Origin of the sequence: Arthrobacter sp. KNU-44 (genome assembly GCF_051843155.1) — a bacterium.
In the GTDB taxonomy this organism is placed as follows: Bacteria; Actinomycetota; Actinomycetes; order Actinomycetales; family Micrococcaceae; genus Arthrobacter.
On record NZ_JBPXNG010000002.1, the window covers coordinates 2,157,833 to 2,215,503 of the forward strand.

At 62.5% G+C, this 57,671-nt stretch carries 51 protein-coding genes and 1 pseudogene (2 of these 52 running past the window's edge); 34 read left to right on the plus strand and 18 right to left on the minus strand.

The window, feature by feature from the left end:
• From recF to dnaA, 4 genes are all read right to left on the minus strand, one after another.
• Positions 1–448, minus strand: partial view of a DNA replication/repair protein RecF gene (gene recF / locus ACSVHC_RS11035; RefSeq protein ID WP_439180934.1) — the 5' end (the start) only. It extends 746 nt beyond the left edge of the window; 448 of the gene's 1,194 nt are visible here — the first part of the coding sequence; its start codon is at positions 446–448; the stop codon falls past the left edge of the window.
• A gap of 23 nt (positions 449–471) precedes the next feature.
• A complete protein-coding gene (gene gnd / locus ACSVHC_RS11040) occupies positions 472–1,431 on the minus strand; it encodes a phosphogluconate dehydrogenase (NAD(+)-dependent, decarboxylating) (protein ID WP_439181385.1) in 960 nt (319 codons plus the stop codon).
• An 18-nt stretch (positions 1,432–1,449) separates the two neighbouring features.
• Positions 1,450–2,574, minus strand: coding sequence for a DNA polymerase III subunit beta (dnaN, locus tag ACSVHC_RS11045; RefSeq protein ID WP_059388865.1), 1,125 nt, complete (start codon positions 2,572–2,574; stop codon positions 1,450–1,452).
• 525 nt (positions 2,575–3,099) lie between these two features.
• Positions 3,100–4,521, minus strand: a complete 1,422-nt coding sequence (dnaA, locus tag ACSVHC_RS11050) for a chromosomal replication initiator protein DnaA (RefSeq protein ID WP_345448260.1) — start codon at positions 4,519–4,521, stop codon at positions 3,100–3,102.
• Positions 4,522–4,978: 457 nt separating this feature from the next.
• Here dnaA and rpmH point away from each other — a divergent pair, with 457 nt between their 5' ends.
• The 8 genes from rpmH to ACSVHC_RS11090 all read left to right on the plus strand — a co-directional run bounded on the left by rpmH (position 4,979) and on the right by ACSVHC_RS11090 (position 10,564).
• On the plus strand, positions 4,979–5,116 hold the full coding sequence (gene rpmH / locus ACSVHC_RS11055; protein ID WP_011776797.1) for a 50S ribosomal protein L34: 138 nt from the start codon (positions 4,979–4,981) through the stop codon (positions 5,114–5,116).
• 40 nt (positions 5,117–5,156) lie between these two features.
• Positions 5,157–5,564, plus strand: coding sequence for a ribonuclease P protein component (rnpA, locus tag ACSVHC_RS11060; RefSeq protein WP_236813924.1), 408 nt, complete (start codon positions 5,157–5,159; stop codon positions 5,562–5,564).
• A complete protein-coding gene (yidD, locus tag ACSVHC_RS11065) occupies positions 5,557–5,955 on the plus strand; it encodes a membrane protein insertion efficiency factor YidD (RefSeq protein WP_390281490.1) in 399 nt (132 codons plus the stop codon). Before rnpA ends, yidD begins: the two co-directional genes overlap by 8 nt.
• Before the next feature lie 17 nt (positions 5,956–5,972).
• Positions 5,973–6,950, plus strand: coding sequence for a membrane protein insertase YidC (gene yidC, locus ACSVHC_RS11070; protein ID WP_345448258.1), 978 nt, complete (start codon positions 5,973–5,975; stop codon positions 6,948–6,950).
• Positions 6,950–7,525, plus strand: coding sequence for a Jag family protein (locus tag ACSVHC_RS11075; RefSeq protein WP_437771959.1), 576 nt, complete (start codon positions 6,950–6,952; stop codon positions 7,523–7,525). Before yidC ends, ACSVHC_RS11075 begins: the two co-directional genes overlap by 1 nt.
• A 6-nt stretch (positions 7,526–7,531) precedes the next feature.
• Positions 7,532–8,182: a 16S rRNA (guanine(527)-N(7))-methyltransferase RsmG gene (rsmG, locus tag ACSVHC_RS11080; protein ID WP_345448256.1), complete on the plus strand. Its 651-nt coding sequence runs from the start codon at positions 7,532–7,534 to the stop codon at positions 8,180–8,182.
• 86 nt (positions 8,183–8,268) lie between these two features.
• Positions 8,269–9,324, plus strand: coding sequence for a ParA family protein (locus tag ACSVHC_RS11085; protein ID WP_437771958.1), 1,056 nt, complete (start codon positions 8,269–8,271; stop codon positions 9,322–9,324).
• 67 nt (positions 9,325–9,391) lie between these two features.
• Positions 9,392–10,564 carry a ParB/RepB/Spo0J family partition protein gene (locus ACSVHC_RS11090; protein WP_437771957.1) on the plus strand — a complete coding sequence of 391 codons (1,173 nt, stop codon included), beginning with the start codon at positions 9,392–9,394 and terminating at the stop codon, positions 10,562–10,564.
• 5,595 nt (positions 10,565–16,159) lie between these two features.
• Here ACSVHC_RS11090 and trxA read toward each other — a convergent pair.
• The 5 genes from trxA to ACSVHC_RS11115 all read right to left on the minus strand — a co-directional run bounded on the left by trxA (position 16,160) and on the right by ACSVHC_RS11115 (position 22,083).
• Entirely contained in the window at positions 16,160–16,486 is a 327-nt protein-coding gene (trxA, locus tag ACSVHC_RS11095; RefSeq protein WP_078107075.1) for a thioredoxin, read from the minus strand.
• Positions 16,487–16,522: 36 nt separating this feature from the next.
• Positions 16,523–17,479: a thioredoxin-disulfide reductase gene (trxB, locus tag ACSVHC_RS11100; protein WP_437771956.1), complete on the minus strand. Its 957-nt coding sequence runs from the start codon at positions 17,477–17,479 to the stop codon at positions 16,523–16,525.
• Positions 17,480–17,637: 158 nt separating this feature from the next.
• Positions 17,638–19,287 carry an ABC transporter substrate-binding protein gene (locus ACSVHC_RS11105; RefSeq protein ID WP_439180935.1) on the minus strand — a complete coding sequence of 550 codons (1,650 nt, stop codon included), beginning with the start codon at positions 19,285–19,287 and terminating at the stop codon, positions 17,638–17,640.
• Between the two features lie 143 nt (positions 19,288–19,430).
• Complete coding sequence (murJ, locus tag ACSVHC_RS11110; RefSeq protein WP_437771954.1) at positions 19,431–21,512, minus strand: murein biosynthesis integral membrane protein MurJ; 2,082 nt, start codon at positions 21,510–21,512, stop codon at positions 19,431–19,433.
• Between the two features lie 70 nt (positions 21,513–21,582).
• Complete coding sequence (locus ACSVHC_RS11115; protein WP_059388857.1) at positions 21,583–22,083, minus strand: NUDIX hydrolase; 501 nt, start codon at positions 22,081–22,083, stop codon at positions 21,583–21,585.
• Positions 22,084–22,299: 216 nt separating this feature from the next.
• On the opposite strand from ACSVHC_RS11115, the gene ACSVHC_RS11120 reads away from it, so the two are divergent.
• The 5 genes from ACSVHC_RS11120 to ACSVHC_RS11140 all read left to right on the plus strand — a co-directional run bounded on the left by ACSVHC_RS11120 (position 22,300) and on the right by ACSVHC_RS11140 (position 28,288).
• Positions 22,300–23,796 carry a CCA tRNA nucleotidyltransferase gene (locus tag ACSVHC_RS11120; protein ID WP_437771953.1) on the plus strand — a complete coding sequence of 499 codons (1,497 nt, stop codon included), beginning with the start codon at positions 22,300–22,302 and terminating at the stop codon, positions 23,794–23,796.
• Between the two features lies 1 nt (position 23,797).
• Complete coding sequence (locus ACSVHC_RS11125; protein ID WP_059388855.1) at positions 23,798–24,382, plus strand: histidine phosphatase family protein; 585 nt, start codon at positions 23,798–23,800, stop codon at positions 24,380–24,382.
• A gap of 581 nt (positions 24,383–24,963) precedes the next feature.
• On the plus strand, positions 24,964–25,104 hold the full coding sequence (locus tag ACSVHC_RS11130; RefSeq protein WP_172465581.1) for a hypothetical protein: 141 nt from the start codon (positions 24,964–24,966) through the stop codon (positions 25,102–25,104).
• Between the two features lie 174 nt (positions 25,105–25,278).
• Positions 25,279–26,850 carry a glycosyltransferase family 87 protein gene (locus ACSVHC_RS11135; RefSeq protein WP_437771952.1) on the plus strand — a complete coding sequence of 524 codons (1,572 nt, stop codon included), beginning with the start codon at positions 25,279–25,281 and terminating at the stop codon, positions 26,848–26,850.
• Positions 26,843–28,288 (plus strand): phytoene desaturase family protein, encoded by a 1,446-nt coding sequence (locus ACSVHC_RS11140; protein ID WP_437771951.1) that lies wholly within the window; start codon positions 26,843–26,845, stop codon positions 28,286–28,288. Before ACSVHC_RS11135 ends, ACSVHC_RS11140 begins: the two co-directional genes overlap by 8 nt.
• A 167-nt stretch (positions 28,289–28,455) precedes the next feature.
• On the opposite strand, the gene ACSVHC_RS11145 is transcribed toward ACSVHC_RS11140, so the two are convergent.
• Positions 28,456–29,061 carry an NAD(P)-dependent oxidoreductase gene (locus tag ACSVHC_RS11145; protein WP_437771950.1) on the minus strand — a complete coding sequence of 202 codons (606 nt, stop codon included), beginning with the start codon at positions 29,059–29,061 and terminating at the stop codon, positions 28,456–28,458.
• A gap of 82 nt (positions 29,062–29,143) precedes the next feature.
• Here ACSVHC_RS11145 and ACSVHC_RS11150 point away from each other — a divergent pair.
• Positions 29,144–29,530: pseudogene (locus tag ACSVHC_RS11150) on the plus strand (winged helix-turn-helix transcriptional regulator); the annotation flags it as partial.
• Positions 29,531–29,609: 79 nt separating this feature from the next.
• Here ACSVHC_RS11150 and ACSVHC_RS11155 read toward each other — a convergent pair.
• Together ACSVHC_RS11155 and ACSVHC_RS11160 are read right to left on the minus strand one after the other, a co-directional pair.
• Positions 29,610–30,308, minus strand: coding sequence for an ABC transporter ATP-binding protein (locus ACSVHC_RS11155; RefSeq protein ID WP_437771948.1), 699 nt, complete (start codon positions 30,306–30,308; stop codon positions 29,610–29,612).
• 38 nt (positions 30,309–30,346) lie between these two features.
• Complete coding sequence (locus ACSVHC_RS11160) at positions 30,347–31,438, minus strand: ABC transporter permease (protein WP_437771947.1); 1,092 nt, start codon at positions 31,436–31,438, stop codon at positions 30,347–30,349.
• 281 nt (positions 31,439–31,719) lie between these two features.
• Here ACSVHC_RS11160 and ACSVHC_RS11165 point away from each other — a divergent pair, with 281 nt between their 5' ends.
• From ACSVHC_RS11165 to ACSVHC_RS11200, 8 genes are all read left to right on the plus strand, one after another.
• Positions 31,720–32,976 carry a sensor histidine kinase gene (locus tag ACSVHC_RS11165; RefSeq protein ID WP_437774106.1) on the plus strand — a complete coding sequence of 419 codons (1,257 nt, stop codon included), beginning with the start codon at positions 31,720–31,722 and terminating at the stop codon, positions 32,974–32,976.
• Positions 32,973–33,632 (plus strand): response regulator, encoded by a 660-nt coding sequence (locus tag ACSVHC_RS11170; protein ID WP_437771946.1) that lies wholly within the window; start codon positions 32,973–32,975, stop codon positions 33,630–33,632. Before ACSVHC_RS11165 ends, ACSVHC_RS11170 begins: the two co-directional genes overlap by 4 nt.
• Positions 33,633–33,728: 96 nt before the next feature.
• On the plus strand, positions 33,729–35,723 hold the full coding sequence (locus tag ACSVHC_RS11175; RefSeq protein ID WP_437771945.1) for a penicillin-binding transpeptidase domain-containing protein: 1,995 nt from the start codon (positions 33,729–33,731) through the stop codon (positions 35,721–35,723).
• A gap of 305 nt (positions 35,724–36,028) precedes the next feature.
• Positions 36,029–37,309 (plus strand): FAD-dependent oxidoreductase, encoded by a 1,281-nt coding sequence (locus tag ACSVHC_RS11180; protein WP_437771944.1) that lies wholly within the window; start codon positions 36,029–36,031, stop codon positions 37,307–37,309.
• A 23-nt stretch (positions 37,310–37,332) separates the two neighbouring features.
• A complete protein-coding gene (locus ACSVHC_RS11185; protein ID WP_437771943.1) occupies positions 37,333–37,908 on the plus strand; it encodes a TetR/AcrR family transcriptional regulator in 576 nt (191 codons plus the stop codon).
• Positions 37,909–37,952: 44 nt separating this feature from the next.
• Positions 37,953–39,635, plus strand: coding sequence for an ABC-F family ATP-binding cassette domain-containing protein (locus ACSVHC_RS11190; protein WP_437771942.1), 1,683 nt, complete (start codon positions 37,953–37,955; stop codon positions 39,633–39,635).
• Between the two features lie 384 nt (positions 39,636–40,019).
• Positions 40,020–40,790 carry a DeoR/GlpR family DNA-binding transcription regulator gene (locus ACSVHC_RS11195; protein ID WP_437771941.1) on the plus strand — a complete coding sequence of 257 codons (771 nt, stop codon included), beginning with the start codon at positions 40,020–40,022 and terminating at the stop codon, positions 40,788–40,790.
• Entirely contained in the window at positions 40,787–41,980 is a 1,194-nt protein-coding gene (locus tag ACSVHC_RS11200) for an MFS transporter (protein WP_437771940.1), read from the plus strand. Before ACSVHC_RS11195 ends, ACSVHC_RS11200 begins: the two co-directional genes overlap by 4 nt.
• 76 nt (positions 41,981–42,056) lie before the next feature.
• Here the strand turns inward: ACSVHC_RS11200 and ACSVHC_RS11205 are convergent, their stop codons facing one another.
• The 4 genes from ACSVHC_RS11205 to ACSVHC_RS11220 all read right to left on the minus strand — a co-directional run bounded on the left by ACSVHC_RS11205 (position 42,057) and on the right by ACSVHC_RS11220 (position 46,060).
• Entirely contained in the window at positions 42,057–42,470 is a 414-nt protein-coding gene (locus tag ACSVHC_RS11205) for a hypothetical protein (protein WP_437771939.1), read from the minus strand.
• 69 nt (positions 42,471–42,539) lie between these two features.
• The gene (locus ACSVHC_RS11210) at positions 42,540–43,787 is read right to left on the minus strand and encodes an ABC transporter permease (protein ID WP_437771938.1); all 1,248 of its coding nucleotides are present in this window, start codon (positions 43,785–43,787) and stop codon (positions 42,540–42,542) included.
• Positions 43,784–44,512 (minus strand): ABC transporter ATP-binding protein, encoded by a 729-nt coding sequence (locus tag ACSVHC_RS11215; RefSeq protein ID WP_437771937.1) that lies wholly within the window; start codon positions 44,510–44,512, stop codon positions 43,784–43,786. The genes ACSVHC_RS11210 and ACSVHC_RS11215 overlap by 4 nt, the downstream gene beginning before the upstream one ends.
• A gap of 6 nt (positions 44,513–44,518) precedes the next feature.
• Positions 44,519–46,060, minus strand: coding sequence for an efflux RND transporter periplasmic adaptor subunit (locus tag ACSVHC_RS11220; protein WP_439180936.1), 1,542 nt, complete (start codon positions 46,058–46,060; stop codon positions 44,519–44,521).
• Positions 46,061–46,223: 163 nt separating this feature from the next.
• Here ACSVHC_RS11220 and ACSVHC_RS11225 point away from each other — a divergent pair, with 163 nt between their 5' ends.
• The 6 genes from ACSVHC_RS11225 to ACSVHC_RS11250 all read left to right on the plus strand — a co-directional run bounded on the left by ACSVHC_RS11225 (position 46,224) and on the right by ACSVHC_RS11250 (position 53,180).
• Positions 46,224–47,720, plus strand: a complete 1,497-nt coding sequence (locus ACSVHC_RS11225; protein ID WP_437771935.1) for a bifunctional phosphatase PAP2/diacylglycerol kinase family protein — start codon at positions 46,224–46,226, stop codon at positions 47,718–47,720.
• A gap of 176 nt (positions 47,721–47,896) precedes the next feature.
• Positions 47,897–48,895 (plus strand): ABC transporter ATP-binding protein, encoded by a 999-nt coding sequence (locus ACSVHC_RS11230; RefSeq protein ID WP_437771934.1) that lies wholly within the window; start codon positions 47,897–47,899, stop codon positions 48,893–48,895.
• A complete protein-coding gene (locus ACSVHC_RS11235) occupies positions 48,892–49,782 on the plus strand; it encodes an ABC transporter permease (RefSeq protein WP_437771933.1) in 891 nt (296 codons plus the stop codon). Before ACSVHC_RS11230 ends, ACSVHC_RS11235 begins: the two co-directional genes overlap by 4 nt.
• A 64-nt stretch (positions 49,783–49,846) precedes the next feature.
• Positions 49,847–51,133, plus strand: a complete 1,287-nt coding sequence (locus tag ACSVHC_RS11240) for a sensor histidine kinase (protein ID WP_439180937.1) — start codon at positions 49,847–49,849, stop codon at positions 51,131–51,133.
• Positions 51,130–51,825, plus strand: coding sequence for a response regulator (locus tag ACSVHC_RS11245; protein WP_437771931.1), 696 nt, complete (start codon positions 51,130–51,132; stop codon positions 51,823–51,825). The genes ACSVHC_RS11240 and ACSVHC_RS11245 overlap by 4 nt, the downstream gene beginning before the upstream one ends.
• 53 nt (positions 51,826–51,878) lie before the next feature.
• Positions 51,879–53,180, plus strand: a complete 1,302-nt coding sequence (locus ACSVHC_RS11250) for a M18 family aminopeptidase (RefSeq protein WP_437771930.1) — start codon at positions 51,879–51,881, stop codon at positions 53,178–53,180.
• A 1-nt stretch (position 53,181) separates the two neighbouring features.
• On the opposite strand, the gene ACSVHC_RS11255 is transcribed toward ACSVHC_RS11250, so the two are convergent.
• Entirely contained in the window at positions 53,182–53,853 is a 672-nt protein-coding gene (locus ACSVHC_RS11255) for a DUF1345 domain-containing protein (RefSeq protein WP_437771929.1), read from the minus strand.
• Between the two features lie 36 nt (positions 53,854–53,889).
• On the minus strand, positions 53,890–54,228 hold the full coding sequence (locus tag ACSVHC_RS11260) for a YnfA family protein (protein WP_437771928.1): 339 nt from the start codon (positions 54,226–54,228) through the stop codon (positions 53,890–53,892).
• A 260-nt stretch (positions 54,229–54,488) separates the two neighbouring features.
• On the opposite strand from ACSVHC_RS11260, the gene rpsF reads away from it, so the two are divergent.
• The 6 genes from rpsF to ACSVHC_RS11290 all read left to right on the plus strand — a co-directional run.
• A complete protein-coding gene (gene rpsF, locus ACSVHC_RS11265; protein ID WP_265978101.1) occupies positions 54,489–54,794 on the plus strand; it encodes a 30S ribosomal protein S6 in 306 nt (101 codons plus the stop codon).
• A gap of 55 nt (positions 54,795–54,849) precedes the next feature.
• A complete protein-coding gene (locus tag ACSVHC_RS11270; RefSeq protein WP_265978099.1) occupies positions 54,850–55,425 on the plus strand; it encodes a single-stranded DNA-binding protein in 576 nt (191 codons plus the stop codon).
• A 124-nt stretch (positions 55,426–55,549) separates the two neighbouring features.
• A complete protein-coding gene (rpsR, locus tag ACSVHC_RS11275; RefSeq protein ID WP_003800144.1) occupies positions 55,550–55,789 on the plus strand; it encodes a 30S ribosomal protein S18 in 240 nt (79 codons plus the stop codon).
• A gap of 17 nt (positions 55,790–55,806) precedes the next feature.
• Positions 55,807–56,259 carry a 50S ribosomal protein L9 gene (gene rplI, locus ACSVHC_RS11280; RefSeq protein WP_236813849.1) on the plus strand — a complete coding sequence of 151 codons (453 nt, stop codon included), beginning with the start codon at positions 55,807–55,809 and terminating at the stop codon, positions 56,257–56,259.
• A 188-nt stretch (positions 56,260–56,447) separates the two neighbouring features.
• A complete protein-coding gene (locus ACSVHC_RS11285; protein WP_437774105.1) occupies positions 56,448–57,284 on the plus strand; it encodes a PhzF family phenazine biosynthesis protein in 837 nt (278 codons plus the stop codon).
• A gap of 100 nt (positions 57,285–57,384) precedes the next feature.
• Positions 57,385–57,671: the beginning of an FMN reductase gene (locus tag ACSVHC_RS11290; protein WP_437771927.1), read on the plus strand. The gene runs 340 nt beyond the window's last position; the window shows 287 of its 627 coding nt (coding positions 1–287); it begins with the start codon at positions 57,385–57,387; its stop codon lies beyond the right edge, outside the window.

The following is a 57,671-nucleotide window of genomic DNA, read 5'->3' on the forward strand; positions in this document are numbered from 1 at the left end:
TGGCCGCGTGCACCGGCATGAGGCTGACCAGCAGTTCGTCGAGGAACCGCCTGCGGTTGGACGGATCGCCCTTGACCAAGGCAAGGTCCTCAGGGGCGAAAAGCACCGTCTGGCAAATGCCCAGGATGTCGCGGGCGCGGACAGGATTTCCGCGGTTGATCCGGCCACGGTTGGCACGGGCGGTATTGATTTCGAGCTCGACCACCGTCGATTGTTCACCGCGGACAAGCTTCGCCCTGATCAAAGCCCGGTCCGCCCCGAAGCGCAGGAGCGGCGCATCCGTACTGACGCGGTGCGAGCTCAGGGTAGCCAGATACCCGATGGCTTCCATGAGGTTCGTCTTGCCGATGCCGTTGGACCCCACCAGGACCGTGACACCGGGGCCGAGTTTGAGGTCAACCTGCGCGTAGCTGCGGAAATCGGTCAGCGAAAGATGTTCGAGGTACACGCGTACTGCTGGTCGGCCGGGGCCTAGTTGGCCGGACGGGTGGCGTGTCCGCCGAACTGGTTGCGCAGCGCTGACACCATCTTCATGGCTGGTGAGTTGTCCTCACGGGAGGAGAAGCGGGCGAAGAGCGCAGCGGTGATTGCCGGCGCCGGGATCGCATTGGCAATGGCTTCTTCTACGGTCCAGCGGCCTTCGCCGGAGTCCTCGACGTAGTCCCCGATGGAGGCCAGGCCCGGGTCCTCGTCCAAGGCTTTGACCATGAGGTCCAACAGCCAGGAGCGAACAACCGTGCCCTTTTGCCAAGCACGGAAGGTGCCGGGAAGATCCTTGATGATGTCCTTTGCCGCGAGCAATTCGTAGCCTTCGGCGTAGGCCTGCATCAGACCGTATTCGATGCCGTTGTGGACCATCTTCGCGTAGTGGCCCGCTCCGACGCCGCCCACGTGGACGAAGCTGTCGGCACGATCGCCTTCAGGGCGGAGGGCGTCGAATACCGGCATGGCGAGTTCGATGTCCTCGTCCGCGCCGCCTGCCATGAGCCCGTAGCCGTTCTGCAGGCCCCAGACACCTCCCGAAACACCGCAATCGGCGAAGCGGATGTCCTTGGAGTCCAGGAATGCCGCGTGTTTCTGGTCTTCAGTGAAGCGTGAGTTGCCGCCGTCGATCACCATGTCACCTGCAGAAAGCTTTTCGCCGAGTTCACTGATCACCGCATTGGTGATGTCGCCGGAGGGAACCATGACCCAGACCAGGCGCGGCTTCGGAAGGGCGGCAATCAGTTCATCAACGGACGCGACGTCGGCGATGTCCTGATTGCGGTCGAAGCCAGTGACCTCGATTCCGCCTTTGCGCATGCGTTCGCGCATGTTGAAACCCATTTTTCCAAGGCCGATCAGTCCGATGTGCACGGTGTGAACTCTTTTCTGCGTTGGTTGTTGTGTTGTCCCGACTGACTCGCAGTAGTTGTCGTTTTGGGCGCCCAGAACGACAACAAGTGCGAGTTAGTTGGGGAGGCGGACAGGCATCACGAGGTAGCGGTAGTCGCCCTTGTCATCGCCGTCGGCGTCGACCTGGGCGGTGATCATGGCCGGCTTCGGTGCCGTGGTGAACGAGAAACGCACGAACTTGGTCTCGATCACGCTCAGGCCTTCCACCAGGTAGTGCGGGTTGAAGGCTACTGTGATGTCTTCGCCGCTGAGCTGGGCTTCCAGTTCCTCGGATGCCTGCGCGTCTTCGCCGGTACCGGCGTCGAGACTCAGTTGGCCCTGCGTGAACGCCAGGCGAACCGGGGTGTTTCGTTCGGCGACCAGGGACACACGGCGAACGGCCTCTACAAGTTCCTGGGTTTGGACCGTTGCGTGGATCGGGGTGGAGTCGGGGAACAACGACCGGATCTTGGGGTAGTCGCCGTCGACGAGCAAGGAAGTGGTGGTGCGTCCGCCGCTTTCGAAACCAATCAGACGGCTGTCGTCGTCGGCGAGGGCGAGATGGATGTCGCCGCTGCCACCGAGGGTCTTTGCAACCTCGTTGAGGGTCTTTGATTTCACCAAAGCACTTGTGGAAATTCCCGGAGTGACGGGCTTCCAGGGCACTTCGCGCATGGCGAGGCGGTACCGGTCCGTGGCGAGGAGGGTGATCATGTCATCCTCGATCTCCATCCGGACACCCGTGAGGATCGGCAGTGTGTCATCCCTGCTTGCGGCGATGATGACTTGGGAAACAGCCTGGGCGAAGGCGTCGCCGGGCAAGGTTCCGCTGATGGCGGGAAGCGCCGGAAGCGGCGGGTATTCGGATTCCGGCATCGTGGCGAGATGGAAGCTGCTTCGACGGCACGTGAGAGTGACCTTGCTTCCATCGGTTTCGATGTCGACGGGAGCGGAGGGCAGGCTGCGACAGATATCTGCCAAAAGGCGCCCGGAAACCAGGATGGTTCCCTCGGTGGTGATGTCCGCTGGAATTTCAAGACGGGCGGAGGTCTCGTAGTCAAAGCTCGAGAGACTCACTGTTCCGGCTTCTGCCTTGAGCAGGAGCCCTGAGAGTACCGGGACGGGCGGCCGCGGAGACAAGGACCGGGCTGTCCATGTGACGGCTTCTGCCAGGACATCCCGCTCGACTCTGAACTTCACGGAAGGGTGCCGCCTTTCATTGCTGCTGCCAGTGTTCCACCGGAAACTCCCCCAGGAGTCCCGAAAACCAGCGCCCGGAACCCAAAAGCTGCATGGTCCGCAGCGAGCGAACTACAAAGCAGCGCCAAGGATGGACGCGATGCAGACAGCTTAGCCGGAACTTCGGGCATTAACCCATCCCCGGCTTGCTGGCTTGTGGTTCGAAGCAGCCACGGGCTGCGTCGCTGGGTGGGTGGAAGGAGATTGTTATTTGAGGGAATTCATTTTTTTGGGATTAGTAGTGTTAACAACCCCTGTGGAAACTGTGGATAACCGCCTCTGGACCCGCAGTTCCGCGGTTAAGCCCTGTTCACCATATGTGGGTGACAAGGGTTTTAAACAGGGTGTGGACGTGGATAACCCCCAGGCCCGTTTTTAACGATCCACAGACGGCTTAAGGGTTTTAAGCCCATTAACCGTGTTTGTCCCCTTAAGTATCCACAGGCTTATCCACATGTGCCTGTTAATAAGGTATGTAGTGGCCGCTTAGGAATCGCGTTGCTGCTGCTTGATGCGGTTGGTCAGCTCAGTCACTTGGTTGTAGATCACACGGCGCTCGGCCATCAGTTCGCGAATCTTGCGGTCCGCGTGGATCACTGTGGTGTGGTCGCGGCCGCCAAGCTCCTGGCCGATCTTCGGCAGGGACATGTCCGTGAGCTCGCGGCACAAGTACATGGCGATCTGCCGCGCGGTCACCAAAGTTCGCGTACGGGACTTGCTGCAAAGCTCTTCCATGCTGAGCTTGAAGTACTCGGCCGTCTGCTTCAGGATCTGGTCGGCCGTGATCTCCTGGGCACCGTCGTCGGTGATCAGATCCTTCAGCACCATCTCGGCGAGGGCCACATCCACGGGCTGGCGGTTGAGGCTGGCGAACGCAGTGACGCGGATCAGCGCGCCTTCGAGTTCGCGGATGTTGCTGGAGATCTTGGAAGCGATGTATTCCAAGGCGTCGTCGGGGGCAGACAATCCTTCGCTCTGGGCCTTCTTGCGGAGGATCGCAATACGGGTTTCGAGTTCGGGCGGCTGGATATCGGTCAGCAGGCCCCATTCGAAGCGTGACTTCATGCGGTCCTCGAAGCCGGCGAGCTGCTTGGGCGGGAGGTCCGAGGTGATGACCACCTGCTTGTTGTTGTTGTGCAGGGCGTTGAATGTGTGGAAGAACTCCTCGAGCGTGCGGTCCTTGCCTGCCAGGAACTGAATGTCGTCGATCAGGAGCACGTCGACGTTGCGGTACGTGGTCTTGAAGCTGGCGCCCTCGTCGTCGCGGATGGAGTTGATGAAGTCGTTGGTGAACTCTTCGGAATTCACGTAGCGCACCCGGATGCCGCTGTAGAGCCGGCGGGCGTAGTGGCCGATCGCGTGCAGCAAGTGCGTCTTGCCGAGCCCGGAGTCACCGTAGATGAACAGAGGGTTGTAGGCCTTGGCCGGTGCTTCCGCGACCGCGACGGCGGCAGCATGGGCGAACCGGTTGGAAGAACCGATCACAAAGGTGTCAAAGACGTATTTCGGGTTGAGCCGGCCGAATTCGTGCGAAGTACTCGGCGGGGTGGGCTGTGGCTTGGATTCCACGGCAAGGTCGTTCGCGGAAGAGAGTTCGACGGCGGGGGCCGGCTCTTCGTGGATAGGCACCAGATCCGTGTCGACGTCGATCGCGCACCGGATGTCGTCGGAAAAGACGCTGCGGAGGGCATCATCGAGGGCGTCCTTGACTTGCGTCTGGAGGACCTCGCGGGTGAGTTCGTTGGGTACGGCCACCAGGAGGGTGGAGCCGATCAGGCCCTGCGCCTGCGCAAGGATGACGAAACCACGCTGCCGGGGTGTGACGCGATCGTCTTGTTCCAGCAGGCTCAGCACCCGCCGCCAGGAACTTCCGACCGTGTTGGCGTGGTTGGCTTCGTCTACCGTCATCAATTGGTTCCCTCGAGTGCTTGCTTGCCTGGATTGCGGCAGCCGAAGGTCCAAACCATGAGTGGATTCCGAACCGAATCCACAGGGTTATGCACAGTCCGTGGATAATCGGCTACTGAGACACTCTAGGGGATGAAAACTCCAGAAGATAGCTGGGAAGAAGCTTGTGGATAATTACACCGTTGTGGTTCTGAAACGAGGTCTGTGAGCCACTTCATCCACAGGCTGGCGGGGGTAGTTAGCCACAGCTGGGGATAACGGGCGCTGCAGCCCCCGGTTTGACCTGGGGGGTCTTTTTGCCCTAACGTTGTGAAGTCCTATGTGTCCGCTTTTTGACCACCCGCACCTCCGGTAAATCCGGCGTTGGGCGGCGGCGGATACTCAATAAACTTAGCGTCGGCCAGTTCTTCCCCTTTTGATCGGGTGGGCGCACCTTTGATCCACTGGAGTAACTAACGTGAGCAAGCGGACTTTTCAGCCGAATAACCGCCGTCGGGCCAAGAAGCATGGCTTCCGCCTTCGTATGCGCACCCGTGCCGGCCGTGCCATCCTGGCCGCCCGTCGTGGCAAGGGCCGCGTCGAACTGTCGGCCTAAATAACTGACTCGTCGGTCAGCCTTCCAAGCGAGTCAATAGGTGCTAGCCACCCGTAATCGTCTGCGGACTTCTACCGACTTTTCAACAACTGTACGTTCCGGCGTCCGCAATGGACGCCGGAACTTAGTGTTATATACGGCACCTATCGGTGCCGGAGAACCGAGCCGCATCGGCTTCATCGTTTCCAAAGCTGTCGGGAACGCTGTGACCAGGAACCTCGTTAAGAGGAGACTGAGAGAAGCAGGTGCTTTGTCTTTGAAAGGACATGGCACGGGTCTTGCTGTCGTGGTCCGGGCGCTGCCCGCGGCCGCAACAGCGAGCTGGGACCAGCTGCTGACGGATTACAACGCCGCCTTGGCGGCAACTACGAAACGGCTCGGCGGATCCTCTCCGCGGGTTGTTTCGCCCACCCAGGGCACCACAACGGAAGGGACACCGCGTGCATGAGCTGAGCTCCGCCGTCGTCCGCTTCTTTAGAGTCTCGCCGAGGATCCTCGGGACATTTCTGTGGGAGCTGCCGCGCAACGTCCTCATCATCTTGCTGAAGACGTATCGCAGGATCATCTCTCCCTTGTACGGCCAGGTGTGCCGGTTCTTCCCATCCTGCTCGGCGTATGCCCTCGAAGCGGTGACGGTGCATGGTGCCGTCAAGGGAAGTTGGCTCGCAGTGCGGCGCCTTGCGCGTTGCCACCCCTGGAACGCCGGCGGCGTGGACCACGTCCCCGCCGGACATCGTCACTGGCCCGAAGGCCAGACGCCCACAATTGTTGTACTGAACAACCCGGACCAGTTCCTGGCTGTGTGGTCTGATGAAGACGGTCGCCGCACAGCGGCCTGAGGAAATAGGGAAAACGTATGGACATCTTTGGAACAATTCTGGCCCCGTTCAAGTGGCTAGTGTCCGCGATCATGCTGGGGTTCCACGACGGGCTGAGTTTCATCGGCCTGCCGCCGGAGAACGGCTGGACCTGGACGCTGTCCATCATCGGCTTGGTGCTGGTGATCCGTGCCGCACTGATCCCTGTCTTCGTCAAGCAAATCAAGGCCCAGCGGGGCATGCAGCTGCTTCAGCCTGATCTGAAGAAGATGCAGGCGAAGTACAAGGGCAAGACGGACCAGCTCTCCCGCCAGGCGATGGCGCAGGAACAGATGGCGCTGTATAAGAAGCACGGCACCAACCCGTTCTCGGCGTGTTTGCCCATGCTGATCCAGATGCCGTTCTTCTTCGCGCTGTTCCAGGTGCTTTCCGGTATCACCCAGGCCCGCCAGAGCGGTATCGGCATCGGCGCCCTGAGCCACGACCAGGTGGTGCAGTTCGACGAATCCAGCATCTTCGGCGCACCGCTCTCGGCTTCCTTGCTCCACGGCGGTGGTCTCCCCGGATCCGATCAGACGATCGTGTGGGTTCTGTCGATCGTGATGATCCTGGCCATGACGGCGTCGCAGTTCATCACGCAGAAGCAGATCATGGCCAAGAACATGTCCGAAGAGGCGATGGCCAGCCCGTTCATGCGCCAGCAGAAGATGATGCTCTACATCCTGCCGCTCGTCTTCGGTGTGGGTGGCATCAACTTCCCCATTGGTGTGCTCATCTACTGGACCACGACCAACTTGTGGACCATGGGCCAGCAGTTCTTTGTCATCCGCCGCATGCCGACGCCGGGATCCCCCGCAGCGAAGGCGCTTGCCGAGCGTCGCGCCGCCAAGGGCTTGCCGTCCCACCCCCTTCTGGGCGGTAAGAAGGACGCAGACGTCGCTGCCGAAGTGGCCGCCGTCGAGGTCAAGGCCCAGCAGCGCATCCAGCCACAACGTAAGAACAGGAAGAAGAAGTAATGTCTGTTGAAAGCACCGAAGAGGCAACGGCCGCTGCCGCCGAGGAACTGGCAGAAGCTACAGAAGAAACTTCCGAAGAAGGCGCTGCTGAAGGTAAGGGCACTTCCGTGAGCCGCCTCGAGGAAGAGGGCGACGTCGCCGCAGACTACCTTGAGGAACTCCTCGACATTGCCGACATCGACGGCGATATCGACATCGAGATCCGCAATGGACGCACCTACATCTCCATCGCGGCTGAAGACGACTCTGAGGGGCTTGAGAGCCTGGTAGGCCGCGACGGTGAAGTGCTCGAAGCCCTTCAGGAACTCGCTCGCCTGTCCGTGCTGTCGGCGACCGAGAACCGCTCGCGCCTGGTGCTCGACATCAACGGTTACCGCAAGGAACGTGCCGGCGATCTGCAGCAGATTGCGGAAGACGCCGTCGCAAAGGTCAAGGAGACCGGTGCCTCCGTTGCACTGGCACCGATGAGCGCCTACGAACGCAAGATTGTGCACGACGCTGTCGCGGACCTCGGCTTTGTATCCGAGTCTGAGGGCGAAGGCGCCGGCCGCCACATTGTGGTTTCGGCCGACTAACGGATCATGGTTGAAATCACGGCAGCCGAACTGCAGGCGGCAGAAAAGATTTTCGGTGACCGGCTTGGTCTCGCCCAGCGGTATGTAGAGCATTTGGCGACGTCAGGAACCGAGCGCGGGTTGATTGGCCCGCGCGAGGTTCCCCGCCTGTGGAGCCGGCACGTTCTCAACTGCGCGGTCATCGAGTCGGTGATTGCCCACGGAAGCCACGTTGCAGACGTTGGTTCCGGCGCGGGGCTTCCCGGCTTGTGCTTGGCTATTGCACGTCCCGACCTTGAACTCACATTGATTGAACCACTGGAGCGACGCGTCATTTGGCTTCAGGAAGTAGTGGACGACCTCGGGCTGGGCAATGTCACGGTCATGCGCACCCGGGCAGAGCTCGCAGTGGGGATGGTCGACGCGGACGTTGTCACGGCCAGGGCTGTCTCCGCCCTCACCAAGCTGGCTGGCTTGACCATTCCCTTGCTCAGCGGCAAGGGTGAAGTGGTTGCGATCAAGGGCCGCAGTGCTGCCGAAGAGATTGAGCAAGCAGCAAAAGTCATCCGCAGGCTCGGCGGCGTGGAAACGTCCGTCGTGGTTTGCGGGCAGGAGCTCCTGGAAGAACCCACCACAGTGGTGAGGATCGTCGTTAACAAACAGCGGAAGATCGCTTAGCTTCGGCGCTGTGTCCCGCGTGTCCGCAACTGAGCGGTTAAGCTAGAGAACGGCAGCTAGAGCCGAATGAGAGTGAGAGTGTGACAGTGGGCAGTAGCGAAACCTCCACCCAGCGGATCCCGCCATTTATTTCCTTGGGGTCGGCTCGGGCCATGGCTGCACCCTCGGCGTCCTTTGAGTCTGCGCTGATGCGAACCAATTCGGTTGCGAACGCCGCTGTTTCACGTGAAACTTTGATCGTCGGACACGACAACGTCATGGACTCCATCGACGACTCCAGCCCCATTGCGCGCCAGCTCGCCAACGAGACCCGACGCCGCGAGCGGTTGGTGGGACGCGAGCTTCCCAAGCCGGAAAAGACCCGTATTTTTACCGTGTCCAATCAAAAAGGCGGCGTCGGAAAGACCACCACGACTGTCAATATTGCGGCCGCCTTGGCTTCCGCGGGACTCAATGTCCTGGTGATCGACATCGATCCCCAAGGAAACGCGTCCACCGCTCTTGGTATTGAACACCACGCCGACGTCGACAGTATCTACGATGTGCTGATCAACGACCTTCCACTGCGTGACGTTGTGGCACCTTGCCCCGATATTCCCAATCTCATCTGCGCGCCGGCCACCATTCACCTCGCGGGCGCTGAGATTGAACTGGTCTCCCTCGTGGCACGCGAGCAGCGCCTGCGCCGCGCAATCGATGTGTATTCGAAGGAACGCGCGAAGAACGGTGAAGGTCGCTTGGACTTCATCTTCATCGACTGCCCGCCCAGCTTGGGCCTGCTGACCGTCAACGCATTCTGCGCGGCAAGCGAGGTACTCATCCCGATCCAATGTGAGTACTACGCATTGGAAGGCCTGAGCCAGCTCCTCAAGAACATCGAAATGATTCAGAAGCACCTCAATGCTGATCTGGTTGTTTCCACCATTCTCCTCACCATGTACGACGGCCGCACGAATCTCGCCGCACAGGTGGCTTCCGAGGTCCGTCAACATTTCCCGGACCAGGTCCTCGGCGCCGTGGTTCCCCGCTCCGTGCGCATCTCGGAAGCTCCGAGCTACCAACAGACGGTAATGACCTACGATCCCTCATCCAGCGGCGCGTTGTCCTACATGGAAGCCGCCGCGGAAATCGCCGAGCGCTAGACTTCCTTAATCACTGCAATATCCTTGGCGGGCTCTATTCTTGCCATTCCACCGGAGGGACATACTAATGAGCGAAAAGCGACGAGGCCTGGGTAGGGGTCTTGGGGCTCTCATTCCCAGCTCCGCTTCGGCCGGTGCATCGGGCAATGGCGTTCCGACTTCCCGGCCTGTGGACCTTTTCTTCCCTGAGGCGCGCAAAGCCCCGGAGACGGTGGACACGCCCGAGGTTCCTGAAACCGAAGTAGCGAAGAGCTCCCCCTCGCGGGGATCTTCGTCCGAGAGCACGACGGCGGCAAAGACTCCTGCGGCGAAGTCGCCCGCCGCGAATGTCAGCTTTCGTGAAGAACCGACCGCGTCTGAGCCCGCTGACGTTGTTTCTGAGTCGCTTCGCGCGGAAGCGCCCGAGGTTCAGCTAGTCGAAGTTCCCGGGGCGCGTTTTGCCGAAATCCCCGTCGGGGACATTCATCCCAACCGCAAGCAACCGCGTAGCGTCTTCGATGAGGACGACATGGCGGAGCTGGTTCATTCCGTCAAGGAAATAGGTGTCCTCCAGCCAATTGTTGTACGCACTTCAACCGAAAAGGGTGGAGAACCGTACGAACTGGTGATGGGTGAACGGCGCTGGAGGGCTGTACAGGCCGCCGGGCTCGAAACTATCCCGGCGATTGTCCGCGATACCAATGATGACGACCTCCTCCGCGATGCTTTGCTGGAGAACCTCCATCGCAGCCAACTGAACCCCCTGGAAGAAGCGGCTGCCTACCAGCAGCTCCTGGAGGACTTCGGTACCACCCATGAACAGTTGGCCGACCGGATCGGACGTTCGCGGCCGCAGGTGTCCAACACTCTTCGTCTTCTGAAACTTCCTCCGCTGGTGCAGCGACGGGTTGCTGCCAGCGTGCTGTCGGCCGGCCACGCTCGTGCATTGCTGGCTCTCCCGGACGCGGCTGCGATGGAGCGTCTCGCGCAGAAGATTGTTTCCGAAGGAATGTCCGTTCGTGCCACTGAGGAAGCGGTGGCGTTATACCAGGATCCTACGGTGCCGCCGAAGAACAGTATTCCGCGCCCCAATGCTCGCCACGAGCGCCTCGACTACCTTGCGTCGTCTCTTTCCGATCGACTGGACACCAACGTGAAGATCACCTTGGGTGCACGAAAGGGTCGAGTCAGCATTGAGTTTGCCAGTGTTGAAGATTTGAACCGCATCATGGATGTTCTGTCCCCCGGGGATGAAGGCTAGGCGTTTAATTTCTACGAGATTGGAGTTTGCTTCTAGCGAGGCAGGCTCCATTTTCATTTAATGATTGCTCTTGGCTCGTAGGAACCCAGTTGTCCCTATAACCACCTTGATCGCTCAGGGAGTCTGCCGGGTGAGGGCTCCCAGGGTTGGCAGGGGTTTTGGCAATCTGCGATCGCCTGCTTGTACGGTTCGTGTGGTCCGGTTGAGGCCACTCTCCCATGGTTGGAGGGGCGGCAGAACTGGGGCGATCGACGCATTGCTGAGCTATTAGTGTGTTTCACGTGAAACGGCCGGGCGTATTTAGGGGTGGTTGGAATATGCCGGCCTAGAAGACGACTTCGATCCCCTGGACGTCGGACTCTGTCGGCCAGTTTCCTTTGCGAGTACAGGTCTTCGCGTTTCACGTGAAACAACAGGGCTCGCTCTTTTCAATGGATCTTCGCCGGTATCTCCTACGCACTTCGGGATCTCGCTCGATTCTTCCTCGTCGACGCAGTAGTCAGGCGTCCTTGGCTGGTCCGGTTCTAGGCATCCGGAATAGTTCCACACCCCACTTCTGTGCCTTACCGCGGAAGGATAATTTTGAGGGCAAGATCTGGAGAGCGCCCAATTCGCTAATCTCGCCCGCACAGCTCAAGACGTTGCTCACCAAGTTCAGCCAATATTTGCGCGACGGTCCAAGGATGTTGGCATATGAAGTCAGTGCCTCCTATGTGCAATGAGGTACCGGATGTTTCACGTGAAACAATTGCCCGGCTGACCAGGGACCGACGAGCGCAGTTCGGATAGCGCGGGGGCGCGTGAGTCAGGCCGCCAGTCAGTCGGGGCCGGACTCTCCCGGCGGTCTGTTTCACGTGAAACAGACCGCTCCGGCCTGGTCCGGGATCAGTTCAATGGCAAGTACACGCTAATTGGTAGTTCACTCGCAGTACGACCCGAATGACTAACGACGCGGGTCAACGAGAGGGCCCGGAGGTTGACAGCCTCTCGGTTTCCCTGTGTCTACTCACTGTCTAGAAGGGGATTCCAGGTTTTCGGCCGCGACCATAAGGATGCCCAGAGGAACGCGGCGACTTCGGTTGGAGGCTCTGGAGGAAGCTTCCTGTTTCAGTGTCAAGAGTAGATCGATGCGCGCAGCAGGAAGCACGCATCGTGGGCACGTCGGACACTGACAATCGAACTTGCGGCGAGTCTTTTGAGGCGAATCGGCTTTAGCATGAGGCGATGTCCAACCAGTTGTCTGCCCGCGTCGGGCGTTAGGCGCTGCTCGGAATCGTTGCTGCTGTGGGCGCACATGACTGGTTGCAGCGTTGGACGTCGTTCTGGGTGCTTGGGACCGCGGATACCCGCAGGCTGGCGCTGGCTGGTGGGACGTACCAGGGGCGTGAGCTGGCCGCGACCGATCCCCCCTCCGCCGCTGATATCTGCGGCGGAGGAGTGCCTGTAGCCGGAGACAGCTCCCCTGTTGGCTTTGACCTTGAGCCGGACAGAAACTAAGCGTTCCGTGAGCCTCTTACGGTTCTGTTGGGATTACTGAGCCTGATTCAGGCCAGATCCGCCCGCCAGCGTTGTAGTGCCCGCGGGGCAAGACACAATGAGTGCAGCCCGCCTTTAGTCGCTGACGGCTCTGGGTCTGTTTCTGGTGTTGTCCGTGCTGGAGCCGAGACTGGCGCCCCAGGCCAGCAGTCGGACGGGTCAGCTGCGTCTTTGATGCCAGTCGTGGTGATCGTTGGGATGAAACGGCGCCACCGCCGTAGCCCCCAAGTCCGCCATGCCAGGATCTCCCCCGAGCTTTGAGCAGTCCTACCGTCACTCATGTCGCGGCGCCTCCACTACTGGTACACTTTGGCTCGCTTGCCGGTCCGTGGGATGTGACTGACCCTAGACTAGCTGCGTGGCAAAGCACTCGTAGGAAGATGGACATCAATAGCGCAGTCCGTGGCGCGTATGAATTTAGCCCCGAGCTGCGACGCTCGTGCTTGGGCGAATCTGGGGGATGCATTTGCTGAATGCCTTGCGCAAAATTGGCGGGCGAACCCCTGCTTGTTCACATCGGTGTCCGAATTTTGAGGAGCTCGCAAGTAGAAGGATGAGGCTCTAGCCGGGGTCATAGTCGGAGCATTGAGACTACGCTTGACGCGGCGTCGCGGCATGCCGGTTCGAACTATCGATGGTCCCGGACCGTGACGGTGACGGTGACGGGAGCGCGAAATCGAAGCGCGGTGTGAGGGCCTTCTAGGCAGGCGAAGGAGGAAATTTACTTCGCTCGCGCGATGCCCACGCCTCCTTGGCCCGATCGAGGATCTGTTGATAAGTCGGAACGCAGCGGTGGATATCGCTGTGGATAACTTTGTTGATAAGTCGGAGCGGTTGAGGGGCCAAGGATGTGCACTCAGCGTGTCTATGTTCGAACGGTAGAGGTACTCGAGCCGTACTCGTGTTTGTCGATGGCTCTGTTTCACGTGAAACAGAGCCATCCTTCTCGAACCGCCCATTTTCATTCAAAATTGGCCCAATTTCGGCCGATTCCCGGGTTTTCGCATCGATTTCTGGCGCAGGCTAAACCTGGTTCTATGTGGGAGGGGGCGCGTCGTATCGGTTCGCGCTGATCGCGCTTATTACCGGGCGGGGAGAGCTACTCGGACTGACTCGGTCCGGCCGTGGATATCGCTGTGGATAACTATGTGCATAACTTTGGACCCGTCGGTGGATATCCTTCGCAGCCTCGATGCGACTGGTGTGGAAGACCGGCCTGATGTTGTGCACTAGGCCCGCATCTCGGTTAGCAGTCTCCGGACTCTGGCTGCCTCTCGGGCCCAGCGTGAGTAAGTCTGGGCACCATGATCATGGCATGTTTCACGTGAAACAACGGGCGGGGATGACTGGCACATGCTCCAGGCTGATGGCATCGCTGCCTCGCGACTGCCCATCGGCACGGCGTCAATACACGACGAGGCGGAAGGAGCGGTGCCGCCTACGTGGCTGCAGTGCTCGCATCCAGCGGATCGCACTCCGTCTTACGGTGAGAGAAGTTCATTCATGACGTAAGTATGCCTTTGACCAGGTGCCCGATCCGCAGAATCAGTGAAGAGCCGCTTGCGGCTCTCAAACGCTTCTTCAGTCGCGGACGCCGGCATGGGGCGAGTTTAAAGGAAGGACATTGAGCCCAAAACCTGTGAGCGAGCCACAGTCCCACGGGAAGCTAGAAGCCCTCGGCAATGGGAATCACCGACCGATGTTCAGCCGTTCGAATCCTCGGCCTCCCGCCCCGGCAATACGGACTCGTCTGCCTTCATGCAGATAACTTGTGATTCTGACCAAACCGGGAAGCCCGATCACCCTGCCACGGCTAACCCTCCCGCGTTCGAAGCTTCTAGCGCCAGCTCTTTCCACCGCCGGAGAGTGCGGGCTTGCGAAGGCTGATCGGCGGAGGCTGATTCAGCGCCAGTTATCTTTTCGCGTCCGGGTGATCGTCCGGCGAGACCGCCGCTGCTACGTGTATGGTTTCGTGACGCCGGGTCAGTGCTGAGAGTTAGGAGAGAGGGGTCCGTCGACCCCCGGGGCTGTACTTCGATCGGAGGAAGGTGGGCGCCGGCCACAACACCGTGGCTCAGGCTCAGGCTACTCGGCCAGGTTCATCTGTGTAGAACGGCGTCCGAGGCCGTCCTGGACCCGGATCCAAACTAGTGCCGGGTGTGGGAGTTATGGATAGACGCTGCGTCTTTGGGTTCATGAAGGCCCGGACCGGACCAATTCGCGCGGAACCGCTTGATGGTTCGCGAATATAACCTGCCTATCGAGCGCAGCAGTTGAGAGCTTGACAGCCACCATCTGACCCTATTCGCGCCGTCAATCGCGATTCAATCGATGCCCTCACAGAATTGGAAGCTGAAGAGGCGTGGCTGTCTTCCGGTCGCCGCCGTGGAGTGGGTGACTTGAGTACTGGTCTCTCCGTGCCGTGCCATCGTTGATTGCTGGCTCCGATCCCAGGAGCTGAGCTAAAGGCGTCTGCTTCGAATCTCGCCGGCCGAATAGTCCGAGCTATGCGCCAGAAGTGCGTGAGGCCGCCGTTCCAGGGATGCGGAAACCTAGCGCGTGTGGTCGCGAGGCAACGCAATCGTCACTCACTTGGGGGCACTGGACCTGATGTGCGTGCGCAGCCCCGGCCCGCAAGACTCAATGGGGATAGGCAGGCCAAATAGCGGGACTCGCATCCCACTGGAGAGCCGCGGACGGCTGAGCCTCGCTCAGTACCCTGTCGTAGGGGTTCTACCTGCTCTGTTGATATCCGGAGTGTCTAACTGCCACCGTAAGGTACCGATGTCTCTGTATAGACGACGGACTGAACTCCGGAGTCCGGATGATGACTGATGCCGGGTGAATCAACTCAAATTAATTGCTGGTGGTTATCTCTTCGACCAGCAGCTCCGAAGTCGGGCGCGGCGGCGCACCCGCGCTTCGCTTTTTCCCTGCTTCTATACGTTTTGGATAGGACATTCGCGGTAGTGGTGGGAAGGCGATTATCCCTCGCATCCGCGAGACGTAGCGAACTCCGTTCGAAGGACTCGAAGCGTGCTCGTGTTGATTCTCTGCGTCTTAAGCTAAGTGCGAGCAACCGCGCGTGGGCGTGTCGGTGGGGCCGTCGCGAAGGACGCGTGCGAGGTCGTATCGAGTCCTGGCCGATGAGGAGTGACAAGAAGTTCGGGTCGTCACTGTGTTTCACGTGAAACATGGAGCTTGGAAGGTTTTCCGCAGGACTCCACCAACTATCAGTGAAGGGTGACCCGGGATCAGTCCCTTGGCTAGGAGTGCCCCAAGGAGCCTGCAAGAAGGGTGCGATCGCAAGGTTCGAGGGGTTTGGGAATTCATGGCAAGTTGAACACGCCACCACCGTCGACAGACAGGTCGGCCAATGCCTGTAGCCCCCTACAATGAGCAGCGACTCACGTTTCACGTGAAACCTTACGAATGCCAACTTTCGCGCTCTTTGCCCGCACCGAATTCCAACACTAAGGTCCATGCCGAGTACTCTCAAACGGTTAGCCGTGTTTCACGTGAAACGATGCGAATGCTGAGCGCATGCGAGGCTCTACTTCGAACCGAATTCGAAAATTCAGAGCCGCGGCACTCCACGAAGGGACGGAGTTGTTTCACGTGAAACAGCCCATTCGAATACCTCGTCGTCGGCACTAAACCATAAACGCTGCAACAGCGCGGACACCGCGACATCAACGGACGACTCAGAAGAATCGACAGTGCGCGTGCCGTTTAGTCGTTGATCCATGCCAATCCTGCTGGCTATCGACCTTATCCGAGCCCGACTCCAGTCGCACAACAGATTTCACGCCAGTCCTGGCCGTTCCCCGAAAAAGTTATCGATTTTGACATTGAAATTGGTTTGCTTGTTGCATCGGCAGTCCGTGAGCAGCAACAGCGCTTGCATCGGCCTACCAACATTCACCACCAGCACCGCCAGTCGCGAGACCACGACTCCCGAGACCGCATACTAAAGGCACGAAAAAGCCGTTGGCCCTCGCTCAAGTGCGAGGGCCAACGGCCGAATCAGAAGCGACCGCTAAAGGGGCGCCCGACGTCCTAGGACAGTACGGATTCAAATTCCTTTTCGAAGAACTGCTTCGGCTTGGCGCCAATAACTGTGCTCTTCACTTCTCCCCCACTGAAGAGGTAAACCGCCGGAATAGACGTGATGCCGTATTCAGCGGCGATGGCTGGGTTGTCGTCGACATTCAGCTTGACGACGTCAACCTTGTCTCCGTACTCAACCGAGATTTCGTCGAGGATGGGACCCAACTTGCGGCACGGGCCGCACCACTCCGCCCAGAAGTCCACAATGACCGGCTTTTCAGCGGCCAGGACGTCGGTGCTGAAACTGGCGTCGGTAACGTTTTTAGCGTTGCTCATAATTCTTTCCCTTCGAATGGATGGCTGCCGTGCCGATTAGGCGTGCAGGTCTGCAAGATAGTGCTCGACGTCCAAAGCCGCGACACAACCGGAACCAGCTGCCGTGATGGCCTGGCGGTAGGTGGGGTCCACGACGTCGCCGGCGGCGAAGACGCCCTTGATGCTGGTCTTGGAGCTGCGTCCGTCGACGGCGATGGTGCCTTCAGGGGCGAGCTCCAGCTTTCCCTTTACGAGTTCCGTGCGGGGATCGTTGCCAATGGCCACGAAAACGCCAGTGACGGCGAGTTCGGACTCGGTGCCGTCGACGAGGTTCTTCAGCTTCAAGCCGGTCACCTTGTCCCCACCGATGACGTCTTCGACGGCGGTGTTCCACACGAAATTGATCTTCTCGTGGGCCTGCGCACGGTCACCCATGATTTTCGAAGCCTTGAGGGCGTCGCGGCGGTGTACCACGGTGACGGACTTGGCGAACTTCGTGAGGAAAAGTGCTTCCTCCATGGCAGAGTCCCCGCCGCCGATCACTGCGATGTCCTGGTCCTTGAAGAAGAAACCGTCACAGGTTGCACACCAGCTCACGCCGTGTCCGGAAAGACGCTTTTCATTCGCCAGGCCGAGCTCGCGGTATGCGGAACCCGTGGAAAGAATGATGGCGCGTGCCTTGAAGGTCTCCCCCGTGCCGATCGTCACGGACTTGATGTCGCCGTCGAGGTCCAGTTCAGTGACGTCCTCGAACTGAATCTCAGTCCCAAAGCGTGCCGCCTGCTTTTCGAAGTTCTCCATGAGATCAGGTCCCATGACGCCTTCGGGGAAACCGGGGTAGTTTTCGACGTCCGTTGTGTTCATCAGTTCGCCACCGGCAGTCACGGAACCGGCGATGAGCAGCGGTTTCATGTTGGCGCGGGCCGTGTAGACGGCCGCTGTGTAACCGGCAGGCCCTGAGCCTACGATGATGACATCACGTACGTTGGACGCGGTGTTTTCTGCGTTGCTCACTGGTGGGTGAACCTCTTCCTTAGTCGATGCACCGGATCCTTGCGGCCGGCCACATGGCACAACCCTTTGTCGGCGCGGAATATTCCGATGTTCCCGCGGACCCTTATATCCGCCACCATTCAGGGTACCGTCCGGCAGCGCAGGCCTTCCGCCGTCGATTACTGGACTTTGATCTCCGCAAGGCGCAGGCCGAACCCGTAGCGCGTCTTGGGCGCGGTCAGTTTGGGCAGGGACTTGATGGAGATGATGACGTACTGGGCAGTCACAGGTGAACTGAGCGGCATGGTGAGCTCCGGTGAGGTGAAGCTGTTGGTGCCTACCAATTTGGCCCCATCCATAGCAGGACGGTCATTGGTGTAAACGTTGATGTTTCCACCGGATGCGCCTAATTGACTCAAGGTGACGGACGTTACTTGTGAGGGTGCCTTGAGCTTGACGAGCAGCGAAACTCCATCAGGGGCCAGGCCGCCCCAGTCCGCGGTGGCGAACTCCATGTCCGACCAGTAACTCGCGGCGTTGCCGTCGTAAGCCTTGACCAGGTCTTTGTCGTAGCTCGCGGCGAATTCGAAATCGCCCATGCGGGTGACTCCATCAATGACCGGCGGCGCCGCGACCGGCGCTGCTGCTGATGCACTGCTACTCGGCTGTCCGGTCACTGTCTGAGAAGCTGTGGAGGTCTGCTTGGCTGCCGGAGTCCCGCCGGGGATGAGGTTGCCGAGATTGGTGACAGCCAGAACCAAACCCACGATCAAGACGGCGGCAAGGACCCCACCCACGAGCCAACGGAAGGAACGGGGCTCGCGGACTGGCTCTTCGTCGTAGTATTCGTCCTCGTCGAGGGGCTCTGCCTGCTCGCGCGCCGTCGAGGGGAAGCTCGATGCTCCTCGGCTGTATCCGCCGGTAGCTGCGGCCGCACCGCGAGAAGCGCCCGCACCTCTGGATCCGGCGTCGTCGTTAACAAAGCCGTAGTCGTCTTCGGACCAGAGAGAGACCTTGGATTCCTGGGCGGGGTTCGCGGAGGTAGGCGCCGGAGGGGTGGACGCCGGAACAGCCTGCGTGGCGGGTGCCTCTTGGATTTGCTGGGGAGCGGTCCGGCTCGACTCGGCGGCCGAAGCGGATCCGGCCCTCCCGGAAGGTGTGGCTTCGCCGTGGTCGCTGGTTGATCTTCCGGTACCCTTTACGGCGGCTGCGGCCGCAGCGGCAGCCGCCCCTGCTCCCGCTGCCGCAGCAGCGATGCGGGAACCGATGCCCCCAGGGGCCGACGTCGGCCGGGCAGCAGGCATGGGAGGAACCACCGGGCGGCGCGGATCCGCAGGTGCCGGGGCGCCCTGCAACGAATCGCCGGCGGGATGGGGCTCGACCTCGTCGTAACTGATGTACTCGGCGTCGTGCTCTTCTTCGTCGTACAGTCCGTCGTAGGTCTCGGGTTCGTGGGACCTAGCCTGGCCGAAGATCTCGCTGCCAAGTGTGTCCGTGAAGAACGGTTCGACGTAGGGCGGGTTGGTGGCCACTACGAGATCCAGTAGGTCAGGAGCGCTGCTGTGGTTGGTGATGAGGTACGTGGTGCTGTCGCTCACGCCGAGATCGAGGATCTGGACATGGCCGGGCCGTTCCCCAGTGGCTACCTCGCGGGCGCTTTTGGCGACCTGCTCAGCGTTTCCGGGGCCGGCCACGAGGATGCTGACAGGCCTGTTGAGGACCTGGTCCACGCCGTCGAGCACCAGATCTTGGTCGTGCGAAGTCAACACGGTGGCTGTGACTTTGTAGCGGCCGCCAAGCACTGATCCGACATCGATCGGGTGGGACACGGGTTCCTCCTATGACTGTCCGGAAGCTGCGGGTCCTGAATACGGGATCCGGCCAGCCGGGTGACCCGTGGTCTGCAACTACCTGTATTAGTTTCTGATCCTAGCTGATTGGGCCGTTCCGGCTCCGGGTTTGCGAGGATGCGTCACCTTTTGCGGCGGGGTCCACCGCGGAAATATGGGTTGTTTCCCGGCGTCCCCTGATAGGTACGGCGGCCAGGCAACGGGATGCCCGGGCGGCCTGCGGCCCCTTGGGCGGTGCTGGGGATGTCTTCATCCGGCAGATATGACTTCTCGATGTCGGACCAAGCGTCCACCGTATCTTTCCCTTCGGCAATGCCCCTATCGGCAAAGCGGTCAGGATCATGGCCGCCATCCCACCCGTCCTTGGAAGGGATGGTTTGCAAGGCGGGACCGGCGCGGAAGGATGCTGCGTCGAATTCGCCCGAGATGCGCGGAATGAGCCCGGTGTCGTCGGACACTGTGGCGCGGACCGGCGTCGGGGTCTGCTTTCCGCCCGCGGGCGGTGTTTTCTCGACTGGAACACCCCGGCCGAGCCGGCCGAGAACCGGCCGGAGCAAATCGCGCAGCTCACTGACGTGGAAGACGCGCAGCAGGAAAAGGTACGCAAGCAGCATGACGGGCCCGACGACGACCACCGTCACCAAAGCGGCGGGCCTGCTGCTCCAGGCAAAGCCGTCGGCGTGATAGCTGCCGAGGAGCCATAAGGCCAATGCGCCGGCGATCGCCGAGCCCAAGGCTGCGTAACCCATGCGAATGTAGGAGTTTGCGATCCGCGGGCCGTCCACATGGCCGAGGAGGCGGCGCAGGAACCAGACGCTGATGACCACGGAAAGGATGTTGCCAAGCGTGTACAGGACGGCGATCGCGAAGATGATCCGGCCCACCGGCAGGAACTGGATGATGAACGCGCCCACAACGTTGAGCAGGGCCAACATGAGCTGGATGTAGAAAGGGGTCCGGGCGTCTTCGTTGGCGTAGAAGACGCGGGACATCATGAAGTTGGCGCTCATGAAGGGCGTGCTCAGCGCGAGGATCGTCAGGGTCTGGGCGAGCATGACGCCATCCTGGGGCTTCCCGCCGGAGAAGAACATGCCCAGCGGTCCGGCGAGGGCGAACAGGGCCAGGGCCCCGAAGACAGTGGCGACGGCCATGGTCCGCAGTCCATGCGAAAGGGCCTCGCGCAACTCGGCCTTGTTGCCTGCCTGGGAGGCATGTGCCATGCGGTTGAAGAGCACCGTGGCGAGCGACAACGCAATGATCGAGTGCGGCAGCAGATATAGCTGGCTTGCGACTTCGAGGACCGCGTTACCGGGGAGGGTGGCGGCCGCCGGGTCCTGCGCGTGCTCCAGGCGGAGCCGCTCGGAACCGGGAATCGTCGCGATCCTCATGACGTAAAGGAAAGCGAGCTGCCCGACGGCGGCGGTCAGGAGCGTCCAGACGCTCAATTTCGCTGCCTGGCCCAGGCCCACGCCCCTCCAGCCAAAGCGGGGCCGGAGCCCGAGCCGCAGGCGGATCACCGGGATGAGGAGTATGGCGGTCTGCGCTAGTACGCCGACGGTGGAGAAGCCGGCGATCAGGAAGGTCTGGAAAGGCCCCCAATTGTCCAAGGTGTGGGGGTTGGTGTTGTTGGCGCCAAGGATCCAGATGAACATGCCCAGTCCTGCGATGGCCACTACGTTGTTCAGGATCGGTGCCCACATGGCGGGGCCGAAAGCACCGTTGGCGTTGAGGACCTGGGTCAGGAGCGCATACAAACCGTAGAAGAAGATCTGCGGGAGGCAATAGAACGCAAAGGTTACGGCCAGCGACTTCTGCTGGGGTGAATAGCCCTGTGTAGTGAGATCGATGACCATCGGCGCAGCCAGTGTGACCAGCGCCGTGAGCGTCAAGAGAACCAGCACGGCCAAGGTCAGGAGCCGGCTGATGTAGTCCGCGCCGCGGTCCGGGCCCTTGCTCGCTTTAATGATTTGCGGGACAAGTACGGCGTTGAACACGCCGCCCGCGACCAGGAGGAAGATCAGGTTGGGCAGGTTGTTGGCGTTGATGAAGGTGTCATTGACCGTCGATCCCAGGCCCAGTGCGGCGCCAAGCATCCAGGTTTTGGCGAAGCCGAGGAACCGTGAAACGAGCGTCCCCGCGGCCATGACGGCGCTGGAACGTGTTTCTCCGGACTGGGGTGACTGGGTTGTTTTGGCGGCAGACATTGTCATTATCGTCCCATGAGCCGGGCTGGAAGGTGCGTCAAACCGGCGTCAGGCGGTGGGAAAGGCCGCGTTAGAGGTGTTCGGGCAGGACTTCCCGGGCAAGATCGGCGATACGCCGCTCATTGGGAAAGGACAGCTTGCGGGCCAATTCCTGGAGGGGAACCCAAGCGGCATCGATGGCCTCTTGATCGGGATCGTTCTCGATGGTCAGCTCTCCCCCGGTCGCGCGCAAGAGAAAATGGTGCACGGTTTTGTGGACCCGGTGCCCGCTTACGGTGAACCAGTAGTCGATGCTGCCGAGGGGAGCGAGGACGTTTCCTTCGATCCCGGTCTCCTCAGCAATCTCGCGTACGGCTGCTTCTTCGTTGTTTTCCTTGCCCTCCGGATGCCCCTTCGGAAGGCACCACTCGAGCCGGCCACCCCTATTAAGGCGGGCGATGATCGCAACCCTTAGTTCGCCGTCGGACGTGTCTACAACGACGCCGCCTGCGGAGACTTCCTCCACCGTCGGAAGGGCCGCCTGGGCCGGGTGCGGGGCGGGCGCGACGTGGGCACCAATTGCCGACGGCAATGGTGCGTTCGTCCTCCTGCCAGGAGCACTCGGGATCGGGTTGGCCATGAAGTCCACTCTAACGACTCTTGCCCGTTGGTGATGACCGGGACATGGACTCGGGGTGACGTACGGATGGCGCTCGCCCGTGATCCCGGTGCCGTCGCGACGCAATCACAGCGCAATGACATGGATCCGGTGGGATGGCGCAGCGAAATCTGACAAGCTTAAGGAACTATGGCGCAAGTATTGGACAGTTCTTCAGTTAATTTCCAGATGGATCCAGTGGTCCTGGACCTCGGGCAGCGGTTTGTGGACGCTGGATTCGAACTGTCGCTGGTTGGCGGCCCGGTGCGGGACCTTTTCCTCGGCCGCGTCTCGCCGGACCTGGATTTCACCACTGACGCAACTCCGGACCAGACGCTTTCCATCATCAAGAGGTGGGCCGACAATTTCTGGGAGATCGGCCGCGCCTTTGGAACGATCGGTATGAAGAAGTCCGGCTTCCAGATTGAGATCACGACGTACCGGGCCGAGGCCTACGACGCCGATTCCCGCAAGCCGGCGGTCGCCTTCGGCTCCTCGCTGCTGGACGACCTCCTACGCCGCGACTTCACCATCAACGCCATGGCGCTCCGGCTGCCCTCCCTGGAACTCGTGGATCCGTTCGGCGGGGTCCGCGACCTCCATGCCTCGGTACTCGCAACCCCGGGCGCACCGGAATCATCCTTTTCCGACGATCCCCTGCGCATGATGCGCGCCGCCCGTTTCGCTGCGCAGCTCGGCGTTGCGGTGCACGACGACGTCCGCCTCGCAATGTCCGGCATGGCCGAGCGGATCAAGATCATTTCCGCCGAGCGTGTGCGCGAGGAGCTCGTCAAGCTCATTAATGGTGCGCATCCGCGTGCGGGCATCGACCTCCTCGTGGATACCGGACTAGCCGAATTCGTCCTGCCCGAGGTTTCTGCGCTGCGCCTTGAAGCCGATGAGCACCACCGGCACAAGGACGTCTACCAGCACTCCCTTCAGGTCCTGGAGCAAGCCGCGTCGCTCGAGACCGGCCCGGACGGCCCGGTGCCTGGCCCGGACTTTGTGTTGCGCTTCGCCGCGCTGATGCACGACGTCGGGAAGCCGGCGACGCGCCGTTTCGAACCGGGCGGCGCAGTGAGCTTCCGCCACCACGACATGGTCGGCTCCAAGCTGACCGCAAAACGCATGAAGGCCCTGCGCTTCGACAACGACACCATCAAGGCCGTGGCGCGGCTTGTAGAGCTTCACATGCGTTTCTACGGCTATGGGGATGCGGGCTGGACCGATTCCGCGGTCCGCCGATACGTGGCAGACGCCGGCCCCTTGCTGGAGCGCCTGCACCGACTCACACGGTCCGACGTCACCACACGTAACCAGCGCAAGGCGGAGCGGCTCTCCTTTGCCTACGATGACCTTGAGCAACGGATAGAGGTCCTGGCCGAACAGGAATCGCTCAATGCCATCCGGCCGGACTTGGACGGCGCGCAGATCATGGCTTTGCTGGGACTCAAGCCCGGGCCCGTGGTTGGCCGCGCCTATAAATTCCTCCTGGAGGAGCGCATGGAAAACGGTCCGCTGTCCCAGGAGGATGCCGAGTCCAAGCTCGTGGCGTGGTGGGCCGGGCAACCCGAGTCCGCCGTCGAACTTTCATCGGAACCAGCCGTCGATGCCAAAGCAGGCACCGCCGAACCAGAGGAGTCCTGAAGTGAACCCTGCAGCCAAGCCTTCCCGGCCACAGCTCTGGATCATGCGTCACGGGGAGACCGAATGGTCCAAGAGCGGCCAATACACCGGTTTGACGGACCTTCCCTTGACGGTGGAAGGCGAACAGCAGGCGGTGGAAGCCCGGAAGATCTTGGAAGGCATCGATTTCGACCTGGTCCTGACATCGCCGCTGCGCCGGGCACGGCGTACCGCGGAGTTGGCGGGCTTCCCCGACGCCGTTCATGAACCGCTCGCTGTGGAGTGGAACTACGGCGACTACGAAGGCATCAGCTCGGACCTCATCCGCAAAGACAACCCGGACTACCTCATCTGGTTCGACGGCGTTCCCAACGGCGAGACTCTCGACTCCGTGGCAGCCCGTGCCGACAAGATCATTGCACGCGTCCTCGAGTCTGGAATGGATAACGTCCTGATTGTGGCCCACGGGCATTTTTCCCGCATCCTCACGGCCCGCTGGCTTGAATTGGATGCCCGGGAAGGCCGCCACTTTGTCCTGGGAACAGCCAAAGTTTGCACTTTGGGTTGGGACAAGCGGACGCCTGCCATTCTTCGCTGGGGACTGTAGGAAGAATTAATTTCTAAATTGTTTGTAATTGGCTGGTCAACAGCGCGATTCATGGTGTAACTTTATTTTTGATTCCAGAGCGATCCGCCGGGATTGAGGCGTGCACTACCCAGTCAGTCAGCTGCGGTAGTGCCAAAGCAGAAAAGGAGGTTGGGAAAATGATTACTTTGACTAGCGGATGGAAGATGACCGTTGCTGGCGCCCCGGCCTTCGCTGCTCGACGCCGTTTTGCGGCCTAACTCCCCCTGATGTACTTCCTACCCTGATTATTCGGGGCAGTTCACGGTGCAGTCAGGCTCCGGGTTGGGCCTGCCATTGAGCGGTATCACGCGATTGACGTGGTGCGCAGTGTCCTCATAGTTCGGAACCAGCTTCTTGTTGGGGACGGCTGCCCCTGGATACCACCTACCGGAACTCCATGCTTCGGTACTCACACGGTCATTCGATAAATCCGCTTAATCCACCCATCATTGCCCGGCGTTCACATGCCTAATTCTGCCGCTGCTTTCTTCGAATTAAGGGGGCTTAATTGTCATGCCCGAATTCCGGCAATTCTCTTCAACACGAAAGGAGGTGAACCCTTGGCCAAGCGCCTCAAGGACCTGATGGTCTTCAACGGCAAGCCCGTCGTCAAAGACAAGACCCTTTTCAACGGACAACTGCTGGACCAACGCCGGGAAGACGTCTACGTCGTCCTGCACCAAATGGGCATCATCCGCTGACGGTCCCCACCACTGCATTACAGGAGGGACTGATGGCACACATCGGACTGTTCGCCTCGGAAGCCCACGCGGCTACGCGTGGGCTTCCGCCTCTTAACGCGGGAGCCAGGCGCGGGGCCGTCCGACGCGGCTTGCCGGAACCTGTTCGCCGGGCCTGAAGGTAAGCTCGATTCCATGCAGGAGACGAAGCCGCACAGCCAGGAAAAGCGTGCCCGCTTTGTGGTTCCCACCCGTAGTGATTCCTTGCTCAGGAACTTCACCGAGTTGATCGGCGGACCCCTCGGGGGGCGGTCCTCCCCCGGGGCAATCTCCCCGGGATTCTTCACCGTTGAGCGGGTCCTGATCATCCTCACGATCGTTGCGGCACTCCTGTCGATCTTGATCAAGGGCTATTGCCGCGTCAACGGTTGGCACACTCCCCAGCAGTTCTACGCCACCTGCTACTCGGATTTCCCGGAACTTTTCGGCAGCCGGGGCCTTGCGGACGGCGTGTTTCCGATCTTCGATCAGAAAGCCCTGTTCGAATATCCCGTGATCACGGGGCTGATTGCGGGTGTTACTACATGGCTCGTACCGGGGCACGGCGCAAGCCCCGAACGGATCCTCGGCTATTTCGATGTGAACGCGACCCTGATTGCGGCCATGTGGATCGTGGTGGTCCTGGCCACCGCGCGCATCAATCGGCGCCGGCCGTGGGACGCTGCCATGGTGGCCCTGGCGCCCGGGATCGTGCTGGCCGGAGTCATCAATTGGGATATGTGGGCAGTGGCGATGCTCGCGGTGGGGATGTACTTCTTCGCAAAGGATCGTCCCGTCCTGGCCGGTCTGTTCATCGGTTTGGGGACAGCCACCAAGCTCTATCCGCTGCTCATGCTGGGCGCAGTCTTTTTACTAGCCCTACGCAGCGGCCGGCTGCGGGTCCTTGTTGTGACCACTTTGTCCGCCACGGTAGCCTGGCTCGCAGTCAATGTCCCGGTCGCAGTCGTCAACCCGGCCGGCTGGCGCTACTTTTTCGACTACACCCGTGATCGCCCCGCTGGATACAGCTCGCCGTGGTTCGCCTACAACCTCGTTGCGGAACGCCTTCAACTGGTCCAGCTTGGCCCGGAGGCCATCAATGCCCTGGCGATGGACATGTTCCTCATTGCCTGCGTTTTGATTGCCGGATTGGCTTTGACAGCGCCGCGGCGCCCGCGGCTGGCCCAGTTGACGTTTCTGATAGTGGCAGCTTTCATCCTGAGCAATAAGGTCTATTCGCCCCAATATGTCCTTTGGCTGGTGCCATTGCTGGCTTTGGCCAGACCCCGCTGGCGTGATTTCCTGCTCTGGCAGGCGGCCGAGGCGTTGCATTGGACCGCCACGTGGATGTATCTGGGCCAGACGACCAGCGGCGGGGCCGCGCAGAACAACATCGATATGCCGTACTACGTCATGGCCGTCACGTTACACATGGCCGCAACAGCATATTTGATGTTGAGGGTTGCATGGGACATCTGGGAACCTCACCTGGATCCCCTCCGAGTCCACGGTGTGGACGACCCCCACGGTGGTGAGTTCAACGTCGCCGAAGATTGGTTCCGGATAGACCTCAAGAACCCGGCGGCATCGGTGCTGCCTTGGCGGCGCGATGCCTTGAACGCCGTGGAGGCTGAGTCCGTGCTTGACGCGCAATCCGGGGTAGATACGCCGAAACCTTCCCACGACTCAGTGGACTCTACACGCGGCGAGGCCGAAGGCGATGGCTGAGGTCGCCGTCGTCGGCTCCGGACCTAACGGCTTGGCCGCCGCTGTAGTCATGGCCCGCGCGGGCCTGGCTGTGCGGGTGTATGAGGCCGCCGAGACGATCGGTGGGGGAACACGGACAGCTGAGCTGCTGGAACCGGGGCACGTCTACGATGTCTGTTCCGCGGTCCATCCGATGGCGCTGGCTTCGCGTTTCTTCCAGGAGTTTGAACTCGAGCGGCGCGTGGAGCTGCGATTGCCCGAAATCCAATACGGAACTCCGCTCGACGGCGGCAGGGCAGCCCTCGCCTATCGCTCGCTGGAGCGGACGGCTTCTGAACTCGGGCCCGACGGATCTGCGTTTACCCGCCTGATGGGACCGCTCGTGGAGCGGCTCGACGGGGTGCTGGATGTGACGCAGAACCAACTGCTGAGGATCCCGGCCGATCCGGTGGCGGCGTTACGACTTGGCTTGGCGACCCTGGAGCAGGGTTCGCCGTGGTGGAACCGGCACTTTTCCGGGGAAGCGGCTCCCGCACTCCTGACCGGGGTCGCGGCGCACGCTGTCGGGCCGCTTCCTTCGCTCGCCGCCGCCGGGGCGGGACTCCTTCTGGGTGCGTTGGCTCATGCCGGCGGGTGGCCCATTCCCGTTGGTGGCTCTGTGGCTATAGCGGAGGCCATGGTCCGGGACATCGAGGCCCACGGCGGAGTGATTGAGACCGGCGTGCAGATCGATTCCCTCGAAGAGCTGCGCCCCGCGAAGGCCATCCTGTTGGACGTTGCTCCCCCGGCACTGCTGCGTATGGCCGGTTCGGCGATTCCCGACCGCTACAGGCGGTCGCTGGAAGCATTCCGGTTCGGGAATGCAGCGTGCAAGGTGGATTTCATCCTCTCCGGGCCGGTGCCCTGGACAGCTCCAGGTCTGGCCGCCGCCGGGACGGTCCACGTAGGTGGCACGCGTGACGCCATGGCCGAAGCCGAGAACCTGGTAGCGGCTGGCCGACACCCCGCGAAGCCCTACATCCTGGTTGCCCAGCCATCTATTGTCGATCCCGGGCGCGCTCCCGTCGGGCGGCACATTCTCTGGTCCTATTGCCACGTGCCCAAAGGATCGACTGTGGACATGGCCGAGGCGGTCATCTCCAGGATTGAGGAATTCGCGCCGGGCTTCCGCGACGTGGTGATCGGCTGGAAAACGACGACGGCGGCAGGCTTGGCGGAATACAACGCGAACTATGTTGGTGGAGACTTCAGCGCAGGACTGATGGACATTCGGGGATTGGTGCGGCGTCCCGTGTTTTCAACGGTGCCATGGCGGACGCCCATCCCAGGAGTGTACTTGTGTTCATCCTCAACGCCCCCTGGGCCCGGAGTAACAGGAATGCCCGGGTATCACGCTGCGAAATATGCCTTGAATGACATGTTCGGTCTGAAGATACCCGGGCTTGGCCTCGGCGTATAACCCTCCGACGCCCGCTCACATATCTGCCCTTTTTCCTCGACGCCCGCTCACCTATGTGACCAACGACGGATCGCTCCTGCAGATGATCTGCGCTAGCGATCCGTTGTTTTCCCTCATATGTGAGCGAGCGTTGGGAGATGGGCCTTTATATGTGAGCGGGCGTTGGGTTAGTTAGCCGCGGTGAACCGGGCGCGGCGGTGGGCCGGAGATTCGATTTCGTCCAACATGGCGACCGCGTAGTCCTGGGTGGAGATGGTGTTGCCAGCGGGAGAATCCTTGGCAGTGGAGTACTTTGCCGTGCGCTCACCTGGCTGGATGACCGGCGCGGGCGCGAGTACGGTCCAATCCAGGTTCTCGGGAGCTTCCTTGACGGCGGCGAAGGCTGCGGCCGCTGTGGTTGCCTCGGCCTTGTAGACCTCAGGGAAGTCGGGCGAATCGAGGAGGCGGACGCCGTCGATCTCCAGCGTTCCTGCGCCGCCGACGATCATCAGGCGCGTGCCTTCGGCGTTGCTGTAGGCGGTGTCCATTGCCGCAAGCCATTCTCCGTGGTCTCCGCCGGTGCGGCTCGGGCCGGTGGCGAGGATGACGGCGTCGTGCTCCTTGGCGATCTCCGCGAAGCTCTGGCCATCAGCGAGGTCGGCGGCGAGAGCCTTCGCTCCGGCAACCTCCGAGCCCTTGCGGGAGATGGCGGTGACTTCGTGGCCGCGGGTGAGGGATTCGTTGACGATCTGGCTTCCGACCATGCCTGTTGCCCCGTAAACTGCGATTTTCATGACTCTCCTTGGGTTGCTATCCTTGCAATATCAAAACAGTATCTAATTGATACTGATAGCTTCAAAGGAACTTAGTTACCTCATGGATACCAACATGCTGCCGGCAAACATCCTTGACCCCGATTGCCCGTCTCGAGTGATCTTTCAGCGCATCGGCGACAAATGGGCCTCGTTGGTGGTCCAGGTCCTCGCGGACGGCCCCATCCGTTTCTCCGAGCTTCGCAAGATGGTCCACGTAGTGACTCCCAAGGTGCTCACCCAGACCCTTCGCACCCTGGAGCGCGACGGTCTCATCACCCGGACCGTCCACGCGCAGGTGCCACCTCGCGTCGACTACGAACTGACCGAGCTTGGAGCGTCCCTGTTGGAGCCATTGACCCTTTTGCGTCTCTGGGCGGAGGACCACGTGCCCAGTATCCTCAAGGCCCGTGATGCCTATGACGATTCCCAGGACGAGGCTTTGATCGGGGACTTACCCTTCGCGTTTCCCCCCCAACTGGCTCGCATTTGTTGTCGTTTTGAGGGCTCAGAACGACATCTAATGCGAGCTAGTTGGGTGGGCCGACGGGTACGCCCAAACCGAGGCGCCCGTCCCGCATGGTTGCGACCGAATCGGTGAGCGGCAGGAACTCGGTGTCGTGCGTGACCATGACGGTCGCCGTCGCGAATTCGTCCGTGACCTGCCGCAGCAACCGCACGATCGATTCACTGCGCTCGTGATCCAAGGCAGCCGTCGGCTCGTCGACGAGCAGCACCCGGGGCTGGCCCATGAGCGCCCTCGCGATGTTTACGCGCTGCCGCTGGCCTCCGGAGAGCTGGTGCGGCCGCTTGTTGAGCGAAGTCCCGAGCCCGACGACGTCGAGCAGTTCCGTAGCGCGCTTTCGTGCCTTGGCGGCGGGCTTTCCCCGGAGGTGGTCCCCGATGATCAGCTGCTCGACGGCGGTCAGTGACGGTAGGAGATTGGCTTGCTGGAAGATGATGCCCACTTTTTCCCGGCGCATGGAAGTGAGTTCTGTGTCCTTGAGTCCGGTGGCATCCGTGCCGTCGATGATGACGAGCCCGGAACTTGGCCGGACCAGTGTTGCAGCCACGGCCAAAAGCGAGGACTTTCCTGAGCCGGACGGGCCCACGAGGGAAAAGAATTCGCTGGCGTCCACGCGGAGATCCACGGCGTCCAGGGCCTTGAGGGTGGAGTCTCCGTCGGGGTATTCCAGGGTGACATTGACGAGGTTTAGTGCGGAGTTCATGAATATGCCTTTCGTGGAATATTAACTGTTCGAATGGCCTAGTTGCCGCCGAGGGCGATCAGCGGATCCACTCGGGTGATGCTGCGTACGGCAACCGCTGCACCGCCAAGGCCGAGGATCACGATCCCGGCAATCGGGACGAGCGTAGTCAGCGGAGTCACGAGGAACGGGGCCGCCTTGGCGGCGAAGAAGCCGCCCAGCACACCAAGGCCCCCACCCAGTCCCGCGCCGGCGAGCAGTACGATGCCCGCTTGGACCAATGCGTCCCGCACCACATAGGCGGATGAGGCACCCATGGCCTTGAGCACCGCGATGTCCCGTGTGCGCTGGACAGTCCAGACGGTCAGGAATGCCACGATGACAAGCGCCGAGATGCCGTAGAGGAAAGCCTGCATGAGCATCAGCGAGCCGTTTTCGCTCTTGTAGGAGCCGAGGGCCTGGAATGAGCCGCTGGGGGTGGCGGTGACAGTACCGGCCACCGAATTGGCGGCGTCGAGGTCCACGGAGGCGCCGGCGCCGTACGTCACAGCAAGGACCGTCCCAATCGATTCCCCGGCAGGAATATGTGCGAGCTTCTGCCACGTGGCCAGGGAGGTCCAGATGACTCCGGTGTGCGAATACCACTCGTCCCGGGTGACGGCGGAAACCGTCAGGTTGGTACCGCCTACGGTCACGCGGGTCCCGATAGTCAGCCTCAGTTCCTTCGCCAAGGACTCCCCGACCACCACCTCGCTTTCCTTGACCGCCACTGGCGAGATGCCGTCGTCGGCCCCGAAGACCGCGACGTTGGCGGTGCCCGCGGCATTATTGGACGAATCGAGGGACTGGAACCGCGTCTGGCTGATACCCACGGCCTCGGCAGAAGCAACGCCCGGCCGGTTCCGCCAGGCTTCGAGCTGCTTGTTGGACACCTCCGATTCCGTATAAGACGCCTTGGCCTCGCCACCGGCGGGCGCGCCGAAGGCGATTTGCTGCGCTGGAAGGCCTGCAATAGCCGACGTCGACTGGTTGCCGAGGCCCGCGGTCAGTCCGGAGAGCATGACGAGAAGGAGTGTGATGAGGGCGACGACGCTTCCCATGAGGGCGAAGCGGCCCTTGGCGAAGCGGATGTCGCGCACTGCGAGAAACATGGAATTCCTTTGGTTCGGAGGCGATCTTCTGGTCCTGTTTCAACTCTCCGGCCAGTTGGCGCATGAAACATCAGGAAGTGGATGGACTCATCCGATCGCCTTGGTTGACCCGCGGATCAACCTTTTGGTTGATTGGGCCCGAATGCCACGGAATCGGGGCAAGAGTGTCGGCGCGCGAGACTACGCTGGAGGGCATGCAGGGAGACGATTTGCCGCAAGCCACCCCGCAGCCCAGCGTCACAGCGCAGCCCAAAGAGACGGCGCAGCCCGGTGGCTCGGCCATGATTTTGCGTGTCCTGCGCGTGAGCCTGCACGTCGGTTTCGCGGTGCTTCTGCTGGTCGCCGTCCTTAGGCTTGCGGTGGCGGGACTTTCCCCTTTCGCCACGGGTTCCGGCCTCGGCCTTGCGCTTCTACTGGCTGCCGTCTACCTCGTGGGGACGGTTCTCGAAAAGAGGCACGCCGGCAATCCTGGGCGCTTCGATCCGAAGCCTTACGCGCGCTGGTGGCTCGCCGTCGTGGGTTTCCTGTGGCTGGTGCTCATGCTCATCAGTCCGGACTTCGCTTGGATGGCTTTCCCGTTGTTCTTCCTGCAACTGCATATCTTGCCGCGGCGCTTCGCCCTCCCGGCCATAGCTGCCAGCACCGCACTGCTGATCGCAGCCATGTGGTTCCATAACCGTGGTGCCGGGGCGGATGCCTTGCAATCTGCCATGGTCCTCGGGCCTGTTTTCGGGGCCGCCTTCGCGGTTGTCACAGGCCTGGCGTATCGGGCGCTCTACGTCGAGGCAGAGAATGAGCGCCTCGCCGCTGAGGAATTGCGCCGCACCCGGGCCGAGTTGGCACGCAGCCAGCACGACGCTGGTGTGCTGGCTGAGCGCGAACGACTCGCCCGTGAAATCCACGACACCCTGGCGCAGGGATTCTCGAGCATCGTCCTGATGGGGCGCTCGGCCGAGAAGGCCCTCGACGCCGGTGACAACGCCGCGGCCCGTGACCGGCTCAGGACCGTCCGGGAGACAGCAGCCAGCAACCTTGCGGAGGCCCGGAATTTTGTCCGGGGACTCGGGCCCCCGGAACTGGACGATTCCACCCTTGCAGACACCCTGCGTCGCCTCTGCGCCAAGACCGAGGCCGAGGCCGCCGCACGCGGAGCGACGTTGCGCTGCCGCTTCGAGCTCCAGGGCAAGCCGGTGGCGCTTCCCAACCCTTACCAGACCACTTTGTTGCGCGCGGCACAGTCTTCCCTTGCGAACGTGTGGGCGCATGCCCAGGCGAGCACCGCCGTCGTCACCCTGTCCTTCCTGGACGCAGAAGTGACCATGGACGTGTTCGACGACGGCACGGGCTTCGACCCCGCAGCGGCCGCTGCCGCGGCAATCCGCGGTGACGGAACCGGCGTCGGGCTCACAAGCCTGCGCGAGCGGCTCGCGGCCCTGGACGGAACCCTCGATGTCGAGTCGGCTCCCGGCGAGGGGACTGTGGTGGCAATCCGGCTGCCCTTGGGTACTGGCAACCCGGCTTTGGAGGCATCCCCATGAGCAACAACATCAGGGTTTTGCTGGTTGACGATCATCCCGTGGTCCGCGCAGGGCTCCGGGCCATGCTTGCCGATTTTGAAGGCGTCCAAGTGGTGGCGGAAGCGACCGACGGGGGCGCCGCGTTGGCTGAACTGGCAAAGCTCCACACCCTCGGAGAACCCGTGGACGTGGTCCTCATGGACTTGCAAATGGGCTCGGGGATGGACGGCGTCACCGCTACCGGCAGGATCAAAGCCGGTGAAGCCGGAACTCCCCCACCGCCGGTCCTGATCCTGACCACCTACGACAACGACGCCGACATTCTCGCCGCAGTGGAAGCCGGTGCCAGCGGATACATGCTCAAAGACGCGCCACCCGAGCAAATCCGGCAGGCCGTGGTGTCTGCGGCAGCGGGTCAAACGGCCCTTGCGCCGGAGGTCGCTGCGCGGCTCGTGGGGCGGATCCGCAATCCGGTGCACGCTCTGAGTGCACGTGAAGTGCAACTCGTGGAGCTCCTCGCCACCGGGATGAGCAACCGCGCGATGGCGAAGCAACTCTTCATTTCCGAGGCCACAGTCAAGACCCATTTGGTGCACATTTACGGCAAGCTGGGCGTCGACAACCGGACCGCCGCCATCGCGGCAGCAACCCAGCGCAGGATCATCCGGAGTCAGTAGGGTCTGCGGGAAGTCGAGGTGCCTGAAGCATCACAAAAGCGCAACGTGCTGTGATTTGGACCATTCCGGTCGGCCCAAGAAGGCATAATGGCGCAAATGGGGAAAATCAAGAATCTTGTCCTGGGGCTTGCCGCCCTGATGATCGCCGGCTCGCTGACCGCTTGCGATGACGGCCGCTCCGGGGCGGAGGGCGCGGCCAAGCAGCTCGCGTCGTCCCTCGCGGCGCTCGACGTCGGATCGCTCGCCGTCGACGGCAAGGATGCCGCAGCGGCGAATGAACAGCTCAAGGCGGTGTTTGCGGCCCTCGCTCCGGCCAAGCCGTCCGTTGAAAGCGGTGCTGTGAAGCTCGACGGCGACAAAGCGTCGGTCCCGCTCAACTTCACGTGGAAGATCGGAACAGCGGAGTGGAAGTACACCTCCCAGGCCGCGCTGAAGAAGGCGGGCGACAAGTGGGCCGTCCAATGGACTACAACACTCTTGGAGCCGGACCTTAAGGACGGAGAGGTACTGGACAAGACCGTCACTTCCCCGTCCAGGGCCGATATCCTCGGCGCAGGGGACGCGAAATTGGTCAGCTACCGTCCAGTGGTTCACGTGGGCATCGACAAGACAACGATTGGATCGGTTGATCCTGCAGCTTCGGCGGCGAAGCTCGCACAACTGGTCGGCGTGGACGAAGCCGCGTATGTGAAGCAAGTCCAGGCGTCCGGTCCACAGGCATTCGTCAGCGCCATCACCCTGCGCGAGGACGGAAACCGGACAGTCACGGACCAGCAGATTGCGTCGATTCCGGGCGCTCGTGGCATTCCAGATTTCCTGCCTTTGGCACCGACGCGCACCTTCGCCCGGGCTGTGTTGGGTACCGCGGCTGAGGCAAGCGCCGAACAGATCCAAAAGGCCGGGGGTGCCCTCAAGGTAGGAGACACTGTGGGAACAGGCGGCCTGCAGGAGCAGTATGACGCGCAACTCCGAGGTCAGGATGGAGTCTCCATCAAGACCCGGCCGCAGGGCATGACCGACGACCAGATCAAGGCCGCGAGGCCCGACCCCCGCCGATTGCTTTTTGCCGTCAATGTGAAGCCCGGCGATCCGTTGAAGACCACCCTGGATCCGCGTTTGCAGCAACTCGCTGAAGACACCTTGGGCGGCGTCGGCCCGGCCTCGGCCATAGTGGCGCTCCGCCCCTCCACCGGCGCCGTTCTCGCAGCGGCGTCCGGCCCTGGAAGCAACGGCTACAACACGGCAATGCTGGGGCAGTACGCGCCTGGTTCGACGTTCAAGATCGTTGATTCCCTCGCTTTGATCCGCAACGGAATGACGCCGGATTCCAAGGTTGAATGTACGCCAACAATTACAGTGGACGGCCGGACCTTCAAAAACGCCGAAGGCTATCCGGAGTCGTCGCTCGGCTCGGTTGCTTTGCGGGACGCTTTTGCCCATTCGTGCAACACGGCCTTCATCAGTTCCCGGGACAAGGTCAGCCAAGCCCAGCTCCAATCCGCGGCAACTTCATTGGGAGTGGCAGTCCAAGCCCCGAAACTGGGGGCCGATGCCTTCCTGGGATCCGTGCCGGGAAACGCCGACGGCACCGAGCACGCGGCTTCGATGATCGGCCAGGGCAAAGTGCTGCTTTCCCCGCTGGCTGCGGCGATCATGGCAGCTTCAGTGGCCCACGGCGCGCCGGTGTCGCCGCAACTCGTGCTGAACCCCGGCTCAGCCTCACCCTCTGCGGGTGCCACGCCGACGGCTTCCGGCGCGCCGTCGTCGTCGGCCTCTCCCGCCGTGACGGCGTCTCCCGCCGCGCCGGCGTCCGACAAGCCGGTTACGCCGGCGGAGGCAGCCGCGCTTAGCGACATGATGAGGGCTGTGGTGACCTCCGGCCACGCGGGTTTCCTCGCGTCGGTGCCGGGGGCACCCGTTGGCGCGAAGACCGGGACGGCCGAGTTCGGAAACGACAATCCGCCCAAGACGCACGCCTGGATTGTCGCAGTGCACGGAGATCTGGCGGTGGCAGTGTTCGTGGAAGACGGTGGGCTCGGTGCGACAACCAGCGGCCCGCTGCTCAAATCGTTCCTCACCGCGGCTGGCTGAGCCGTCCGCAGACCACTGGTGTTTGTTCTCTGGATGGACGTATTCTCAGGCTGTCACGCCGCGATCATCGCGAACTTGCCACACACCCCGTACCCGGGCCGCACCAGCTCGTAACTGGACATTCCTGACCGCGGCAGGCTGAGCTGCACAGTATTTCGGCACGATAAGTGAGCGAGCGTCGCCGGAAAGAGGGATATATGTGAGCGAGGGTCGCCGGGGGGATGGGCGCCCTGTGGACAGGCCTCCCCGGCGGGTGCACACTTAATTCAACGCTTGTTGAATTAGTTGCAACGGTGGGAGTGGCCATGGACCAGCCTGAAAGCACCACATGCGTCATCGCGGGCGGGGGCCCGGCGGGGGTGATGCTCGGACTCTTGCTGGCCCGGGCCGGCGTCGACGTCACCGTCTTCGAAAAGCACGCCGACTTCCTGCGCGACTTCCGCGGTGACACCGTCCACCCCTCCATCATCCGTCTCTTGGATGAGCTTGGGCTGGGCGAGGGATTCCGGGCTTTGCCCCAAAGCAAGCTCGGCAATTTCAAACTCCCCGCGGGCGGCAAGGAAGTGACCCTGGTCGACTTCGATCGCCTCAAGCCGCCCTACGATTACGTAGCCATGGTTCCGCAATGGGACCTCCTGAATTTCCTGGTGGACGCCGCACAGCAAGAGCCGCAGTTCACGCTCCGGATGAACACCGAGGCCACAGATCTGCTGTACGACGACGGCGGGAAGGTCGCCGGGGTGGCGTACCGCATCCGGGACGCGGCGTCCGGAGTGGAAACCGGGACGGGGGAGCTTCGCGCGACGTTGACGGTGGCATGCGACGGCCGCAGCTCGGTGCTCCGGCAGAAGGCAGGGCTGGTCCCCCGCGAGTTCCCCGTGCCGTTCGACACCTGGTGGTTCAGGCTCTCCCGGCGCGCGGACGAACAGGGACAGTTGGCCTCGATCATGCCCCGCTTCTCCGGCACCGATGTGCTCCTCAGCCTGACGCGCAAGGACTTCTACCAGATCGGCTACATCGCGGAGAAGGGCAAGGACCCGCAAATGCGTGCCGAAGGGGTGGAGAGCTTCCGTTCCCGCGTGGCCCGAATCCGCCCGGATCTGGCGGACCGCGTGGATGAAATCAGGTCCATGGACGATCTCCATTTGCTCGATGTGAAGCTCAACCGGATCAAGCCCTGGCACAAACCAGGCCTCCTCCTCATCGGAGACGCCGCCCACGCGATGTCTCCCGCAGGCGGTGTGGGGATCAACCTGGCTATCCAGGACGCCGTTGCGGCAGCCCGGCGCATCGCCCGCCCATTGCTTCAGGGCACCCTTGTCGAGGCAGATCTCGCTTCAGTGCAGAAGCGCCGCTGGTTCCCCACCGTGGTGATCCAGAATATGCAGCTCCTCATCCAGAAAGCGGTCTTCGGCCCCGCAGTAAAAGGCCAGTTGGTCGGCCCGCCGGGTCTGGTGGTGTTTGCCGCCCGACACGTACCCGGATTCGGGAAACTTCCGGCGCTCATGATCGCCTTCGGGCCGCGGCCCGAGCACGCTCCGGACTTTGCGCGCCGGAAGCCCGCCGTGAACCGGAAACCGGTGTGAACAGGGGTCGCCGCCCGGGACAGGTGAGCAGCCGGGACGCGGTTCTCCGTGCGGCCCGCGAACAGTTCAGCCGCAAAGGTTATGACGCCGCAACAGTCCGGGCCATCGCGGCCGAGGCCGGGGTGGATCCATCCATGATCAACCATCATTTCGGCACCAAGGAGCAGCTGTTCATGGCTGCACTCGAGTCACCCGTGGATCCCAAGGAACACCTGACGGCTGTCCTTGACGGGCCGCGGGACGGCGTCGGGGAGCGGTTGGTATCGCGCTTCCTGACAGTTTGGGACTCTTCCGCGGGGGCGGCCGGAGTCGCCGTTCTCCGCACGGCCATGCAACACGAATGGAGTGCGGCACTGGTCCGCGAGTTCATCCTCAACCGGGCTATCAAACCGTTGCTCGCTGGCCTTGGTGTCCCGGCGGAAGAGGCTTCGTGGCGCGGAAGCCTGGTGGCATCGCAGCTTTCCGGACTCATCCTGACCCGTTACCTGATCAAACTGGAGCCGATCGCTTCGGCCCCGCACGCCGTCGTCGTCCAAGCGCTGGGGCCGACAATCCAGCGCTATCTCACCGGTGCGGTAATCGGCGAACTGTCGGCCTGAGCGAGCGGCTGAGGAGTCCCCGCGGTCCGTGGGAAGATTGGGCAGTGGCCCATATTGACGTTTCAGGCATCGACTACTTCCTCTCCGACGGCACCCAGCTGCTCAACGGTGTGACCTTCAAGGTCCCGGACGGCAGCAAAACGGCCCTCATCGGGCCCAACGGAACGGGAAAGACCACCCTGTTCAAGATCATCGCCGGCGACCTCACGCCCGACGAAGGAGTGGTGGGCCGTTCCGGCACCATGGGCATCATGCGCCAGTTTGTCGGGCAGGTCCGCGATGAATCCACCGTGCGTGACCTGCTCGTTTCAGCCGCGCCGCCGGCCCTCGCCGCGGCCGCCAAGGCGGTCGAAGACGCCGAGCTTGCCATGATGGAGCACGACGACGAGCCCACCCAGATGCGGTACGCCCAAGCGATCGTGGACTGGGGAGACGCCGGAGGGTACGACGTCGAGACCGTATGGGACGAGGTCTGCATGGCCGCACTCGGCATCCCCTTTGACCGCGCACAGCACCGACCGGCGTCGAGCCTTTCGGGCGGCGAGCAGAAGCGGCTGGTGCTTGAGGCACTGTTCTCCGGACCGGATCAGCTTCTCCTCCTCGACGAACCGGACAACTACCTCGACGTTCCAGGCAAGCGTTGGCTCGAAGGCAAGCTCAACGAATCCAAGAAGACGGTCTTCTTCATCAGCCACGACCGCGAGCTGCTCAACAACGCGGCGGGCCGCATCGTGACCCTTGAGCCCGGCATCAACGGGGCCGGTGCCTGGGTGCACGGCGGGGGTTTCGGCACGTATGTGGAAGCGCGTATCGACCGCAACGCGCGCTTCGAGGAACTGCGCAAGCGCTGGGACGAGGAGCACCTGAAGCTCAAGGAACTCGTCATCATGTATAAGACCAAGGCTGCATTCCGCTCCGACATGGCCAACAAGTACCAGGCCGCACAGACGCGGCTCGCCAAGTTCCTGGAGGCCGGACCGCCCGAAGCCCTGCCGCTGGAGCAGAACGTGCACATGCGCCTCAAGGGAGGCCGGACGGCCAAGCGCGCCGTGGTGGCTGAAAAGCTTGAACTCACGGGCTTGATGAAGCCGTTCTCCACCGAGATCTGGTTCGGCGACCGCGTGGGCGTGCTCGGTTCCAATGGTTCGGGCAAGAGCCACTTCCTGCGGCTCCTCGCGGCAGGCGGCACCGACCCGGAGCGCGAGCACTTGCCCGTTTCCGACGTCGAAATCGCTGAGGTCCCGCACGAAGGCACCGTTAAACTAGGTGCCAGGATCCGTCCCGGATTCTTTGCGCAGACCCATTCCCGTCCGGATCTTCTCGGCCGGACGCTCCTGGACATCCTGCACCGGGGCGACGAACACCGTTCCGGTCTGGGCCGCGAAGCCGCTTCCGGCGCGCTCGACTCCTACGGGCTGGTGGGCTCGGCCGAGCAGAAGTACGAGTCGCTCTCCGGCGGGCAGCAGGCGCGTTTCCAGATCCTGCTCCTCCAGCTGTCCGGCGCCACCCTCCTGCTTCTGGACGAACCCACGGACAACCTGGACCTGCACTCCGGCGAAGCATTGGAACGCGCGATCGACGCGTTCGAGGGCACTGTCCTCGCCGTCACGCACGATCGCTGGTTCGCGAAGTCCTTCGACCGTTTCCTCGTCTTCGGATCCGACGGCAAGGTCTACGAATCCGCCGAGCCCGTCTGGGACGAGTCCCGGGTGGAACGGGCGCGCTAGCTTCCACCCGCTCCCCCGGGCGCCGAGCCCGGGTCCCGATGCGGGCCCGGGAACGCACGACGCTGTCCCGCGTCTTGGAACCCTCGCTCACCTATGGCGCGTTTCTTCGGAACGCTCGCTCACCTATGGCGCGTTTCTTCTGAACCCTCGCTCACCTTTGACGGGTCGCCACGAGACGCTAGCTCTCCTCTAGTGAGCGAGCGTCGGCCGAAAGTGGCCCATAGGTGAGCGGGCGTCGGCTTGAAACGCCTCATAGGTGAGCGAGCGTTTGAGCCGTTCGGCACGCAGGGCGCCTTCCGCGCCCAGTTCCCGCGCCTTCCGCGCCCACGCGGACATATGATCACCAGTTATGATTAGATGATCATTTCCGGATAACATATGAGCATGAGGACTGCTGACCGCCACCGGCTCATTGGCGAGCTGCTGCGCAAACGCGAAGAGATCACCGTTGACGAACTCGTTGCCGAATGCGGAGCATCGGGGGCCACTATTCGTCGCGACCTGGAAATCCTCGCTTCCCACGGTGTCCTCCGCCGGGTGCATGGGGGCGCCCGCAGCCTAGTGGACCGCGGCGACAACCCCGGCTATGGGCAGCGCGAACTGGAGGACCAGGATGCCAAGGAGAGAATCGCCGTCGCCGTCGAACGGTTGCTCCGCGACCGCGATCACGTGTGGCTGGACAGCGGTTCCACGGCAACGGAGATCGCGCGCCGGCTCGCGCCGCGGGAATTGACCATTATGCCGATGTCCCTTCGCGCGGTGGAATTCCTGGCGACGGACCTTCCCTCTGGGCGGCGTCCGGGTCTCCTATTGCCCGGTGGCAGCCTGGTTCCCGGCGAGCAGTCATTCCGGGGACCGATGGCAGAGGCCAACATCCGCTCCTTGCGCTTTGACGCCGCCGTCGTCACGCCGTGCGCCATCAACCTCAAAGACGGCCTGCTGGCGCACGATCTCGAGGACGCCGCGATCAAGCGGGCAGGCCTGGAATCGGCGGGGCGGGTGATCGTGGCCTGCACAGGAAGTAAATGGAATGCACAGGCCGTGGCCTTGGTCGCAGCCATGGACGCGGTAGACGTCATTGTGACGGACCGGAAGCCAAGCACTGAAGAACGCACCCTACTTGAAAATCTCTCCGTGGAAGTTGTGATCGTATGACCACCAGCACCCGAACCGCTCCGAACGTCAAAGCCGCGGCAATTGCCACTTTCCTGGTCTTCGGCATGAACGGGCTGGTTTTTGCCAGCTGGGCGGCACGCATACCCGCCGTCACCCAGACGCTGCACCTGACATCCGGACAGATGGGCACCCTCCTGTTGTGCACCGCCGTCGGGTCCCTTGTGGCGCTCCCCTCCGCGGGATGGGTTGTGGGCAGGATCGGTACGGCCGGTACCGTCCGCGCCGCGGGGCTCCTTGCCGCCTCCGCCGGAGCGGCGATCGCCTTCTCCTTGATGGCCGGATCCGTGGCCGCCACCGCGCTGGCGCTCTTTTTCTTCGGTGTGGGGGTCGGTCTGTGGGATGTGTCGCAGAATATCGAAGGGGCCGACGTCGAACACCGCCTCGGGCGTACCATCATGCCGAAGTTCCACGCCGCTTTCAGCGGGGGCGCCTTTGTGGGTGCGCTGATTGGTGCGTGGCTTTCCGAGATCGGCGTCGGACTTCCGGAGCACCTGCTGGTCATCGCCGCCGTCGTGGTTCTTCTCACCTTGACGGCGCCGCGTTACTTCATGCCCCACGAAACCACGGGAACGACGCCCGACGACGGCGCGCCCGCCGTGAAGGGTCCGTCGGCGTGGCGCGACGCCCGCACCTTGTTGATCGGCGTCGTGGTCCTGGGAGCGACCCTCACGGAAGGCGCCGGAAACGACTGGATCGCCAAGGCCTCGGTGGATGGCCTGAATACTTCCGAATCAACGGGCGCTCTTTTGTTTGCGCTCTTCGTGGCCGCGATGACCCTGATGCGTTTCCTTGGCGGCCGCGCGATCGACAGGTTCGGACGTGTAGCCGTGTTGCGGGTCAGCATGGCCGCCGCGGCAGTGGGCCTGGCTCTCTTCGTCTTCGCGGGCAACCTCATCCTTGCCGGGGTGGGTGCGGCCCTTTGGGGTATCGGCGCGGCCTTGGCCTTCCCGATGGGCATGTCCGCTGCTGCCGACGATCCGAAACACGCAGCCGCACGCGTCTCGGTGGTTTCGACAATCGGTTATGTGGCGTTTCTGGCCGGCCCGCCGCTTCTGGGATACCTGGGTGACCACACCGGCATCCACATGGCTCTCCTTGCCATCGGCGTGCCGATCCTGATCGCACTATGGCTGGCCGGCGCCGCGAAGCCCCTGGTTAAAAGCAACTAGCTCGCAGTTGTTGTCGTTTTGAAGGCCCAGAACGACAACAACTGCGAGTTAGTTGGGTGGTTACAACGAGGGGTGGTTACGGTGCTGAGGTGGCGGGAGCCGAAGGAACTGCGCTCGGCGATGCCCCGTTGGTCGGTGCGCCGCTTTGCCGGTTCCGGCCTTGGCCGCCCTGGCCGTTGAAGTTCTGGAACTGGCCGCGGCCGGGACGGGCCTGGCCGGCATCCATGAGCTTGGTGACACCGACGCCTCCGAAGAAGCCGACTGCAACCAGCAGCACCGCAAGGAGGATCTGCGTCAGGCGACCCATCTTGAAGCGCTTCTTGGGCACGAACGGCTCCGTCGCTTGGGGTTGGCCCCAACCCTGTCCGGTAGGTTCCTGGCCGGTGGCTTGCAGGACGGCGGTCGGCTGTCCGGCGTGGGGCTGTTGGGTGTAGGGCTGCTGGGGCTCCGGCTGGTTCGTGGGGCCGGGCTCCGGTGCTGAATAGGACATTTGTGGATCTCCTGTTGGCTGTTTCTTTTTGAGTTGCTGGGGAGTTGCTGGAGCTGGAACTGTGGGCGGTTATTCGTACCGCAGGGCGTCGATCGGCCGCAGTTTCGCTGCCTTGTTGGCCGGGTAGATTCCGAAAATCAGGCCGATCGCCGCGGATACCAGGAACGACAGCCACACCGTCCACCACTGGACTTCGGGTTGAGTTCCCAGCAGGGGGAAGGCGCTCCCGATGTAGCCCGCGGCGATTCCGAGGACCCCGCCGATCAGCGAAATGATGAGCGATTCGATGAGGAACTGGCTCACGATGCTGCCCCGCGAGGCTCCGATCGCCTTGCGGATGCCGATTTCGCGGGTACGTTCGGTGACCGTGACGAGCATGATGTTCATGACGCCGATTCCTCCCACCAGGAGCGAAATGCCGGCCACAGCGCCCAAAAGGATGGTCAGCGTGGCCGTGGTGGTGGTAGCCGTCGTGAGGATCTGCGCCTGGTTCCGCACTTGATAGTCGCGGTTGGCGGAGGTGACGTTGTGCCGGGCATCGAGGATCATCTGGACCTCGTTCTGGGCCTGGTTCATCACGTCCGCCGACTTCGCCTGGACCGTGATGGAGGCGAGGGACGGCGAGTATCCGGTGAACTTGTCCTGGGCCGCACTGTAGGGGATCACCACAATGTCGTCTGGATCGTTGAGCCCCGAGGACCCTTTTTGGGCCAGCACGCCGGAGACCACGAAGTTCTGGCCGTTGAGGGCGATCGTCTGCCCCACGGCCGAGGTCACCGAGCTGCCCACCAGGTCCTGCGCCACGGTATTGCCGATCACGGCCACTGCGGTGCCGCTGCTTGCGTCACCGTCGCTGAAGTAGGACCCCGCCGCGAGGGTGTCGTTCGAAATGGAAAAGTACGACGGCGTGGTCCCCACGAACGTTGCGATCGCGTGGGTTGCGTCCTGGTAAGTACCCGTGACGTTCTGTGCCGTGACCACCGGAGCCGTTGCGGCGACGTCGGGGGCCATGACGGGATCCGTCAGCGCGGCCATGTCCTGCAGCGTGAGGTTGGTGCCACGGGACCGCGGACCGGTGACGGCTTGCCCGCCGCCCGCGGCGCGGCCGCCCGCCGTCGTCTGGCGGCTCACAGTGAGCACGTTGGTTCCCAGCTTGCCGATCTGGGCCTTGATGGCGTTGGAGGTTCCGGCGCCCACGGCCAGCAGGATGATGACGGATGCGATGCCGATCAGGATGCCCAGGGTGGTGAGGATGGAGCGCATCTTGTTGGCCATCACCCCGGTCAGGGCGAAGCGGACTGATTCGGCGATCATCATGCCGGCACCGCCGTCGCTACAGGGTGCGCATTAACTGCACGGACCCGGTGGTCCTCAATGATGTGCCCGTCCTGGAAGCGTACGACGCGGTTGGCCCGCGCCGCGACGTCGGCTTCGTGGGTGATCATCACGATGGTCCGGCCATTGGCGTGCAAGGACTCGAAGAGATCCAGGATCTCGTGCGAGGACTTGGTGTCCAAGGCTCCCGTCGGCTCGTCGGCCAGCAGCAGCACCGGGTTGGTCACGAGCGCCCGGGCGATGGCAACACGCTGTTGCTGTCCGCCGGAGAGCTGCGAAGGCTTGTGGTCGGCCCGCTCCGCCAAACCCACCGAACCGAGCACTTCCACGGCCCGCTCGCGCCGTTCCTTGCGGTGCACTTTTGCGTACGCGAGGGGCATGGACACGTTGTCCACTGCACGCGTGCGCGGAATCAGGTTGAAGTTCTGGAAGACGAAGCCGATTTTCCGGTTGCGGATCTGGGCGAGCTGGAATTCGTCCAGGGTCCCGGTATCGATGCCGTCCAGGTGATAAGTCCCCTGGGTGGCGCCGTCGAGGCAGCCGATGATGTTCATCATCGTGGACTTTCCCGAGCCCGAGGCGCCGATGATGGCCACGAAGTCGCCCCGGTCAATGGAGATGCTGACGGAATCGAGTGCCCGTACTTCGGCCTCCCCTTTGCCATAGATCTTGCTCACGGAGTCCAGTTGGATGACGGCGTCGTTCACGGCTGCTTACCCGCCATTTCCGCGGGTGCCACCGGTGCCGCCCGTAACTCCGGCGCCGCCTGTACCACCGAACCCTCCCGTTCCGCCAAGTCCGCCCGTCCCGGTCCGTCCGGTAGTGCCGGTGGTGTCCAGGGTGGAGGAGATGGCCGGGAGTTCAATCTGATCGCCCGCACTGAGTCCCGTGAGCACCTGGGTGCGCCCGTTGTCAGTGATCCCGGTGGTGATGGTCACCGCCGTCGTGGTCCCGTTCTTCATGACGTTGACGGTCTGCCGTGTTCCCGTGGTGGTGATGGCCAGCGAAGGCACCGTCAAAGCGTTCTTGGCGGTAGCCGTGGTCACGGAGATGTTTGCGCTCTGGCCGAGCCGGAGGGCGGCCGGGGGGTTCTTGATGGAGATCGTCACGGGGTAGCTGACCACGTTGTTCGTGGTTGTGGCGTTCTGGGCGATCGCGGTTATGGTCCCGGTGACGGGTGGCGCGGAGGGGTCGGTCTTGAGCGCCGGGAAAGTGAAGGTGGCTGAGTCGCCGGTCTTCATGGCGGCAATGTCCGATTCGGCGAAGTTGGCGATGACCTGCAGGTGCGCGGTGTCGCTGATGGTGATCAGTCCGGAAGACGATGTGCTCGCGGAGCTTGCGGAAGTGCCAGCGGAACCGGAAGCTCCGGAGGAGCCGGAACCGGACGACCCGGAAGAGGATGAGCCGGAGCTGCTGCCGGCATTGCCTCCGACGACGGCGTTCACAGCGGTGACCGTTCCTGAAACCGGGGCCGCGAGTGAGCAGGACGCCAGGTTCTTGGTTGCGGTGTCGACGGCAATCTGGGCCGACGTCGTATTGGATGTGGCGCCGCCACCGCTTTGGGCGGAATTGAGGGCCGTCGCAGCCGAGGCAATCTGCTCTTTGTCCTTGAGGGCCGAGCTGGCTTGCTGGTTGACGGCTTGGGTCAGTGCCTGGTTGTCCTTCGCCAGCTGGGCCTGTGCCGTATTGAGCGCGTTCTGGGCCGGCTGGCTGCTGGGCTGGGCGCTGGCAGCGGTCTGAGCCGCAGCGACAGTCGCATTGTCATTGTTCACGGCTGTCTGCGCGGCGGCGACGGCACTGGCCTGCTGGCTCGCGTCCAGGTTGGCCGTTTGTTGGGCGTTGGCCAGGCTCTGATTCGCCGAAGCTACCTGGTTGCTTGCCGAGGCCTGCTGTTGGTTTGCCTGCGCGGCGGCGGAATCCAGTTGGGCCTGGGCGACGGCCAGGGCATTCTGGGCGTTCGTCGGATCAATGGTCACCAGCACCTGCCCGGCCGTGACTTGCTGACCGGTCACAGCGGAAACAGTGGCGATGGGCCCGGTGCAGTTCTGCGCGTTGATGACCGTGGTGCTTGCGGGCGAGACGTTTCCGCTCGCCGTAGAGACGGCGGCGAGGTCCGCTGCGCTGACCGCGACGGTGCGGGCGGTGGTGTCGGCGGCGGTTTGCGGCACGCCGTTCAGCACGAAGAAGGCGCCGGCGGCAATGCCGATAACGGCCACCCCGATGCCGCTGTTGATGAGTTGAGGCTTTGAGAGCATGCCCGAAGACTATGATCGCTCTCTTGGAGAAGACCGAGTGCTACCTGATGGTTTACCCTATGTGACGCCCTGCGGGGCGTGCCGTTTCCCTCGAGTTTGTTTGTGGGGGAAGAACGACCCCCACTATCCCACTTCTTTAACAGTCCGCCGATAGTCTGGTGGAATGCGAAGCATGCTGCGATGGGGATCAGGGCGGATAGCGCGACTCGATCGGGCGGCGGTCCGAGCAGTCTCGCGGTGGCCGGAGGGCTCGCATGACGCCGTTCTGAAAAACCTTTCGGAGGCCGCAACAAAGGGCAAGCTATGGTTTGCCGTAGCTGGAGTTTGCGCGGGATTTCCCGGTAAACCCCGCAACGCGGCGATCCACGGACTCCTGGCCCTTGGCGTTGCGTCGGCCGTCACCAATCTGGGTTTCAAGACGCTGCTTCCGCGGGCGCGGCCGTTGCCCGAACTCCTTCCGGCTTTTCGCTTTGTCAACCCGCAGCCCACCAGTTCCTCGATGCCTTCGGGCCATTCGGCGTCTGCCGTTGCATTCACTCTTGGCGTCGCGCTGGTATATCCCCGTCTTGGTGGAGCTCTTGCTCCTGTTGCGGCAGGTGTGGCGTATTCCCGGGTTCATACAGGCGCCCACTGGCCCTCCGACGTCGTGCTCGGCTCGGCGATAGGGGCCGGAGCGGCACTCCTGACCCGAAAGTGGTGGCCGGCCAGACCTCCCGTTCCGGATACAGACCGTTCACCGGCCGATGCCCCCGCAGTCGGCGACGGCGAGGGGCTAAGCATTGCGGTCAACGCCCTCGGCGGTTCCTACTCGCCGGACACCGAGACGCAGCTTCGAGAAATATTCCCCAAGTCGCATATAAGTCTGATTTCCGATGGTGATGACGTGGTTGAAGAAATCCGGGCCGCAGCAGGGCGCCCCGGGACGAAGGCCTTGGGCGTGTGGGGCGGCGACGGAACGGTCGGCACTGCCGCGGCGGCCGCCGTCGAGCACTCACTGCCCTTGCTGGTGCTGCCCGGCGGAACGCTGAACCATTTCGCACGTGACGTAGACGCCCGATCGCTGGAAGGGGCCCTACAGGCCGCCAAAACGGGAGCAGCAGCATGGACAGACCTGGGCCATGTGAGCGCGGGCCGCGGCGTCGATGGCAAGGACGAGACCACCGAGCTCATCATGCTCAATACGGCAAGCATCGGTGTCTATCCCAACCTGGTGCGGCGACGCGAACGGCTGCAGCCCGCCCTGGGGAAGCCCCTCGCGGGACTCGTCGCAGGCCTGCGCACCTTCGGCGCGGCGACGCCGACCACCCTCCGGATCAACGGCGTCCCTCACACGTTGTGGATCCTCTACCTGGGCCGTGGCCGCTACTACCCGCGGGACCTGGCGCCGCTGACGCGTCCTGTGCTTGACGACGGCGTGTTGGACATCCGTATGGTCACGGCCGATGAGCCTTTCGCGCGGCTGCGTCTGCTGTGGGCGGTCCTCACCGGAACCGTGGGTACCTCCAAGGTGACCCACCTTAGCGAGGCTGCGGAGCTCAGCATCGAAGCGATCGGAGAACCGCTGGTGATTGCGGTCGACGGCGAGCCGTTGGCTGGTGTGCGGACCGCGGAGTTCACTGTCAAGCGCCGGGCGCTGCGGGTGTATTCGCCGCTTTACTAGAGTTTGCTAGCGCTTTCCCGGTGCCCGGGAAGACCTGACCGCGACCGGAATCATCCATAGGGACTACCCTGAGCGGCCCCTGAATCATCCCTGAGACCGGCGAATTCCGTCGCACCGGTGGTTAGCGTTGTACTTACAGTCACCACATAGCTGCAGCAAGCGGAGGGAACGCTTCCATGATTGAAGCAACAGGCTTGAGGAAGGTCTACGGCGCAAAGACAGCCGTGGACGGAATCAGCTTCACCGTACAGCCCGGGAAAGTCACGGGCTTCCTTGGCCCGAACGGCGCCGGCAAGTCCACCACCATGCGCATGATCATGGGTCTCGACCGTCCGACGTCGGGCGACGTCATCGTCAACGGCCGGCACTACTCCCAGCACAAAGCCCCGCTCCACCAAGTCGGAGCGCTGCTCGATGCCAAGGCGGTGCACACCAGCCGCAGCGCGTACAACCACCTGCGCGCCATGGCCGCAACCCACGGGATTCCGAACTCGCGCGTCGAGGAAGTCATCGAGATGACAGGCCTCACCGCAGTTGCCAAGAAGAAGGCCGGAGGGTTCTCCCTCGGCATGGGCCAGCGGCTTGGCATCGCCAACGCACTGCTGGGTGATCCCCAGACGCTCATCCTCGACGAACCGGTCAACGGACTGGACCCCGAGGGCGTCCAGTGGGTCAGGAACCTTGCACGCTACCTGGCAAGCCAGGGCAAGACCATCTTCATTTCCAGCCACCTCATGTCCGAGATGGCCCAGACCGCGGACCACCTCATTGTGATCGGTCGCGGCAGGATCATTGCCGACACTACGGTGGATGCGCTGATCGAGAGCCAGAGCCGCAAGCGCACTTTGGTCCGAACCTCCGAGACCACTCGCTTGTCCGAGTTGCTGGCCCGCGACGGTGTCCGCGTGGAGCAGAACGAACGTGAAACCTTGGAAGTGTACGGAGTGGAGCCGGTCCGCATTGCCGAGCTCGCCCTCGACAACCGGGTACTGGTCTACGAGCTCACTCCGCTCACGTCGTCGCTGGAAGAGGCCTACTTCCAGCTGACCAAGGACGAAGTGGAATACCACTCGCACATCACCGGCGGACCGGCAGCACCAGGCGGGCCTCTGGACGGAAGCCCTGCCGGCGTCGGCGCCACCTCCGCTGCCAATTTGGAAGGGATCCAGTCATGAGCACCACCACCATCAGCAAGAAACATGCGGTCCCGTCAGCCGGGACCGGTGGCGTCACTTTCCTCCGGGTATTGAACTCCGAATCCATCAAGTTCCGCACCCTCATGAGCACCAAGCTTCTGTTGGTCCTGACCTTCGTGGCAATTGTCGGCATCGGCCTCCTGTCCGCCCTGGTCCGCTGGAACTTCATCAACCAGATGGTCGAAGTCGGCCGGCAGGGTCACAAGGAAACGGTGCAGCAAGCCGTTGACTCCTTCCCGCCAGGTTCGGGATTCAACCTTTACAACCTGCCGAACGCCGGACTCAATATCGGCATCCTCGTCATGGGTTCCCTGGCCGTACTCTTCATTGCTTCCGAGTACGCCACCGGCATGATCCGGTCAACCATGAACGCGGCACCGGGCCGGCTCTCCACTTTCGGTGCCAAAGCCGTGGTCCTGGTTGTGGTGTCCTACGTGCTTTCGCTAGTGGCCGGCGTCGTGACCTTCCTGTTGGCGTCACCCATGTTCGCCAACTTCGGCCTTGACCTTGGCTGGAACACAGACGGCGTCCTCTACAGCGTTTTCACCGGTGGCCTTTACGTCTCCGGGGTAGCGCTGATCGGCCTCTCGCTCGGAACACTGCTGAAGAACCCGGCCGGCGGCATCACTGTCCTGGTGGGCATCATGTTCGTCCTCCCGTTCGCTGGCCAGTTCCTCGGCCTCGCACCTGGAGACTTCTGGAAGTACGTCCCGCAGTACCTGCCCAGTGAGGCCGGTGGTCGCTTCTTGTCGATCGGCCACGTAGACGGCACCCTGGATCCGTGGGCGGGCGGCCTCGTGTTCCTTGGCTACGTGATCTTGTTCATGATTCCTGCCCTCATTGTGCTCAAGAAGCGCGACGTCTGATTCGCGATCACCTGATTCGCAATCCAGGGACACCCGCTCCGGCCAAGGCCACTAGGCTCGAGCCATGAGTGAAGAGTTGCCAGCACAGGACGCGTCGGCCCACGTGGCCGATGCGTCCTTTGCTGAAATCACGCTGCGCCGCCGCGGCAGGATCCGCCGCTATCTCTTTGAGCACCCGCGGGTCATGGACGCAGTGGTGGTGCTTTGCTATTCGCTCCTGGCACTGCCTACCTTCATCAGCTCCATGGTGGAAGGCAAATGGTTCGCCGCCCTGCTGCTCCTTGCCATTGCCGCCATCCTGTTCCTTCGACGCCGCAACCCGCTTAGTGTCACTGCGGCCGTTGCGGTCCTCGAAGTGGCCGTGACGCTGCTGAATCCCTGGGGGTCGAACGTCTCGGCAGGACTGTGGTTTGCGCTGTACGCGGTGGCCGTGGCGAGGGCCCGGACCTTCGCATTGACGGTGTTTGGCGCCGCGAGCCTGCCGCTGACCCTCGTGTATCTGTTCATGTGGACCAGCCCGGCGGCCCCAGCCAACGGAGAGGCGATTCCGGAGAATTTCCACCTCATCAGCAACATCGCCGCCGCGGTCAGCATTTTGCTGTCCAACCTGATCGCCACCGGCATCGGCATTTCGGTGCGGCAGCGGCGTGAGCACGAGAGCGAAATCAGGGCCTGGGCAGCCCGCACGGCCCGCTTGGGTTCCGTGACCGAACGCAACCGGATCGCCCGGGAGATGCACAACGTCGTGGCCCACTCCCTCACCGTCATGATCAGCCTCTCGGACGGCGCCGCCGTCGTGGTCAAGAAGGATCCCGAGCGCGCGGGTGAGGTGCTCGGTGAGTTGTCCCGCACTGGCAGGACTGCGCTGGCGGACATGCGCCGCGTCCTCGGCGTGCTGCGGGAAGACTCCGCGCGTCCGGCGCCTTTGGAGCCTTTGGTTTCCGGGCACGACTTGAGCAAACTGCTGGATGGATTCCGGACGGCGGGGCTGCCGTTGCACTATTCGCACACGGGACCTGCCCTTCCTGAGGACCCGGCGTTCCAGCTCACCGTCTACCGGATCGTGCAAGAATCCCTGACAAACGTGCTCAGGTACGGCCGTTCCTTGAGCCAAGTGGATGTGAGGATCGTGCGGGAGGGCGACTCGGTCACCATTGAAGTGCTCGACGACGGCCGGGGCTCCCGGGATCCGGGCACCGAAGAGGCGGTCCTGGGAACGGGCCAAGGCATCGCGGGGATGCGTGAACGTGCAGGAATCTATGCTGGAACGGTGGATGCCGGTCCTGGAATACACGGCGGGTGGCGCGTTCATGCGGAGCTGAACTGGAATGGGGACAAGGGGAAATCATGACTGACAATGCTCCCATCAGGGTTCTGCTGGTGGACGACCAGCCCTTGCTGCGCATGGGATTTCGGCTGATCCTGGAAGGCGAAGACGATCTCGAGGTGGTGGGCGAAGCCTCCGACGGCGCCGAAGCAGTCCGGAAGGTCGAGGAACTGGAACCGGACGTGGTGCTCATGGACGTCCGGATGCCTGCCGTGGATGGAATTGAAGCCACACGGCGGATCACGGCCTCGGCATCCAACGCCAGGATCATCATCCTGACTACTTTCGACCTCGATGAATATGCCTTCTCAGGCCTTCAGGCAGGGGCCTCCGCGTTCCTGCTGAAGGATGTTGCGCCTGCGGAGTTGGTCCAGGGCGTCCGGCTTGTGGCCAGCGGCGACGCCGTGGTGGCTCCGAGGGTCACCCAGAGGCTCCTGGAGACCTACGTCCGCGGAGGCCGCGTACCCGGCCAGGCTACGGCCCAACCCCGCGATCCGCTGCTCGAAGGATTGACGCCTCGCGAAACCGAGATGCTGGAGGCTATAGCCGGAGGGCTGTCCAACGCGGAAATCGCGCACAAGTTCTTCCTGTCCGAAGCGACAGTCAAGACCCACGTCCGGCGGATCCTCACCAAGCTGCACTTGCGCGACCGGGTCCAAGTGGTGGTCTACGCCTACGAAACAGGACTCGTGATCCCGAGCAACCCGGATTACTAACGACGCGGCTTACTGGTGACGCGCAAGAGGACCAGCGAACTAGACTCGGAGCCATGCCTTCGAACTCCGCTGCAGAACACATCCAGGACCTTGGCGCGTATGTGAGCGCATCGCCGTCGAGCTTTCACGCCGTCCACGAGGCCGCGCGCCGCCTCGATGCGGCAGGTTTCACGGCTCTTGATGAACTTCAGCCATGGGAGGGCGGGGCTGGCAGCTTCTACGTGATCCGGGATGGCGCCCTCATTGCCTGGGTGATTCCGGAAGGCGCGACTCCGACCACGGCGTTCAATATCCTCGGCGCCCACACGGATTCTCCGTCGTTCAAGCTCAAGCCCAAGCCGACGACAGGAAAGTTCGGCTGGCTCCAGGCCGGCGTGGAGGTCTACGGAGGCCCCTTGTTGAACTCCTGGCTGGACCGTGAGCTTCGGCTCGCGGGCCGGCTCGTGATGCTGGACGGCACCCAGCACCTCACAGCTACCGGACCGCTCCTGCGCTTCCCGCAGTTGGCCATCCACCTGGACCGGGCTGTCAATGACGGCCTCACGCTCGACAAGCAACAGCACATGAACCCGGTTTTCGGGCTCGGCGATCCCGGTTCCGCGGACGTCCTCGCAATCCTGGCGGACTACGTGGCCGGGGCTTCCGTGGATCCCGCGCAGATCGGCGGCTACGACATCGTCGTCGCGGACACCCAGGCGCCTGAGCAGTTCGGTGCCAAGGGCGAGTTCTTCGCTTCAGGGCGGCTCGACAACCTCTCTTCGACCCACGCCGGGCTTGCCGCACTCATTGCGCACGCAGCTGCTGGTGCGCCGGCCGGGGGACCCATCGCCGTGCTGGCCGCCTTCGACCACGAAGAAATCGGCTCGGCCTCGCGCTCCGGCGCCTGCGGACCCATTCTCGAAGACATCCTCACCCGGATCTCCGACGGATTGGGCGCCACAGTGAGTGAACGGCGGCAGGCGTTGTCGGCGTCGTTCTGTGTTTCCGCGGATGCCGGCCATGCCGTCCATCCCAACTACCCTGAGCGGCACGATCCGGCCAACCGGCCGATCCTCAATGGCGGACCGCTTCTCAAGATCAACGCCAACCAGCGTTACGCGACGGACGCCACCGGCGCGGCCTTCTGGGCCCGGCTCTGCGGCGAGGCGGGCATCCCTTACCAGGAGTTCGTCTCCAACAATGATGTCCCGTGCGGCTCGACCATCGGTCCGCTGACGGCTACCCGCCTGGGGATCCGCACGGTCGACGTCGGCGTGCCGCTATTGTCGATGCACTCGGCACGCGAGCTATGCGGCGTTGACGACCCGCGCCATTTGGCCACGGTGGCGGAGTTGTTCTTCCGGACGGCGATCTAGCTCAGGACGCGAGGCTCACCACGAGGTTGATGGTCGTAGCCAGGATCCCGACGCCGAAAACGTAGGCGAGCAGGCTGTGCCGCAATGCGGCGGAGCGCATTGCCCTGGTGGTGATCGACGTGTCCGAGACCTGGTAGGTCATCCCGAGGCTGAACGCCATGTAGGCGAAATCCGTGTACTGTGGCGGTTCTTTTTGGTTGAACTCGATGCCTTGGGGTGGATCGGACGTGTAGTACACCTCGGCGTAGCGCAGGGTGAAGAGGGTGTGGACCAGGAGCCACGAGGCCGCCGCACCAACGAGGGCCAGCAGGGCGAGCATGAATTTATCGAATCCGTGCGCGTCCTTGGCGCCGATCATCACCAGCACGACGGCAGCGAGCGAACCGACGGCAGCACACAGGATGAGGAGGTCGGCGGTGGAGCGCCGCGGATCCTCTTCCGTAGCATGGCTTCTCGTCTGATCGGCCTTCATCGGGGTGATGACTGTCCACACGAAAATGTTGTAGACCACCGCTGCAACCGCCCAGCCCGCGGCGGGTGCGTAAATCCACTGACCCCAGATCCCGGTCGCCACCGCGGCAGCGATGCCGGTGACGATCATCAGCCCGAATCGCAATCGGGAACGTTTGGCACGGGCAGACTTCGGACGTTGGTTCTTTGCTGCGGCGTTCATAGTCAGATCATGGCACGGGTGTTGGCCGGACTGTCGTCAATTCGCCGATCGGGGCGCGAACATGATGACGGCGACGCCCAGGATGCAGATCATGGCGCCGATGACGTCCCAACGGTCCGGGCGGAAACCGTCCATGAGCATTCCCCAAGCCAATGATCCGGCGATGAACACCCCTCCATATGCGGCAAGCACGCGGCCGAAGTGTGCGTCCGGCTGGAACGCCGCCACGAACCCGTAGATGCCCAGGGCCACGATCCCGAGTCCGGCCCACCACCAGGGCTTGGCTTCCTTGACCGATTGCCACACGAGCCAGGCCCCGCCGATCTCGGCGATGGCCGCAAGGATGAAGAGTGCAACGGATTTCAGGATGGTCATGTGTTCAGTGTGCCTGAGGCTGGCGCGCCGGTTCCGCGGGAGTTATCCACATACCTGGGTTTTCCACATATGCGCCGTCGCTCATTCCACCTTGCCGACACGCCGAATAGGCTTAGAGGCGGGAAATGGACTAAGATATTGAAGTCTGTGCTGCGCCCTGCTTCCGCTTCTGGAAGCGGTCAGCAGCATTGTTCATCGCAAATGAACCTCCTGTTACGGAAATGCCGTAACCGCTTAGCCCAAAGGAGGTGGGTTCACATATGCGTCCTTACGAATTGATGGTAATCATCGACCCCGAGGTCGAAGAGCGTACGGTAGAGCCGACGCTTCAGAAGTTCCTCAGTGTCATCACCACCGATGGTGGAACCATCGAAAAGGTTGACATCTGGGGCCGCCGTCGCCTTGCTTACGACATCAAGAAGAAGTCCGAAGGTATCTACGCCGTGGTGAACTTCACCGCCAAGCCGGAAACCGCCAAGGAACTTGACCGCCAGCTGAGTCTCAACGAGACCATCATGCGCACCAAGATCACCCGCCCCGAAGAGCAGAAGGTCGTTGCTGAGTAATTTCAGCTCCCGGCTTTCAATCTTTACCCCGCAGGAACGAACAAGGAGGCAGTAGATGGCAGGCGAAACCACTATTACGGTCATCGGTAATCTCACCAATGACCCCGAACTGCGGTTCACACCGTCAGGCTCGGCGGTAGCGAACTTCACCATCGCTTCTACTCCCCGGACCTTCGATCGCCAGTCCAATGAGTGGAAGGACGGGGAAACCCTGTTCCTCCGCGCATCGGTATGGCGTGAAGCAGCTGAAAACGTCGCCGAATCCCTGACCAAGGGCATGCGCGTGATCGTTTCCGGCCGACTGAAGAGCCGTTCCTACGAAACCAAAGAAGGCGAGAAGCGCACCGTTATCGAGCTCGAAGTCGATGAAATCGGCCCGAGCCTGCGTTACGCCAACGCCAAGGTCAACCGCACCCAGCGCTCCGGCGGTCAGGGTGGTCAGGGCGGCTTCGGCGGCGGCAACAACAGCGGCGGCTTCGGAGGTGGCGGCGCTGGTGCAAGCCAGGGCGGCAACTCCGGCGGAACATGGGGCGGCGGCCAATCCGCACCGCAGGAAGACCCCTGGGCTACCCCGGGCGTCAGCAATGCGGGTGGATGGGGCAACGGCCCGGATTCCGAACCTCCCTTCTAAATACTCACAAGTTCGACGCCGGAACGCGCCGGAAGTGCCGCGAGGCACCCGGGTGGCACCCGCCGTCGAGCACCACCATCCCGTGGATCCATATCCACGGGCTCCATAGAAAAGGAGCTCCACGATGGCTAAGGCTGAACTCCGTAAGCCCAAACCAAAGTCCAACCCCTTGAAGGCCGCTGACATCACCGTCATCGACTACAAGGACGTAGCATTGCTGCGCAAGTTCATCTCCGACCGCGGAAAGATCCGCGCCCGTCGCGTCACTGGCGTTACGGTGCAGGAACAGCGCAAAATCGCCCAGGCAATCAAAAACGCCCGCGAAGTTGCTCTGCTGCCTTACTCCGGCGCTGGCCGCGGCTAAGGAAGGGATTAACTAACATGGCAAAGCTCATTCTGACCCACGAAGTAACCGGTCTCGGTGCTGCTGGCGATGTTGTCGAGGTCAAGGACGGTTACGCACGTAACTTCCTGCTGCCCCGCGGCTTCGCTCTGACCTGGACCAAGGGTGGCGAGAAGCAGGTTGAGTCCATCAAGGCTGCCCGCGCTGCTCGTGCCCACGCTTCGGTTGAAGCTGCACAGGCCCAGGCTTCTGCGCTTTCCTCCAAGAAGGTCAAGCTCGTAGTGAAGGCCGGCGAGTCCGGTCGTCTCTTCGGCACCGTCAAGCCGGCTGATGTCGCTGCTGCAGTTGAGGCCGCTGGCCTCGGCTCCATCGACAAGCGCAACGTTGAACTGCCGAACCACATCAAGTCACTTGGTTCGTACCAGGCCAACGTCCGTCTGCACGAGGACGTTTCCGCTGTCATCGACCTCGAGGTCGTTGCGGCAAAGTAAGTTCTGACGTAGCTCGAAGGACCCCCGTCTCCGGTTTCCGGAGGTGGGGGTCCTTTGTTTTGCGCGGTTTCGGGGGACGCGAACTGGCAGTAGATGCCCTCTGGCGGCCTCGTGAGGGGCATTAGCTGCCAGTTCGCGCCAAGGAAGACGGGGGAACTTGATAGCCTGCCGGGGTGAACCTTGAAACGATGCGCACCCGGCCCTTCTCGCAAGTGGATGTCTTCACTGACGTGCCATACCTCGGCAATCCGCTTGCCGTCGTCGTTGACGCTGAAGGGCTCAGCGCGGAGCAGATGCAGCACTTTGCAAACTGGACCAACCTGTCTGAAACCACTTTCCTGCTGCCGCCGGGTGATCCTGCGGCCGATTACCGGGTCCGGATCTTTACCGGCAGCGAGGAATTTCCTTTCGCGGGACATCCGACGCTCGGCTCGGCGCATGCTTGGCTGGCGTCCGGGGGAGTGCCTAAGCAGGAAGGGATGCTGGTCCAGGAATGCGGCGCAGGCTTGGTCAAGGTAAAACTCGACGGCGGCCGCCTCGCCTTCGCTGCGCCGCCACTGACCCGCTTCGGGCCCGTGGGCGAGCCCATCATGGAACAGTTGGCCGCCGGACTCCGCCTGCCCCGAACCGCACTTTCGGATGCTTCGTGGCTGGTCAACGGCCCGCAATGGATCGGCGTGCTGCTCGAATCGTCCGAGCAGGTCCTTGGCCTTGAGCCGGACCTTGCGGCTTTAGGGGATCTCAAGGTTGGTGTGATCGGTCCCCATGAACCGGGTGCCGGCGTCGATTTCGAAGTCCGGACGTTCATTCCGGGAGACGCCATGGTGGAGGACCCCGTCACGGGAAGCTTTAATGCGGGGGCCGCCCAGTGGCTGATCGGCAGCGGCCGGGCTCCGGAGCAATACGTCGCCGCGCAGGGTACGGTGCTGGGCCGGGCGGGACGCATCCACGTCAAAGCGGAAGACGGCGACATCTGGGTAGGCGGGAGCTCGGTGATGTGCATCCAGGGAACCGTGCGTCTCTAGCAGGGGAATAAAAAGTGCGGAGGCACAGTTTGGGAGTATAGATGCAAACGCATGTACTCTGGTTTGAAGCCATCGAACCGCCCAGTAACAGGAGATCGCCATGGAGACCCGCCGCATAACCGTCCTTTCCGCCGGACTTGGCGTACCGTCGTCGAGCAGGCTTCTTGCAGACCAGCTCGCTGCGTCGGCCAAGCGTCAGCTGGGCGATGCAGGGTACGAGGTGCGGGTGGACGTTATCGAACTCCGGGACCTGGCTGTGGATATCGCCAACAACTTCGTCACCGGGTATGCCGCACCCCGCCTCACGGAGGTGATCGCCGGCGTCGAGGATTCTGATGGCATCATCGCCGTGACGCCCGTCTTCAGCGCCTCCTACAGCGGGCTGTT

What these genes read in the sequence shown, in the direction of transcription:
- dnaA (WP_345448260.1), bottom strand. Translation starts at nt 4,521, where the DNA reads ATGACGGTAGACGAAGCCAACCACGCCAACACGGTCGGAAGTTCCTGG.
- yidC (WP_345448258.1), top strand. Translation starts at nt 5,973, where the DNA reads ATGGACATCTTTGGAACAATTCTGGCCCCGTTCAAGTGGCTAGTGTCC.
- ACSVHC_RS11075 (WP_437771959.1), top strand. Translation starts at nt 6,950, where the DNA reads ATGTCTGTTGAAAGCACCGAAGAGGCAACGGCCGCTGCCGCCGAGGAA.
- rsmG (WP_345448256.1), top strand. Translation starts at nt 7,532, where the DNA reads ATGGTTGAAATCACGGCAGCCGAACTGCAGGCGGCAGAAAAGATTTTC.
- ACSVHC_RS11090 (WP_437771957.1), top strand. Translation starts at nt 9,392, where the DNA reads ATGAGCGAAAAGCGACGAGGCCTGGGTAGGGGTCTTGGGGCTCTCATT.
- trxA (WP_078107075.1), bottom strand. Translation starts at nt 16,486, where the DNA reads ATGAGCAACGCTAAAAACGTTACCGACGCCAGTTTCAGCACCGACGTC.
- murJ (WP_437771954.1), bottom strand. Translation starts at nt 21,512, where the DNA reads ATGTCTGCCGCCAAAACAACCCAGTCACCCCAGTCCGGAGAAACACGT.
- ACSVHC_RS11120 (WP_437771953.1), top strand. Translation starts at nt 22,300, where the DNA reads ATGGCGCAAGTATTGGACAGTTCTTCAGTTAATTTCCAGATGGATCCA.
- ACSVHC_RS11135 (WP_437771952.1), top strand. Translation starts at nt 25,279, where the DNA reads ATGCAGGAGACGAAGCCGCACAGCCAGGAAAAGCGTGCCCGCTTTGTG.
- ACSVHC_RS11140 (WP_437771951.1), top strand. Translation starts at nt 26,843, where the DNA reads ATGGCTGAGGTCGCCGTCGTCGGCTCCGGACCTAACGGCTTGGCCGCC.
- ACSVHC_RS11145 (WP_437771950.1), bottom strand. Translation starts at nt 29,061, where the DNA reads ATGAAAATCGCAGTTTACGGGGCAACAGGCATGGTCGGAAGCCAGATC.
- ACSVHC_RS11155 (WP_437771948.1), bottom strand. Translation starts at nt 30,308, where the DNA reads ATGAACTCCGCACTAAACCTCGTCAATGTCACCCTGGAATACCCCGAC.
- ACSVHC_RS11160 (WP_437771947.1), bottom strand. Translation starts at nt 31,438, where the DNA reads ATGTTTCTCGCAGTGCGCGACATCCGCTTCGCCAAGGGCCGCTTCGCC.
- ACSVHC_RS11165 (WP_437774106.1), top strand. Translation starts at nt 31,720, where the DNA reads ATGATTTTGCGTGTCCTGCGCGTGAGCCTGCACGTCGGTTTCGCGGTG.
- ACSVHC_RS11170 (WP_437771946.1), top strand. Translation starts at nt 32,973, where the DNA reads ATGAGCAACAACATCAGGGTTTTGCTGGTTGACGATCATCCCGTGGTC.
- ACSVHC_RS11175 (WP_437771945.1), top strand. Translation starts at nt 33,729, where the DNA reads ATGGGGAAAATCAAGAATCTTGTCCTGGGGCTTGCCGCCCTGATGATC.
- ACSVHC_RS11180 (WP_437771944.1), top strand. Translation starts at nt 36,029, where the DNA reads ATGGACCAGCCTGAAAGCACCACATGCGTCATCGCGGGCGGGGGCCCG.
- ACSVHC_RS11195 (WP_437771941.1), top strand. Translation starts at nt 40,020, where the DNA reads ATGAGGACTGCTGACCGCCACCGGCTCATTGGCGAGCTGCTGCGCAAA.
- ACSVHC_RS11200 (WP_437771940.1), top strand. Translation starts at nt 40,787, where the DNA reads ATGACCACCAGCACCCGAACCGCTCCGAACGTCAAAGCCGCGGCAATT.
- ACSVHC_RS11205 (WP_437771939.1), bottom strand. Translation starts at nt 42,470, where the DNA reads ATGTCCTATTCAGCACCGGAGCCCGGCCCCACGAACCAGCCGGAGCCC.
- ACSVHC_RS11210 (WP_437771938.1), bottom strand. Translation starts at nt 43,787, where the DNA reads ATGATGATCGCCGAATCAGTCCGCTTCGCCCTGACCGGGGTGATGGCC.
- ACSVHC_RS11220 (WP_439180936.1), bottom strand. Translation starts at nt 46,060, where the DNA reads ATGCTCTCAAAGCCTCAACTCATCAACAGCGGCATCGGGGTGGCCGTT.
- ACSVHC_RS11225 (WP_437771935.1), top strand. Translation starts at nt 46,224, where the DNA reads ATGCGAAGCATGCTGCGATGGGGATCAGGGCGGATAGCGCGACTCGAT.
- ACSVHC_RS11230 (WP_437771934.1), top strand. Translation starts at nt 47,897, where the DNA reads ATGATTGAAGCAACAGGCTTGAGGAAGGTCTACGGCGCAAAGACAGCC.
- ACSVHC_RS11235 (WP_437771933.1), top strand. Translation starts at nt 48,892, where the DNA reads ATGAGCACCACCACCATCAGCAAGAAACATGCGGTCCCGTCAGCCGGG.
- ACSVHC_RS11240 (WP_439180937.1), top strand. Translation starts at nt 49,847, where the DNA reads ATGAGTGAAGAGTTGCCAGCACAGGACGCGTCGGCCCACGTGGCCGAT.
- ACSVHC_RS11245 (WP_437771931.1), top strand. Translation starts at nt 51,130, where the DNA reads ATGACTGACAATGCTCCCATCAGGGTTCTGCTGGTGGACGACCAGCCC.
- ACSVHC_RS11250 (WP_437771930.1), top strand. Translation starts at nt 51,879, where the DNA reads ATGCCTTCGAACTCCGCTGCAGAACACATCCAGGACCTTGGCGCGTAT.
- ACSVHC_RS11255 (WP_437771929.1), bottom strand. Translation starts at nt 53,853, where the DNA reads ATGAACGCCGCAGCAAAGAACCAACGTCCGAAGTCTGCCCGTGCCAAA.
- ACSVHC_RS11260 (WP_437771928.1), bottom strand. Translation starts at nt 54,228, where the DNA reads ATGACCATCCTGAAATCCGTTGCACTCTTCATCCTTGCGGCCATCGCC.
- rpsF (WP_265978101.1), top strand. Translation starts at nt 54,489, where the DNA reads ATGCGTCCTTACGAATTGATGGTAATCATCGACCCCGAGGTCGAAGAG.
- ACSVHC_RS11270 (WP_265978099.1), top strand. Translation starts at nt 54,850, where the DNA reads ATGGCAGGCGAAACCACTATTACGGTCATCGGTAATCTCACCAATGAC.
- rpsR (WP_003800144.1), top strand. Translation starts at nt 55,550, where the DNA reads ATGGCTAAGGCTGAACTCCGTAAGCCCAAACCAAAGTCCAACCCCTTG.
- rplI (WP_236813849.1), top strand. Translation starts at nt 55,807, where the DNA reads ATGGCAAAGCTCATTCTGACCCACGAAGTAACCGGTCTCGGTGCTGCT.
- ACSVHC_RS11285 (WP_437774105.1), top strand. Translation starts at nt 56,448, where the DNA reads ATGCGCACCCGGCCCTTCTCGCAAGTGGATGTCTTCACTGACGTGCCA.